We start from the raw sequence: 57671 nt of genomic DNA on the forward strand, positions 1-57671 counted from the left end.
TCTGTGGATACAGGATGGTAATCGTGTTGTACAGCCATATCAACAGCAGCCCGGAGCCCACTCCGACGAGTGCTGCGATCCATGCATCCTGTTTAGCAGTGGCGGCCATAACGGAAGGGATGACGAGGATTGCAGTGCCGATTGTAAATAATATCGTTAAGATCAACAATTGCCGTGTGGAGATTTTAACTTGCTTAGGCACCATCTTCACCTCTATCTTCACGTTTATCATCCGGCTTGTTATTCTTCTTTGTCCCCAACCTTTTCAGGGCATGTATACTGAGCAGCAGTAAGGGAAGAAACAACCCGATTGATAGTGAATAAGGAACCCACGTCTTTGTATCATAGATTTGTTGATATGGGACATTGGGATACACGATGACGGACATGATGACTAAAATCATCCCGAGAGGAAGCACCAGTTGCCGGTCGTTTTTCAAACGAAAGATTTGGGCTATTGCTGTCACAGTAGTGTGCATGTACAGCGTGATTCTGAAAAAGAGTGAAATAAACCACATGGTAGCCATAATTGCTTCGATACGCTGTAAAAAATTGCCGATGTTAATTTTTTTGGCTAACGCATAGCTAGGATAAATATTTCTTGCCGTTAAATCAGGACCTAATACAAAAACTGCCAGTGCAACCACCACGACCAACATTAATCCGCCAATTAGGCTGCCTATGAAAAAAGCTTTACGGGTTTGATCGGAACGATTTACAGAAGCCGGGAAGATCATGAGCAGAATAATATGAGGTATAAACACAGTGCTAACAAAGGACAGGGCAGCAGGCCAAATAGGTCCCAATCCCGCCTCTAATACAGGTTGAATGTTTTCTAATTTAATATTGGACACCACTAAACCTGTAAAAGAAATATAAAGAAGAGTAAATAACGGAAACATCAGTTCGGCAGAACGGACCAGCACTTCCAGGCCCAGCCGAACAGCCAACAATATAATAAGCGCAAAAAGGATATTTACCGCTAGAATTGGTGTTTCTGGTATCATTTGAGTAGTCATAAAATTCCCTAAATAAAATAAAACGGGAGCGGGAGCATTGATGAAAAGTGTGGTGAAAAACAGAAGACCGACGGCTTTGCCTAACCATTTTCCGAGCAGGGTTTCCATAATCCCAATCAGAGTCATCTCTGGATACAGAGCTGCAATCTTGCTGTACAAATACAAGACAAGGAGCCCGGCCCCGACCCCGACGAGCGCGGCAATCCACGCATCTTGTTTGGCTACCAACGCCATGCCTGAAGGAATGATGAGGATTGCACTCCCGATCGTAAATAGAGCCGTTAATATCATAATTTGGCGTGCTGAGATTTTGATCTGTGCGGGCACCTATTTCACCTCGTCTTATTTTATTAGACCGATATGGGTCAGGAAATCACTGAAAGGTCTATATACCGCTGTTATCCAATCCAGAGGAGTTGGAATAAGCCAGTTTAATGCCTTGGCGCAGCAAATTCCGACGGCAAAAAGGAGAAGGATGGAGAATAACCAAAGCTCTTTTTTTAACCCCTTTTTCCACATGTAGGGGACCTCGATCAAGCTGATTGCAGCAGCGGTTAGTAATATGCCCAGAACTTTCACCATATGAGATAGCATCTTGGGAAACACCTTCTTTTGTAGGGTAAGGTTCTATACAGGAGCCAGATCCCCCGCCGTATCTGACAAGGGATTTACTCCTTAATATCATTCAAAAATGAGCTGCCAATCGTGCCCAAGCGCCGAATCTTGAAATTGACCTTGATATTTACGGGTAATTCTGCAAAGTGCTCATAATCCCAATTTTTTTTAATGGATTTCCAGGTTCTCGGGTCAGCGCGGTGAATGGCTTCACCGAATCCGAAAATGTCAGCTTTGTATGATTTTTGAGCTTTTCTGACAGCCATTTTCATAATCTCTTCTATCTTTTCTTCCTCTTTCTTCTCAATGTCATAAATCGTCCCCACCTGGGTCAGATCCAGGTCATTACACTCGACTTCTCCCACGTTGGCCTCAACCTGCATTTTTATATTGACCTGGGGCTCCCCCCTATAAACGTTCCCTTTTATAGTTGTTTGGGTACGAATGATTTCCGAAACGACTTTGCCGCCTCTGGGGCAAGCTACAAAGCCGACAGAGCTCTGCACTTTGCCGCGGATGAAATTGTAGCCTCTACTTTCAGTTTCATTTAACCACCCGATTAATCGATCTTTTCTAAATACAGCAAGTCCGGAATACTGTAATCGGGCGGATGGGGCGATCTCTTGCACATTGCCGCTTGTTTCTCCCGTTTCTTTATTGCCAACGATTCGGAGTCCTGTCAAGACAGGCTGCATTCCTTCACTGGTGAGTGCTGATACCAATTCATCCAAAGTTACTGTCGTACTGGGTGACCAGTTTTTTTGTGATGTTTCCAGAGAGGAGAAAAGGTCGTTTGCGGGAATCGGATCTAAAGGTGTCATAATTTTTAACGTATCCTCCGCACTAGTGCCCTTGGACACTACAATATAAAAATCGGTTCGGAACTGATGATATCTGGAGAGTAAATCTAAAGATTTCGCCATTCCTTCGGTGGCCATCGATTCACCGATTACACATATACGCAGATGAGAAAAATACATTCTCCGGGGGCTAATCGTTGTTATTTTTCGGATCGCTTCAAATATGGTATCGGCTTCTTCTGTATACAAGGTGGCTGGAGCACCACCGCCTGCTCCTTTTTTGGCCGATGCTTTTCCAGGATCCACCACTTGGAGAGAGACCCGGAATTGATCTCCTTGTTTATCAATCCCCATACCAACGGCGATGGCAAGTTCATTCAACTCCCTGCGATTCCAACAGCCCGTCAGAAGTAAAACGAGTGCAAGAATCAGGCACAGAATCGCTATCTTCCGCTTCATGATTATCCACTCCTTTCCGACTGTTTCTCTTTTCTTTTATTCCCTTGATTTGCGAGGTGGAGCGCTGTTTCGACGTTTGACATTCTTCTGATCGACTAACCGTGGACGTGAAGTCATCATCCAGTGAGGAAACCGAAATATGGTGTCTTTGGTGTCCGTCGGTATTAGAGGTGCAAAAGGAGTCATATAGGGAACACCGAACGAACGAAGGCTGCACATATGCAGGACCAGGGCAATGCCTCCAACGATAATCCCGAACAGCCCAAAGGAAGCGGCAAGTCCCATCAAGGGGAACCGCAGCATACGAAAAGCGATGGACATATTATAGGCAGGGAGAACAAAGCTTGAAATCGCCGTAATCGATACGACAATAACCATTGCTGCAGATATGATGCCCGCCTCGACGGCAGCTTGCCCGATGACGAGTGTGCCTACGATAGAGACGGCTGCCCCGATGTACTTCGGCATACGAACTCCAGCTTCCCGCAATATTTCAAAAGTTAATTCCATCATGAGTGCTTCGATAAAGGCGGGGAAGGGAACGGCCTCCCGCTGTGCTGCCAGACCGATCAGCAGTGAGGTCGGCAGCATTTCCTGATGAAACGTAGTGATGGCAATATATAGGGACGGACCTAACAGGGAGATAAAAACTCCGGTGTAACGAAGAACCCGGATGAAGCTGCTGATGTCCGCACGCTGATAATAATCCTCCGCCGCATGCAGGAAGGAAACAAACAGCGCAGGTACGACAAGCACAAACGGGGTCCCATCCACCAGGATCGCGATTTTTCCTTCCAACAGCTCGGCGGCGATGACGTCTGGACGTTCGGAGTTATATACTGTTGGAAAAGGGGTGAAAGTTTCGTCCTGGATTAACTCCTCGATATAACCGCTTTCGAGAATGCCGTCTACATCAATGCGATTCAATCGCTCATGCACTTCCTCGACCAATTTAGGGTTCACGATCCCTTTGATATACATGACAGCGACTTCGGTCTGGGTTACACGACCGATTTGTTTGGTTTCCAGCCACAAATTCGGATCTTTAATCTTACGCCGAATCAATGCCGTATTCGTGCGCAGTGTCTCAGAAAATCCTTCCCGCGGCCCACGGACGACATTTTCCGAGGCAGGCTCGGTGACACCGCGATCCTTCCATCCACGTGCGCTGGCTACTATTCCCTGTGTCTCACCGTCAATCAAAATGACAGCATCCCCGGACAACAGCGCGTTATATAAGGTTTCAAAGTCGATAATCTCCCGGATGCTTCCGATGGTTAGGGCATAATCTTTCAATACTTGCATGACACTAGAGGAGTTCTGGAGCCTGTACTCTACGTCTCTGGACAAGCTACTATCCAGCATCATCGATTCCATAATGAAGTCGGAGACTATATTTTTGTCCGCCAAACCGTCCGTATAGAGAATTGCAATGAGCTGGTCACCATCTTTGCCGATACGAATTTCTCTTATGATGATGTCAGTGCTGTTACCGAGTGCTTGTCTGATTTGCTGAAGATTGCTTCCGATATTCGCACTGAGCTGCTCTCCTGAATGCTCAGACTTACTTTCGCTGTGCTGGACTGGCGGCTTTTTAACTTTGTTAGGGGGGGTTCTTTTCCGAAAACGCATGAACGTTCTCCCTCTCTTTGAGGATACTTTTTAATCCAGTATGGACGCAGGGGTCTCCAGATAAACTTACTGCTGAAATTTCGATGGGGGAGATACAGATATGAAAAAAACCTCCTTCACAAAAGTGAAAGAGGTTTTAGACATCTACAACCATTACAATTTAGGGTTTTTCCCATACTTATTGTCGCCAGGCTGACTGTCTTGGCATGTGAATACAATCAAAATAATTGACCCTACCAGAGGAATCAGAGCGATTAGAATCCACCATCCGCTTCTGCCTGTATCATGCAGTCTACGGGCCAGGACGGCCAAGGATGGCAGCAGGACAGCCAAAGAATAAATGTAAGTCAATATCGGTGATAAGCCAACAAGACTATCGATCAGACTGATTACAAAGCTAACGATTACACTAAATAGGATAAACATCCAATACTCTGTACGTCTTGCTCTACCTTGGAATCCTACATAGTTTTTTAATGCATTTAAATACCATTGCATATATTTTTCACCTCCTTATAAAATCTAAACGGTTCTTTACAGTATCCGTAAAATTGTCCTTTTAGGTATATCGGCAGGAAACATATAAAATTTTACTTGTAAAATTATAACTTTAAACTAGAAATTTACGCAATACATTTATTAATGTTAATAATTCGATGAATAATTTATAAAAATATAAAATTACATATTGAATTTTCCATATCCATTGAATAATATAGAGGTACGGTTAACCGCTAGGTTTGAAACGTCCTTCTTAACAGAAGGTGCTTTTATTTTCAAATCAAGTGAAAGCGCTTTAATGATGAAAAAGGAGGGATGAGCAACATTAAATTCGAGGCTGAAGAAGTTAATACAAACATAATCCTGACCGCTTTCTCAATATTTTTTTATGTTATCAGGGATGTTCAAAACGAGAGGAGATTGATTTATGAAGCAATCATTTGTTCGTAAAGTAACAGCAGCTTCACTGGCAGGTGCGCTGTTGTTGCCTGCTTCTTTGGTAGGCGCCGAGCAAACACTCAATTCAGATACAGATGGAATTCAAAATGTGGGGCAAACTTCCCTTCAAGCTCAAGACCTAGAAAACTTTTCAATTCAAAGTAAAAAGGCTGTCTCTTTCAAGGAGACTTCCGTACATGATCCATCCATCCTGAAAGTGAAAGACACATTTTACATTTTCGGCTCACATCTGGCGGCTGCCAAGTCCAAAGACCTCATGAATTGGGATACGATTGCTACAGGAGTGGCGAATGGTAATACATTGATTCCCAACGTCAAAGAAGAATTAAAGGAAGCACTGGATTGGGCACAGACAGACACCCTGTGGGCAGCTGATGTCATTCAACTGGCAGATGGCAAGTTCTATATGTATTATAACGCTTGCAAGGGTGACTCACCGCGTTCAGCAATGGGCCTAGCAGTTGCTGATAAAATTGAAGGGCCTTATAAGAATAAAGGCATTTTTCTAAAATCCGGCATGTGGGACCAACCGAGTGAGGATGGGACGATCTATGACGCAACCAAGCATCCAAATGCCGTAGACCCGGACACCTTTTATGATAAGAACGGCAAACTGTGGATGGTATATGGCTCCTACTCAGGAGGCATCTTCATTATGCAGATGGATGAAAAGACAGGGAAGCCGCTCCCTGGTCAAGGCTACGGTAAAAAGCTGACAGGCGGTAATCATGCTCGTATGGAAGGGCCGTACATACAATACAGTCCGCAAACGGACTACTATTACTTGTTCCTGTCCTATGGTGGATTGTCAGCGGATGGCGGATACAACCTGCGGGTGGCTCGGTCCAAAACACCGGATGGTCCTTTCTACGATGCTGAAGGCAATGATATGATCAAGGTCAAGGCGAATCCTGATAAACCACTTTTTGATGACGCTTCCATTGAACCATACGGTGTCAAACTGATAGGTAATTACCTGATTCCAAGAGAAATTGGTGATCCGGGTACTGGACTGGGTGCAGGTTATGTGTCACCCGGACACAACTCGGCTTATTATGATCCCAAGACGAAAAAGCATTTTGTCATTTTCCATTCCCGTTTCCCGGGGAGAGGCGAACAGTTTGAAGTGCGGGTACATGAAATGTTCATGAACGCTGACGGTTGGCCTGTGGTTGCTCCTTATCGTTATTCGGGAGATGAAGATTCACTGAAAAAGCTGTCAGAAAAGGATGTCCTCGGTCAATATTCGTATGTAAATCACGGGAAGGAAATTTCGGCAAATATTAAGCAAGCCGTTAACGTCAGTCTGGATAGTGGCGGCAAGCTGTCTGGTGGAGTGAACGGTACATGGAAGTTGGGGGCAGGCAATCAGCTGGAAATTACAGCAGAGGGCACGAATTACAAAGGTGTATTCCTGCGGCACCGTGATCCAGACACAGGTGCCAAGACGCTTGCTTTTACCGCGTTGTCCTCCAAGGGTGTTGCGGTATGGGGTTCGCTAAAGCCTGACCTGAAGGCCAGCAAGATTGTAGCTGCTGTGCAGAAGGATCTGAGCCTGGGCGATACGAGCAATGTTCTTTATAATCTGACGCTACCTACTCAAGCAGCACAAGATACCACTATTTCATGGGAATCCACCCACCCGGAGAATATTTCTGTGACAGGTGAAGTATACCGTCCAGAAGCCGGCTCTCAGCCTGTAACAGTTACATTGACAGCGACCATCAAAAAGGACAAAGCCACAGCTAAGAAAAACTTTACAGCCATTGTTCCCGGGCAGGCCCGAGGTCCTCAGCTCGCACGCTATTCGTGGAGTGAAGATCAAGGAACTTCGGTTGTCGACAGCACATACAATCAATTCGATGGTAAGACCTATGGTGGTGCTGCATGGGATAAAGACGGGAAGCTTGGCGGTGCGCTTGTCCTAAACGGTAAGGATGGTTACGTGCAACTACCAAATACAGTAACAGATGCGAAGGATTTTACCTTTTCCGCTTGGGTGAACTGGAAGGGCGGTGCAGCTTGGCAACGGATTTTTGACTTCGGCAACGGCCAAGCCCGGCATATGTTTCTTACCCCTTCCCAAGGAAACGGTGTGCTCCAGTTTACAATCCATGAGGGTACGGATCAAAGCTTGCTTTCCAAATCATCATTACCTCTAAACCAGTGGACGCATGTAGCGGTTACACTGAAAGGGAATACAGGAAAGCTGTATGTAAATGGTGAGGAAGTAGCCGTTAATGACAGCATTACCTTTAATCCCAATGAGTTGCTGACGAGCGAGGCTTATCTCGGCAAAAGCCGCTTTGCCGCCGATGCTTACTTCAATGGCAGCCTGGATGAAGTTCAATTGTATAACAAAGCGCTGACAGCAGAGGAAATTAAAGCACTGGCAGAATTGTAATTCAAAATGAGCAAATAAACGCAGGAGATGAGCTTTTAGTAAGAAGTTCGTCTCCTGCACAATGTTTTGTATATTTATTTCTTGATTGCTGGTATAATAGGAAGCAACTGCGGATATAATGTTTTAAGTAGGCGTTAATGACTCACTCCCGCCGAATGAACACAGCTTTGAAGCAGCAATAGAAGACATAAGCACTCTGCATAAATTAAATTCACCAGTGCTTGCGTTTTCAATACACTTATGGTAATATGAGTATATTGAAATTGTGACCTGAGATTCACATATTGTAGAGGGTTATTGTTTTAGGTTGAAATAACCTTGTGCAATATGTGAATTTTTATTTGTCAAAAATAAAGGTCATATAAATACATTTTGGAGGTAATTCCATGCAAACAGGTACAGTTAAATGGTTTAACGCAGAAAAAGGTTTCGGTTTCATCGAGGTTGAAGGTGGAAGCGACGTATTCGTACATTTCTCCGCAATCCAAGGCGAAGGTTTCAAATCTTTGGACGAAGGCCAACGCGTAGAATTCAACGTAGTTGAAGGAAACCGTGGACCACAAGCTGAGAACGTTGTAAAACTGTAATTTAAAATTACAGCCTACTTCAGATGCCCCGAACATAGCGTTTGGGGCATTTGTTTTTATCTGTTCACAAGACCGTTTTTGAACTGATTACATCTTATCGCTTTATAAATCATGAAGAAAGAGGGATGTTTATGTACAATTCACGGAAAAAGCCAATGGATGAGATTCCTGAGGAAATTACAACTGTCTGGAATTGCGCCAGCGATACATGTAACGGCTGGATGCGGGATAACTTCGCTTTTTCTGTCGAGCCGACATGCCCCATTTGCGGTTCTGCCATGGTGAAGGGCGAGAAAAAGCTGGCTGTTTTAAATAATACGAGCTTTAATCATACCAAACAATCCTAAACGGATAAATGTTTGTAGTGAAAGATGCCCCATAGCCATTAACGGCGCTGAGGCGTCTTTTTTGTTTTTTATAAATATGAATTATACATAAGAATGAACAGGTTTTCAATTATGGTGTGGAGGATGGGGCTAGTATGCTCAGTAAGATAGAATTAAATTCGGGTAGCGCTTCGTAAAATACACCGTGCCCGCTTCGTTCGAAAGGAATAAGCTTTGATCCGGCAATTCCTTTTTGAGTTTGGACAGCCAGGGGGAAAGGACAGACCCGATCCAGCTTGCCGTGTAGAATCCAAGTAGGCACGTGTATACATGGTAGGTCAGCGCGCAAATCAGAGTCACGCAGTGAATACAAAGTACAAGCCATGCTATGAACTGTAGCCGCGAAACCCTGATCACGTAACCAATCGCGTAAGCTCTGGCTAACGGGATTAGCAAACAACATCTCGCCAAAAGAAGTTACCAGTTGTGGACGATCTGTATAGGCTTGTTTGATGAGTTTATCTACCTCTGTGACAGGAGTACCGTAAGGGAAGTCGCTGGTTGGGGTGAATCGGGGCGTAGCTGCTCCGATCAAGATCAACTGATTGACGCCAAATCCCCGGTGCCTGCTCATGTAGCGTGTGACCACAGCTCCCCCCATCGAAAAACCGATCAGCCGTACCTGGTTTAACTGAAGCGCCTGCATAACAGCCAGCAGATCGTCCGCCAATCGATCATAATTGTATCCATGCCATGGTCGATCAGACTTGCCGAACCCCCTAAGATCAACCTGAATACAGCGATACCCGTAAGCAGGCAACAAGGCGGCCTGATATTCGTACATTCGGTGATCCAGCGGCCAGCCGTGAACCATCAGAACAGGGATGCCTTCTCCAATATCCTCGACATACAGCTTCACGCCGCGTTCCACCTCAATATAATATCCCATCGTGTTCACCCCTTTAGAAATCACGAAATTTCATTCTCTCTCACATATATGTAGCCAGGGCTTAGCTCATTCGAAAAAGGGATGAGACTGTCACGATATAAGCATATATTATGTTAAAAAATGTATGTCATCCTAGATAGGGATGGGATATAATTATGGAATGAAACAGCATCGGGAGAGTGGAACAATGACACCATCAAAAACATTAAAATGGATTACAGGCGGATTGGAGCTGTTTTTAGCTATTCCCGTTTTGGGCGGGCTGCTCGTCGTAAATTCCGCGTATACTATATTGTTCTTTATGCTGATTTTCCACATTGTTACGTTGGTGCTATCGGTGACGAATAGAGAGTCTTATTATGGATCTATTTTAGGGATCGTGACCTCGGTTATTGGATGGATTCCGATTGTGGGCTGGTTGATGCATTTGATCTCAGGCATATTTTTGATGATTACCGCAGCCCAGCAGCCGCGTGATCAGTATCGTAATCGCAATCCTTATGATGATTATCGCTACTAGGGGATGTGTGGCGATACAAAGATGAAAGATCCTGTTGAACAGGGTCTTTTTTTATTTATGAAATCTCCCCATGATTATGGTGTTGTAGTATTTGCCATCTGAAAGAACCTTATCGTTTTTTAATAACCCTTCGATCTCAAATCCATGTTTTTTATAGAGCTCAATGGCTTTATCATTCGTTTCCAAAACTTGTAGAGTTATTTTCTTGATGCCATTGGAGTCAGCCCAAGAAATAGATTTTTTTAAAAGATTCGTCCCGATCCCATAACCCCAAAAATCCTTTAGTACGCATACGCCAAATTCAACTTTATGAGAGAATCTGCTCAGAACATGGCCCTCACATCTTGAAAAGCCGACGATTTTATCATGAACTACCGCAACTAAAAATAGGTTTCTGTTATTCTCTGTATCTGATTCAATGAGCTGTTCAAAACCGGATGTACTTATAAACGCTTCTCCCTTCTCTCTGTCTAAATTTTCAGTCTCTCCATCAATCAGCAAACGGATTTCAGACAAATTCTTCGCATCTTGAATCATGGCAGATCTGATCGTATAGCTCATTCCTCGTATCTCAAATTCCTGTTTATTTATTTTCATTACATTCTCCTTATTATGAATTTTAGTGAAAAATGACCTCTGGATCATGTTAGTCTACCACATATTATCTTGTTTACATGACAAATAAGCCTGTCTCCTTATGTTGTATCGCAGCAGGGGACAGGCTTATTGATTTCTCTATCCGTACAGGGAAGCCGGATAGAGATTTATTATACATGGGTGGCTTTAGCTATTTCTGCTTAGCAGAGGCTTTAGCTGCATTGGTTTTAGCAGGAGCCTTAGCTGCATCTCCTTGGGCAGGAGCTTTACCTGCATCCGCTTTACCGCCATCTACTGGTGGTTTGGAGGGTTTTACGCCATTCACCATATCTGTCATCATTTTTTTTAGATTAGAGACACGTTGGTTATATTCAGTTGCTGTAATCTTGCCGTTTTGTTTTTCCGTAGCCAGTTTCGCTTTCATATCTGAAACCATCACATCAATAACGGAATTTACGCTCACACCTTGTGCTTTGGCGATTGTAGCAAGGGATTTACCTGCTTTCAATTGTGTATCCAACTGACTGGAGGACAATTTCAATAATTTCAGGAGAGCTTTGTTCTCAGCATAGTTTCCTCCTGCCATTTTAGGGCCGTTAGCATCTCCGGGGTTACCCTTAGGTGCTTGTGCTTTGTCTGCAATGGGAGCCTTCTCAGGTGTAGTTGAAGCAGCATGGGCTGCGCTTGTGGAGTACAGTGCCCCGCCTCCTAAAAATGCCAAGGCCATCGTTCCGGCCAAAATTGCTTTCTTGGTGCTCTTCATCTTCATTTTCCACCTTTCGGTTATGGTTTGTTTGGTACGTGATACATCATAAGGGATCAACTTGAATGCTATCTGAGTGCAAGCTGAGCATTTACTGAATGAAATTTGGAGAGCGAGACTAACATTTTAGTAAGATGGTACTTGTATTACGTGTATTAAGTGATATAATACACTACAGGCACAATAGATGCAGCCGATTAGGGGGAAACACCCATGGAAGAACAACGGGTTGGCTCGTTCCGGTTTTTAATTGACTTCAGCCAGCCATTATATGAGCAAATATTAAATCAAGTACGAAGCTCCATTGCTAAAGGGGAGATCGAAATGGGAAGCAAAATGCCATCTGTTCGTGATCTGGCGCAGGAACTACGCATGAATCCAAATACTGTGATGCGGGCATATCAGGAGCTGGAGCGGGACGGATTGACTGAGAAGCGGCGCGGGTTAGGCACTTATGTTACTTCGTCCAGTGAACGGATTTCCAGCTTTCGGGAACAATTGGCTATAACGTATATAGATCAGTTTCTCGGACAGATGAGCAGCCTGGGGTTATCGTGGGAAGATGTACAGCAGTATATACGAAGCAAACAGGACGGAAATGACGAGGGAGGAGGCGAAGGGGCATGACGGAATCTATTGTGGTTGCGAGTCATCTGACGAAGCAATATGAAAGTAAAAAAGCGCTGGACCACTTGGATGTCGTCATTCCGGCGGGACGCATTGTAGGGGTGCTTGGACCCAATGGCTGTGGGAAGTCCAGCTTTTTTCGAGCAATCACCGGATTAATTCGGCCAGATGGGGGCGAGCTTCAGGTGTTGGGGCAAAAGCCGGGTTGGGAAACCAATCGTGGTATATCCTACCTGCCTGACCGGGCTCGCTGGTACCCCAATCATACGGTGCAGCAGACACTGGAGTGGGGGGAATCCTTTTTGCCTGGCTTCAATATAAAAGATGCTTATAAACTTGCTGATCATATGGACGTGGAGTTGGAGTTGAAAATGGCCGGGTTGAGTCGCGGACAGGAGGCACGTGTGCTACTGATTTTATGTCTGGCGCGTGAGGTTCCGCTCATGATCCTGGATGAACCGTTTGCGGGCATTGATGTCCTCTCCAGAGAGGCGATTGTGGCTGGGATTATTGATTATTTGGAGGGTCGCCAGCAGTCTATACTCATTAGCACGCATGATATTCAGGAAGTGGAAGGCTTGTTTGACTACACGGTCATGATGGACCGCGGACGGGTTATATGGTCTGGTGATTCGGACGATCTGCGTGCAGAGCATGGCTCGCTGAATCAGGTGTTCCGCAATTTGTACAAAAAGGAGTGGAAGGCGTGAATTCATCAGGGCTGTTCAAAGATTTGATACGCCATGAATTTCGAAATAAAGGAAGCTGGAGAAAGCAGAGCCGCAATCGACTACCGAGATCGTGGAGACTTGTGTATTTCTCATTATTTCTAATTGCGGCGTTCGTTATTTCCTTGTATTTCGCGCTTCATAACCAACTCGAATTGACAAGGCTGTGGTATGTCACCCTGGGTTTGCCGTACATGATCATTTTCATGGGTGTGGGAAGTCTGAGAAGAGAATGGGAGAATGACACCTACGGATGGTGGCTGACTCTGCCCTATCAGCGTATGTGGCTGATTAGCGCCAAATGGATTGCTGCTATTTTACAAGCCGTGGTCGTGACCTTGTCCCTGTTTGTGGTAGGTTCTCTGTACGCGCTGTTCATCTCATCCACCATCCAGCCTTATACGTTTGCGGATGCAGCGTCCTTTATTATAGCTGGATTGAACTGGTTTGTGATGATTATCGCCTTCACACCGTTGGTTATTGCGCTGGGTCTGCTGACGGCCAGTACCAAATACAGCACCTTGCGGCCGATTAGCCCGATACTCTGGATTCTTTTGATGGGTGGCGGGAGTGTCTTTTATTGGTCAGGCGATCAGGGGCTTTATGAGCAGTTTGACCATGTTCAAACAGGACAATGGTTTTCTTTTACCTGGCATTTCTCGATTGCGGTGTTGATCAGTTGGGTTGCTGCATATGTATTAATCCGCTTGAGCGCTTATCTATTGGAGAAAAAACTGTCGATTTAGGCTAGCATATCTATAGGATCTATGAGGAAGGAGTTTCACCATGACGACGATATTTATATATGCATTGTTGGCTGTTTTGGTGGGGCTGATGATCTGGTTGAGAACCAAAAGACGAGGGGGGCCGGTAAAAGGAAACGGAATCCGGCTTCTGCTCCCCTTGTTTATCGCATTCCCGCTTATGATGATGTCTGTGTACCAATTAATGCATATTCCCGGTCAAACGTATGCGCCCCCCGCCTTTTGGGAACTGCTGGTTGCCGGGCTATTAGGGGCTCTGTTTGGCTATGTTATTTTGCTGCATACGGCGTATGAAAGACGGGATGACGGTCTTATTTATCCCAAGCCGAACCAATATTTTAAATATATTATTATCGCTATTATCTTGATTCGCGTTGTTTTGACCCAGTACCTCAGTAGTCTGGGTACGTCTGAAGTTAGTATGCTGGCGATTACGATGGCGCTGGTGTATATCTCAATCTGGCGAATCGGGAGCTTTATCAAGTTTCGGAGAACGTTATCCGTATAACAATAGCAATGGGGTTAACAGCGGCTTACTATTCAAAAAGCGTTTATTCGCTTGGTGATAGGAGCCGCTTTTTTTGAGTTTCGGCAATTAGCAAGTTATCACACATTGTTATTGCTCCCCATATCCTTTATTCTAAGGCTTGTGGCTTGCATTGTAGCAGTACAATTATAAATTTTTGAAAGGAGGGTTATTGAGGTTTCAAAAGATTTAAATGGGGTTTAAAGTTAGATAGGCGGGGAAAAGTTGCTTTTTGCGATTAGGTGTAACTATATAAGTTACATAAAAGAAAATTGTCTTCCATATTTTATTTTATAGGTTGAGAGGGGTTCACATTCATGAAAAAACATACGGTTACTGCTGCACTCGCTGGTTTGCTTGTTCTGTCTTCTGCTGTACCGGCTTTAGCAGCCGAGGTAAAACCTACTACGGGTATTCAGGTTTGGGTAGATGGCAAGAAGGAGGCTTACAAAATTGCTCCTATCGTGAGAAATAAGCAGGTCTTAATTCCCTTGAGACAATTGGCCTCCAGTTTGGGAATTCCAATGGATGCCAAGCATATTACGTTCAATACGGCGCGACAAAGCACGACTATCCGATATGATCAGGCGACGGTTGTACTGGTGTCAGGCAGTCCGGAAGCGCAAATCAACGGGATTAAGGTACCGCTATCCACCTCGACCCTATTGACCAAACAAGGGGTAACTTATGTACCGGTTGATGTCGTCAAAGAAGCATGGGGCAAGCAAGTGATTTGGGACCCGGCCAGCCAAACGGTGCAAATCGGGGTGAGTAATAAGGATAAGGTCGTTGAAATCGTGAAAAGCTTTGAAACCGGAGATACGAAAGCGGCCGAGACCTGGATCAGCAAAGATCAGTACATTCAGCACAATCTGAGCTTTGCCAGCGGAAGAGATGCCTTGCTGCAAGGGATTAGCCAGTCGAAGGGAGCCAATGTACAGGTTGAAATCCAACGTGTAATTCAGGATGGCAATTATGTAGCGGTTCATTATAAAGAGTCCATTGCAGGAAAAACGAGCATTGTTTTTGATATTTTCCGCTTCGATAGCAATGGTAAAATCGTTGAGCACTGGGACAATATTCAGGACTCGGCTCCAGCTAATCCAAGCGGACGTACAATGATTGACGGAACAACACAGATCACGGATCTCAACCAGACCGAGACGAACAAAATGTTAATCCGCAAGTTTGTGGATGATATCCTGGTTGGCAAGAACCGCGCCGCACTGGAAAGCTACTATAACGGTGATCATTACATCCAGCATAATCCTCTTTTTGGTGACGGTGTATCCAATTTGAAGCAAGCATTTTCCGCAGCGGGAAGCCAAGGAGCTTCTTTTGGATATGGTCAGGTTCACATGGTTATTGGAGAAGGCAACTTCGTGCTGGTTGTGAGTGAATTGACATCATCTAAGGGAACTTCAGCCGCTGTCTATGATCTGTTCCGGGTAGAGAACGGTAAGGTAGCAGAACATTGGGACGTAGTTCAGGAGGTTCCAGCTAAAACAGAGTGGAAAAATACAAACGGCAAGTTTTAAGAAAAAGTGCGTTTGGGGTATGGCCTGATTGCACGCTTTCCCAACCGTCCTGTTCCTGTTAAAATGATGCAAACATATAACAGGGGGTTGAACGATGGAAGGCTTGAAGCAGCGTGTGGGCTGCCTGCATGCACATCACTCGAACATAGCCTATGTGGAACGAGCTTTTGCTTCTTATGAGGTGGAGCTGATACATTTTGTGGACCCTGGGCTTATGCGCCGGATCTCGTCAGACCCGCATCTTTCTGCGGACGATGCCAGTCGCAAGGTAGAAGAGCAACTAAGCTGGATTGCCCAAAGCGACATAGACGTTATTTTGATAACGTGCACGAATTATATCGTTTTGGCAGAAAAGGCTCAATTGACCATGTCTACACCAGTAATTGCGCTGGATGAGCCCTTTTTTCATGAGATATGCGATGATTTGCTGCCACGGACCTTGGTATTCACGAATCCGGCTACTGTAGAGGGAACGATGAAGCGTCTTTATCATACGGCTGCTCTGTTAGGCAAACCAGATATCTCTTCTTGGATAGAGGTTAAGGTGGTGGAGGACGCTTTTCAACTGATTATGCAGGGACGTGAAGACGAGTATAAGGAATTGCTGGTCCGTTCGCTGTATGAGCTGAGGAAGGCTGATCCAAGCAGAGGTCTGGCTGTAGCACAGTTGTCTATGGTTGATGCTGCGTTACAGGTGGAGCTGGAGACGGGGGAAATGATTGGCAATCCCTTACGGTCGTTGACGAATTTAATTGAGGATTTGTTAGGTTAAAAAAGTATAACTAAAAGAACTTCCAACCCGTGTTCTGGGACTATGGAAGTTCTTTTTTTGAGGCTGGCGAGCAGGTTACTTCTGCGTTGTTCATCACAGATTCTGTTGATCTGGGGTGATGAATGCTGCGCCTGCCGATTCTCTTTGGACAAGCGTAACGTATAAACGTTCATGCTCCACGTCTTCCCCCGCAATGATTTTGAGAACTTGTTCGGCAGCTACAGCGCCCCATTTACGTTTGGAATAGTCAATCGTTGTCAGACGGGGCTGAATATATTGCGCCAGCTCGATATTATCAAAGCCGACGATATGAATATCCTTGCCAATTGTCAGTTCTGATTGAGCCATTCGATTGTAAAAGCCCACTGCCATTTCATCATTGAGACAAAATACGGCTACAGGTTCCGAACACGGACCAACTTGTTGCTGCAAAATGATTTCAGCCGCCTGGTCGCCGCCCGATTTCTCAAAATCGCCGTCAATTTCGATCATTTCAGCGATGCCGCTACGCTCAATGGTCTGCTTAACTGCCTGCATCCGTTGCCATGAATCGTAAGAACCTTCTGGTCCGGTAACCACATATAGCTTGCGGTGTCCCAATTCCAATAAATGTTCGATTGCGAGAGCGGCGCCCGCTTTGTTATCCAGCAGCACCTGGTTAATGTTAGGATGATTCAGTTCACGGTCTAACACGACAATTTTATGTCCTCGCTCGGCGTAGTTCAGTAGCTCCTGACTATCAAACGTCTGATCCAGCACAATGGCGCCGTCGATCATGCGTTCCGGCAGCATTCGGTGAGATTGCTTACCGCTGCATACGATGAGATCATAACCCTTGCGGTTCAAAATTTCCTTGATGCCATACAGTAAATCTCCATAAACGTCTCCACGAAAATCAGTCAGGAAAACGCCAATAATTTTGGTCTGCCTTTTCTTGAGATTACGTGCGGCGGCATTGGGCACATAGTTAAGCTCTTTGGCAATGGCTAAAATACGTGCGCAAGTTTCTTCTGTTACCTTATCGCTACCATTTAAGGCATATGAAACGGTAGATATGGAAACGCCCGCCTGTTTGGCGATATCTTTAATGCTGACCACATCGTCACCTCCTTGTCGTCCGTCTTATAATTGCTATTGTATATTCATTATTAACCACATATCTATTCTAAATGTCGTAGTCCTACACATAAGCAGCAAAGGGCGATCCCGCAAGATCGCCATCCCTTTGTTGCCTATACCAGATTTAGCATCAAAAACTCTTTATAAAATAATTTCCAGACGGTGTACACCGTCATGTTCTGCTAAGGCCTGCTCGAAAATCTCACGTTTGATGCGCAAGGCACCAGAGCGGTAGCGATTATCATCGGCTGGCACGCTTTCCAGTGGTGTCCCGTTCAATACTGCACGGCCTTGCTCACTACCAGTACGCTCTTGCAGCATGCGGTAGACGAAGGTAATTGGTTTTCCTGCAAAGGAAAATTCAAATTCCAATCCGTCGAGATGATCCGGCAGCACAGGGTCCAGGATCAGGTCTTCGCCCGATTGACGAATACCAAGGACATTCGATATGAGCTGATTCATGTAGATTCCCGGACCGCTGGAATAGATTCTCCAGCCGCCTTTGACGGGTATGGCTCCTTCACGCAGTTCACCAAACCGTTCCTGGGCTTCATAGCGGGTGTTAAATTTACCGTCCGAGCTACTGAAATAGGCGTTGCTTTGGCGCCATTCGGCATTCGGTACGGACGCACGGATGCCGACCGGATTGATGAGCTTCAAGCTGTGCCAAGCGTCATCCTTGCGTCCCAACTTGGCCATCGCTTCCGCAAAGCGGATATGGGCATGCACATATTGCAGCCCGACCTCACGTCCAAAGTTGGCCGCTTGCTCTGCACGCTTGAAGTGCGAGCTCACACCGCCATCATACTGTGCAGGGCGGTTCATCAGACGCACACCATCCGGGCAGAGGAACTGCTCACGGATGAGCTGCTCATGAGCCAATGCTTGTTCAGGCGTGAGCAGCTGGCTGATCATGCTGCGTGTCATTGGCAGCAACCGATAATGGATTCCTGTCTCGGTGTCAGACGGATGGAGCATCAGCTTAGGTTGACCGGGCTCTTCCATATACACGAAGCCCGGAATAATTCCGCTCTCCAGCATGTAGCGGTTAAAGTCTTTACGGATGCCATTAGCCATTTGATGTAGATCTTGTGCGATCTTGTCGGCTTCGCTTACTACACCCGCGGGGGCCTGCTCCAAAGCAGCAGCAAAGTTACTAATAACTTGGTAGGTGAGTGCAACCGTCCAGCTGCTCGCCATGTATTGCTTCAGCTGAGCATTGGCTGGCTGGAGGGTATCATCCCAATCGCCGTCGCCATAGGCCGACAAATACGTATCATGAAGGAAATTCTCCCGAATATATTCGATTTCCTTCAGGGCATGTTCCATGAGAGTCGCGGTCTGCTTGGTATAATCGAAAGTATGCCGATGGGTGTAAGGTACATTTTCTCCCAGAATACTGTAATCACGGGTAGCGGTCAAATAGTCGCCCAGTACCTTGAGCGGCCAGACGATAATATCCCCATGGCTTTCTTCTTGCTGCACGTGAGTATAGTTGTCAAACATAAACCATTGCGGCCAGTTTCCGCTGTCCTCGTACTGATGGCTGAAAACAGTCAGCAGAATGGAACGAACCTCGTCGAACTTTTGCGTAGCTGAGAAATATTCCACAGGCCCCTGACACACATCACGTGTTCCCCAGGCTGCACCGCCGTATTGCTCCAGACCGTGAGGCACAGAGTAGTGAACGAGCATATTGTGGGTGTACCACCAAGCCACTGCGTTCACACGGAATAGCTCACTCGTTTCATGTTGACCCAGCGACAGATGGAAACCGTTCATAAGCTCGGCAAAATATTCCCGATAGCGCTCGCGCTCATCTTCAAAGGAAGCGTGACGCTCTTTGTGCGCTGATTCTTGCCCGGCTGAAAGCCCATTCAGCCAACCCTGCACGGTGCAGGTCCATTCGCTGCTGTCACCCAGCTCCAGCACGACTAGGGACGCATCAGCGGAAGCTGTACCCTGTAGCAGTACGTGAGCGTCGCTCACCTGCTGTAATGGAGCACCCTCGACGTGCATTCGGTACAGCAGGTCTGGATAGGCTTCGGCACTCAGGGAAGCAGAGTCTGCCCGGAAGAGCAGGGCGTCACCTGCATGTTCCATATGAAACGGAAGCTCATATTCGTTCACATGCATAGACATTTGCTGAGTGATGAGGAACGGATAGGTTTTGCCGCTTGCCGCACGCATATGAAGCCGTACTTCTGGGCTATCGGCATTTGTATGGTTTGTAATAATGAATGTATCGTCAGCCGTTTTGTAGTACCAGCGCACATAATTAAAGCCAATCTCGAACAGGGAAGGCATCGTGAGCAGGCGGTATTTCCCTTGGATTCCGACATAGATACGCTGACCGGATGTCTTGGGAATATTGAGCGCATTACGCGCGTTGGTGATCATTTTGTTGAAGTTTGTATTGCCGATCACGAGCTGGGAGTTGAACACCCCGTACATATAGGAGGTGGTTGTAATGGTTTCTTCCTTGCCTCCTGCGTAATGCCCGCCCATTAAAATGTGCCCATGGGGACGCTCTACACGAAGCTCTTTGGATTTGAGTACGACATGCTCATAGCTGTCCGTGAAAAAGGAAAGTAGTTCATCTCCATCCCGTTCTTCTTCCTGCCGTTTCGGGAAAAGTTGATTCACTTCGGCAGCGGTTAAGTCCAGCGTGCGCAGCGGCTCACCGATGGTTTGAGCTGGAGCCACACGCCCTGCCTGAAGATCACTTGTCGCGTGTGCCGGTATGCTGGTCTCGGAAGTGTCCGCTAGAACGGCAGCTACTTCGTCACGTGCCTTTGTCACCAGCTCCTGATACTCCAGCTTTGTCACTGCGGCTGGATGATTGGGCTGGAACAGACCGTAAAAAGTAAAGCGAGCTTCCCCTGCAAGTTTCACCCGCTCAGATTGCAACGCGGTATAGGCGAATTCGTATTGGTACACTTCATTGGCGAGCGAGTCACGATGGAGTGCTTCCGGCTCATTCGTTTCTTTGTACGAAAGTCCAAAGAACTGAAATCCGTCAGTCGAGTAACCAACAGTGCGGGTTAACGAGCCTTGTTGAATGTATGGGAACGCCTGACTTTGAGGCTGGTTTTGACGTGAGCAAACGGTGTAGCCTCTTTGTTCATCATGGTAGACGGTGTGGTCAATATATTGAGACAAATAAGCTTCATTACTGCGCACAGCGGCGGTATCGGCAATGCCAATATCCTGACCGTACACGACATCTGCTTCCACGTCATCGCCCTGTAGGGTTACATCCCAGAACCATACTCCCAGGCGGCTTAGCGTGAAGGTCACCTGATAGCCTACACCAGCGGTGAAACCCTCCCAAATAATCTGCTGATCCGTTTGTCGGATGACTCCCGGTGAGCGAACTCCAAGCAGGGGAGTGATACTTACACCGGACGGACGGTACAATCTCAAGTACAGATTGTTCAAGGAACCGTCGACTGAATTGGTCAACAGCTGGTTGATCATCGTTGAGCCGTGAGCGATCTTATACACATCACCGCTGCTCAAGAAGGTAAAAGACAGGTCGCCGGCCCGTAGCAAAATATTTTGATCCAGACTTGTATTCATCAAAGGGAACGCCTCACTTTCCTGTTTATTTCACTAACCGAAAACGGCTTTCACTAGTATCTCGGCTGTTAGGTCCTGTAAAGACGGCAAATTCACCGCTGTCACTACTGAAGCTCAAATCTGCATGATGATAGCGCAGCTGAGGCTCGGTCAATGCAAATTCCACTTCCCGGCTTTCGCCTGGGGCAAGAAGGACTTTGCAGAAATCTTTCAGTTCTTTCATTGGACGAACCGTATCACCGCTGATATCACGAACATAGAACTGGACGGTTTCCTCGACCGGACGTGTTCCTGTGTTCGTTACCTGCACTTTAACGGTCAGTTCCTGACCGGGTATAAGGGTATCGCCGGAAAGCTGTACGCTGTCATAGGCTACATCGGTGTAGCTCAGTCCATAGCCGAACGGGAATAAAGGTTCGTTTGGTACGTCTAGATATTGGGACACGTAGCGTTCTTTTGTATTCGGATCTAACTGCGGGCGTCCCGTATTAAAATGATTGTAGTACACGGGCACCTGTCCGACCGATTGCGGGAATGACATGGTCAGGCGACCCGTAGGTTCGGCATCACCGTACAACAAATCGGCAATCGCCGCGCCGCCTTCACCACCAGGGAACCAGGCTTCCAATACGGCGTCTGCTTCTTCAATGACACCGTGCAGATCCAACGGACGACCATTAAATAATACGGCTACCATAGGCTTGTTCAGCGTCTTCAGGCGCTTCACTAGTTCCAACTGGGCTTGTGGCAGGCGAATATTGGAACGGCTGCCTGCTTCACCACTCATATCGGAGCGCTCACCAAGCGCCAACACGATAACCTCTGCTTGGCTGGCTGCTTGCAGAGCTTTCGCATATTGCTCCTCAGTTATATCGTCGATAGAGCAACCTGCCGCAACCGTGAGCAGCGAGGAGGATATTTTCGATTGGAACCCGTCGACAACGCGAATAGCTTCCTCCTGTGAACCACTCCACGACCAAGAGCCCAGGATATCACCGCTCTCTGCGAAAGGTCCGATCAACGCAATATGCTGATTGCGATTCAATGGAAGAACGGAATCATTTTTGAGCAATACGCAAGATTTAATAGCTAATTCTTTGGCAACCGTACGGTGAGCTTCGCAGAACACAACTTCACATTCACGCTCAGGGTCTGCGCCGCGTAGCGGGTTTTCGAACAAGCCCAGCTTTTGCTTGAGCTTCAATATACGCATCACGGCTTCATCAATGAGCGCTTCATCCAGTTGTCCGCTGCGAACCAGCTCAGGCAGATGCCCGTTATAGCAGGAGGTCATCATTTCAATATCTACGCCAGCCAGCAGTGCTTTCTTCGCTGCCTCGCGCTCATCCTCGGCGATGCCGTGAGGGATAAGCTCCTTGATGGCGGCCCAATCCGAGATGAGTACACCATCAAAGCCCCATTCATCACGAAGCAAATCACGCATCAGGCGCTTATTGCCCGTTGCGGCTACACCTTCTACGGTATTGAAGGACGTCATCACCATTTCGCAGCCTTCATCTAAAGCAGCTTTGTAGGAGGGGAGATAATACTCTCGCAGCTGCCATGCGGATACATCTACAGTGTTGTAATCCCGTCCGCCTTCGCCAGCTCCATATGCGGCAAAATGCTTCACGCATGCAGCCACCCGGTCGGTATCGTTCGTCAGATCTTTACCCTGAAACCCGCGCACAAACGCACGAGCAAATTCGCTGTTGAGGTAAGGGTCTTCCCCTGTAGATTCCATCACACGGCCCCAGCGCGGGTCACGCACCAGATCGACCATAGGAGCGAATGTGACGTGAACACCGGATACAGCCGCCTCGCGGGCTGCAATGGTAGCGCTCTCTTCTGCAAGTTGCATATCCCATGAGCAACCAATGGCCAGCGGGATAGGGAAAATCGTTTTGAAGCCGTGTACAATATCTGCCATAATTAAAAGCGGAATACCCAGACGATTTTTACTCAAATGAGCCTGCTGAACACGAATCGCTTCCTTGGCCCCTGCGATACCAAGCACGGAACCGACGTTATGGACATTTTCCTCTGTGATGCCGAGAGAAGCCATGGGGCCAGTAATTTGACTATCCGTTCCCGCTTCTTCAAAGAAGGCACCCACAAGCTGTAGCAGTTGATCGACTTTTTCTTCAAGCGTCATGTTTTCTAAATAGGAATTCAGGTGTTGTTCCATCATAATCCTCCATAAGCTGTATTGTTGGTGGACAGCTCTTTTTTTTCAGATTCATGAGATTTTTTGGATAAAATTGATTCAAAAAAGTGCTGAACAGGCTAATAGCTAGTATAGAAGCATAATATTCTGTCGTATTATTAATCGAAACGTTTCTATTGTTGAACTCAGTTGGATTATATACGCTTTCAAATGGAGAGTCAAATCCAATTCAGGGGGTTTTTATAGGCTAAATAACGTAATAAAGATGATATAAACGAAAAAAAGTCGGGATTCTGAGCGAATAAAATATAATATTCCTATTGAATACGGTTTCAATTTGTTCTATAATGACTATCGAAACGTTTCTATTGACGGGTATGGTCCTTGTGCTTTGAACATAAGTGTTATAGCGGTATTCTTTAATCGCTATGTATTTACATGCATCAGGATTTTGCAAGATTCGATTCCAGTCGCTCCAAAATGCAATATATAGATGAACGAGACCATTTCGTTCTATATATTGTTCATTGGAAGTCGCTAATTGTATTTTCGCAAAATCCTCGTATTTGAATCCGTTATCATATTGCATGATCGGTAAACCGATCATCTCGGGAGGAATTCGTATGATGAAAAGAACGTTGGGGATCATTTTGGCAAGCACCTTATTACTGGGGGGCGCGCTGGCAGGCTGCTCGTCCAAGGATGATTCGTCTGGCAAAGATGCGAACGGCAAGACGACCATCACCATGTGGGGCATGGGAGCAGAAGGGAAACTGCTGCCTGAAATTGTAAAAGATTTTGAGAAAGAAAATCCAGATATTCACGTTGATGTACAGGCGTTGCCTTGGGATAACGCTCACGATAAGCTGCTGACAGCAGTTGCTTCAAAATCCGGTCCGGACGTGGTTCAGTTAGGTACATCATGGGTTCCCGAACTTGCGTCTGCGGGTGCATTGACGGATATTACCCCTTATATCAGCAAGTATCCTGAACTGGAATCGAAGAATTTCTTCGAGGGTGCTGTAGGTACGACAAAATTTGAAGGGAAACCGGTCGGTGTGCCTTGGTACACTGAAACGAGAGTTTTGTTCTATCGTTCCGACCTACTGAAACAAGTCGGATATAATGAAGCACCTAAAACGTGGGAAGAGCTTTCCGATGCTGCCCAAAAGCTGGCGGCTCGGGGCAAAGGCAAATATGGTATCTCCTTTAGTGCAAAGGAGCAGTCTATGGGCTTTATGTTTGCTCTCCAGAACGGTTCCAAACTGGTTGACGAGCAGGGCAATCCGTTGTTCAACCAACCACCGTTTGTAGATGCTGTGAAGTATTTGAATACTTTTTTCCAAAACGGCTCTAACGCAGTGGATATTGGAATTGACTCTGTTCAAGGTTTACAAGGTGATGGTATCGTTCCAATGTTTATCAGCGGTCCTTTTATGATTAAAGAAATCAAGAGCAAGGCACCAGAACTGGAAGGTAAATGGAATATAGCGGAGCTTCCTGGCAAAGTAAACAACCTGTCCGTTTTGGGTGGAGCGAACCTTTCAATTATGCAATTCAGCAAGCACCCAGAGGAGTCGGCCAAATTCATGGCTTACATGAGTAAACCAGAAACGCAGCTGAAATGGATGGAACTGTCCAGTAACTTGCCTGCGGCTACTAAATCGTGGGAAGATGCCAAGCTTAAGAGTGATCCGATGCTTCAAACTATTCGTAAACAGCTGGACCATTCCGCAGCATTGCCGCAACTGGCAGCATGGGAAGAGGTTTCTCAACAATTCATCAAGAGCTTTGAGCGTGTTTACCGTGGTCAAGCGGACGTACAGAAGGAAATGGATGACTTTAATCAGCAGGCTGCAAGTATTATGAAAAAATAATGATCCATATCCGCCATTGTCAAAGGGAGTGAAGGCATGAAAGGAAGCTCGCAGAAGCTTGCGCCATACTTGTTTATCGGTCCCTCCATCATCCTGTTGACGCTGTTTTCGCTGTTGCCGATTCTACTGGCGCTCGTAATCAGCTTCACGGATATGGATCTGTCAGGACTCGTTAATTATGATAGTATTCGCTTTATAGGTCTGGAAAATTATACAAACGTACTAATGGACCCTTCCTTTATAAAGTCCCTTGGTAATACCTTGTTCTTCGTCATCATCGGTGTTCCGTTGGTGCTGATATTTTCGCTTAGCATCGCGATTCTGATTAACATGGGTAAATCACGTGCTTTTAAAGTATTCCGCGTCGTGTTCTATCTACCGTCCGTAACGAATGTGGTTGCGGTCGCAGTCGTTTGGAGCTATCTATATAATCCGACGCTTGGATTATTCAACTATGTACTTGGTTTAATGAATTTAGGTCCCGTCCCATGGCTGACCGATCCAACAGTAGCGAAGGTTTCGTTGATTGTGTTGGCAGTTTGGCGGGGCATCGGCTTAAACATGATTATTTTTATTGCGGCTATTAAAGGGATTCCGGGCTCTTATTATGAAGCGGCTCAGCTTGACGGTGCCAATACATGGCAGCAAATTCGTTATATTACGCTTCCGCAGCTTCGTTACGCTATTTTCTTCGTGTCCATCACGACGATGATTGGCTGGCTGCAATTTTTCGAGGAACCGTTTGTCATGACTAAAGGGAAACCGCTCGATGGCACGCTGACAGCATCCCTGTTCATTTACAATAACGGCTTCCAATTTAGTAAATTCGGGTATGCCGCGGCGGGATCGTTCATTCTGTTCTTCGCGATCATCGCGGTGACGCTGATTCAGTTCCGTTTGCAAAATAAAGCGGAGTCCTGATAGAGAGAGGTGATGAACGTGAAAACAGCTGTTCAGCAAGCCCGCGCCAATACGCGCAGTGGTGAAAAAACATTTCAATGGTTCGTGGCGATTCTCCTGACCGTGGGAGGTCTGTTGATGGTGCTGCCTTTTGCGTGGATGATTCTATCCTCCTTTAAGACAGAGGGTGAGGTAACCAAAATTCCTCCGACCATCTGGCCGCAGCATTTTACACTGGATAATTTTAAATTACTATTCGATAGCATGGCTTTTGGAACCTATCTGACGAATACGCTGATCATTGTTTTAGCTTCCTTCTTCGGATTATTCCTGAATGCCATGGCAGGTTATGGCTTTGCCAAATTCCAATTTAAAGGCAAAGGGTTTCTATTCTACCTGGTACTGGCAACGATGATGATTCCAGGTCAAGTGACGATGATTCCCGTCTACTTGATCCTGAACCAGATGGGATTGACCAATTCCATGCTGGGGATTGTCCTTCCTGGATTGGTAGGCGCGTTCGCGATCTTCCTGTTCCGGCAGTTTATGTCCGATATCCCGGAAGAATTGCTGGAGGCGACACGTCTCGATGGAGCAGGGGAGTTCCGTACTTTTCTGCAAATCGTATTGCCTATCTCGACACCAATTCTGGCAGTACAGGCCATTTTAACCTTTATTGGTGGATGGAATAGCTTCCTGTGGCCGCTCATTATTGCGAACGATGAGAAGCTGTACACCTTGTCCGTCGGGCTGTCACTGCTCAAGGGGCAGAACGAAAGTCAATTTGCTCTTCAAATGGCAGGCTCGACCTTCATGGTCGTTCCGATCATGATTATCTTCATTGTTTTCCAAAAGTATATTATTGAGAACTACACGATTTCGGGGATTAAGTAATAGTGTAGTATGAATACAAGTCATAGTCACAAGAACGAACAGCGGAGCTTCTCTTTGGGAGAGGGGCTCCGCTGTTTTTGCTTTACATAGATATATTTATATATGAGTTAGACAATATTGATGGGACAATGTACGAAGCTTTCTTTTCAGTCTATAGATTCGAGTCGTTGTAGCCGTAACCGAAATATTATATTTGGTAGCGAGCAAGGGCACAGACAGTTGTCGACAAAAGTAGTCTTCATAGAGTGTATATTCATTGTTGGAAAGCTGCATTAGAATATTAACGATAACCGTATCCACATCTCCCAATCTACGATTTTCCCACTCCTCCTCTACCGAATTTGAAAAACTACAGATTTTCTCACATTCAAGCGTAGTTTCATGCTTTTTTTGTGTATAGTAGCACCTAAATGATTTATATATAAGATTTTTAGCCGTAAGGTACAGCCAACCCTTTACATTGGGGTGATGTTTGAGCTTGAGCAATTGCTGTCTTGCCGCTACAAAAGTATCTTGTGTACATTCTTCTGCCATAAATGTAAAGCAAGACTGATTCTTGATTAAATGCATACAGAAACGATATACCTCACTCAGATAAAGTTCACAAATTTTTCTGTAAAAGCATCTGGAACTACCTCTGCACTGATCCTCTTTGCAACAGTCGATAACCATCGTAGTCGGCATTGTTCAAGCCCCCTTTGGACGGATAAAAAATAAATGATTTTTGTATGTGCCAATCATATACATTAATTCCAATTTTCAAGAATGACATAAATCATATTTAATCTCGTAAATGTGGAATTACTAGAACAGTTAAAAGATATTTTAAAGTGATTTTGATTCTGATACGGAATTAGTTAATAGGGGGAGAGGGTGCACCTGGTGAAAGGGGGGGAAGGATGAAAGAATCCATAGTATATAAACGTTTGGCAGCAACATTTAGACCTTATCTGAAGACGGTCACTATCATTTTGATATGTCTCATCCTATCAGCGGGCTTGAATATATTATTGCCTTTAACAAGCAAGATTATTGTGGATCAAGGTCTCCTGAAAGGGAATATGCAGGCTGTAATCCTGTACACTTCTGCTGCGTTTTTAATCGTTTGCTTGGATAAGCTGCTGAATGTGTGTAAAGAAACCTTTCGGGCAGGCTTAAGCGCACAGGTTACCTTTTCATTATTTGAAAAGGCGTATCTGCATCTGACAAGAGTACGAATGAGTTATTTTAACCGAACCAATGAAGCGGAGCTGCTGAACCAAATTGGCACGGATGTAGGCAATGTATCGAGGATCACAGATAGTGGAGTATTTTTTGTCATTATGCAGGCGTTCAGCATGATTGGTGGTTTATGTGGTTTGCTGCTCATTAACTGGAAAATGACTGTAATCGTGCTGTGCTTTTTACCCATCAAATATGTTGTGGTGAAGTATTTTGTGAAGCGTAGAAAAAAACTGGTGGGGGATTTAATTGAAGGCAGTAGTGATTTTGCTCAGTGGTTTGGGGAATCTGTCGGGGGCATGAAGGAGCAGCGAATGTTTGGTCTTATTCCACATAAGCATCAGCAGTTCTCATCCAAGCAGCGTCGAATTGTAGAATCAGAACGAAAATTATCACTTCTGGACGCCTGGAATATCGCTTCGGAATCTATTTTAATTCAGCTTCTAATGATGCTTTTGTACGTTGTGGGTGCTAATCTTATCTTTCGTTTACAGCTTACTGTAGGTGGGATTTTTGCCTTTGTTTCTTACAGTGCTTATGTTACCACTCCTGTATTCGCTATTTTAAACATTGGCTATATGCTGGCTGAAGTCGTTCCCTCCGCCATTCGATATTATCAGTTCTTGGATTGGGCAGAGGAAGAAACATCTAATTCATTCACTCCAGCGTCTTTACTAACTGAGCCGCCATTCGAAGATCACATTGCATTTCATAATGTTTCTTTTTCCTATACCAAGGACGAACCCGTACTGCCCCACGTGAGCTTTAGGATTGCCCGAGGGGAAAAAGTAGCTATCATTGGAGCAAATGGGGCAGGGAAGTCTACGTTGCTGGATCTGATTATGAGATTCAGCCAGCCTGATCAAGGGATAATCACTTATGACGGCATTGACATCCAAAGCTATGAGATAGATGAGTATCGAAGTCAAATAGCTTTGGTCAGTCAGCAGGTGTATTTATTTGATACTACTATTTTTGGCAATATCCGCATAGGCACAGAAGTCACTAATGATGCAATAGAGGCCATTATCGCGGAGGTTGGTCTGGAAGAATTGGTTCAGAACTCGGCAGATGACTTCCCTATAGGCTCGAATGGCTCCAGATTGTCGGGTGGGCAAAGACAGAAAATTGCTATGGCCCGGGCATTGATCAGGGAAGCGCCATTGTTTATTCTCGACGAGGTGACCTCCAATCTAGACACAGCAGCTAGGCTAAATGTTCAGCAATTGTTGAAGACCCGGTTGCGTGAAAAGACCGTAATCATCGTTACACATCGCAGCGAGATACTAGCGCATGTTGATAGAGTTATTTTGTTGGAGAACGGCGAACCAGCCCAAATAGGATCACACTCCCATTTTATGACCTGTCATGCAGAATACAGAGGATGGGTATTAGGGGAAGAAGAGGTCCCCATAAAATGATGAAAAAAACAAACGCTTTCATAGTGTGATTTAACACCATGTACGGAATTAGTATAGGTGAACACCTTTTTAAATCATATCATGAATGGGAGGAGTAGTTTAACATGCGTAAGCTTGTGAAAAGAAGCACGAATGTAGGCGACACGATTGAGGCATTTGGCTGTGGTTGTTCCTGTTATTGTCCTTGCTCCTGTTATTGCGCAGGCAGTTTGACTCGAAGCTCCAATACTCAGCGTGAAAGTGACGGTTCTTATCGCAGAGATAACGGAACTGGAATTGGTAATTATTAAGCTTGTATCTGTATGGAGGAGCCTGGGCATTCCAGGCTTCTGTCCACATCAAAACAGAGTAGGTGTGAATCATGAACATGTGCCAACCCTTTATATACACATTTCAGACGAGACTCCACCATTATGTATATGATGTAAATACCAATTTAATTTTGAGGATTAAAGAGGAGGCTTACCATTTCCTGAATTCGCATTCCAGCTTCGACCTGGATCAGATGGAGGCTACACCGGAATTGCAGCACTATATCCGTGACTTGTTGGATAACGGATTTTTATCTTCACAGCGTCCGCAGATTATGAATCATCCCAAGACAAAGCACCTGGAGCATATGCTTCAGCATCAGCTGAAGACCCTCACCTTACAGGTAACTCAAAATTGCAATCTTAGATGCTCTTACTGCGTTTATTCAGGAGGATATGACAATCGAGGTCATACCAGTCTGATGATGGATTTTGAGACAGCGCGCAAGTGTATTGATTTTGTCATTGATAGGTCAGTAGACAGTGACCGTTTGGATTTTGGTTTTTATGGGGGAGAGCCGCTTATTAATTTTCCGTTGGTCAAGAAGTGTGTGGAATATATCAAGGAGCAGGTAGCGTATAGAGATGTAGGCTTTCATTTGACGACCAATGGTACGCTGCTTAATGACGATATTTTGGCCTTTCTGGATGAACATCGTTTTGTGCTTACGATCAGTCTGGACGGAGATCAAGAGAATCATGACAGAAACAGACGATTTGCTGTTAACGGGCGGGGCACCTTCGATACGATTATTGCCAATGTGGATAAAATTAAGAGAAATTACCCGGACCTCTTTGAATGGATTAATTTTAATGTGGTGCTGGATACCCGTAATGATTTTGGTTGTATCAATGATTTTTATACGAATTATGAAACCTTCGAAAGCCTGTACAGTGTAAGGTCGTCCTACATTAACGATGCTTATGTGAAGGATGAAATTTTGTACAGAAATGAATTTATTGAGCAGAGAGGCTATGAGGTAGTTAAAATGATGCTTTCCAAGTTTGGAAGAGTAGATGAAAATCATGTCTCCAAGCTGATTAAGGACTATTATATTCAGATGTATTTCCGAATGTTTCATTATAGAAAGCCTTCTGCGGGAATGCCGATAGAAGCGCATCATGGTGGACCCTGTGTGCCTGGTGTACAGCGATTGTTTGCGGATGTGCATGGAAATCTCTATCCATGTGAACGGGTCAGTGAGCAGTCGGAGGTGGTGCAGATTGGAAAAGTGGACACAGGCTTTGAAGTGGATAAAATCAGCCAGATTTTGAATGTAGGGACAATCACGGAGGATGCATGTAAAAACTGTTGGAATTTCCGCTTTTGTACGCTGTGTGTTGCTGTAGCAGATGATTTGCATACCTTGTCCAAAGAAAAGAAGCTGAGTCATTGTTCGGTAGTCAAAAATGATATTAGGCACACCTTACTTGATTATTGCATGATGAATGAGCTGGGCTATGATTTCTCCGAGGATACGATTCTCGATTTTGAAAAAGCATGAGGGGTGTCTCCATGACCAATAAATTAATCATTTTTCCGTTTGATTATGAAACGATAGCCCTGGTTAGGAACTTGAATCTATTAGGAAGTTATGAGGAAGTTGTACTTATTTCTTTTCAAGGGTCGGGTATGATCGGGAAAGATGCCTGTGTAACGGACAAGGGGGAAGTGACAGGCTTCATAGTGAAGCCAGAGTCTTGTTTGGAGCAAGAAATGGAGCGTTGTGATGCCATATTACTGGTGAAATCCAATTTCAAGCTGGATGTAGCTGAGGTGTATCTTCCCGTGATCCAGAAGGCTGGACAACTTGGCAAAAAAGTCATGTGTAATTTCACTTTGCCAGACTCATGTATGGAATTCATCGAACCCTGTGAGGAGCAAGATGACAAGCTGATTTTAAAAAATACATTTGATGTACGCACGAAAGATATTTTACCGCCTGACCCGGGCTCTGTTATTCATGATTTTTTTACACCGGTTCTGTTTGTATTAGGACTGAACGAGCGAACACATAAGCTTAATTTGCAGCTTAACCTTCGGCAGAAGCTTGAAGCACAAGGATATCGGGTGTCGCAAATCACATCTAATGGATGCGGGGAGCTGATTGGTGCACATTCTTTTCCACAGTTTATGTTTGAGAGCGGTATGACGGAAACCCAGAAGATTATCATGTTTAATCGGTATTTGAAAAAAATAGAGCAGAGCGAAAAGCCTGATCTAATACTCGTGGGCATTCCAGGTGGGATTGTTCCCTTTAACAATACGTTCACGAATTATTTTGGAGTAACCTCATTTTTGGTATCCCGCGCTGTTAGAGCGGATGGCCTAATCTGTTGTCTTCACTATGATGAATACAATATAAAATATTTGGAGCATGTGAAACAGTACATGGAAAACCGTTTTTCCTCTTCATTATTAGGATATGCCATATGTAACAATGTATTCGACAGTTACTCTTCTTCCACAGTCAATATGCAATATGCATCTGTTGATCATCGTTTCGTGGAAGAGAAAAAGCAGGAGTTTTCCAATTATTCCGTGCCTGTACTCCATCTGTCCAACGATGAAGATATGAATAGGCTGACGAAGGATATTTTACATTATTTTTCGGTTGATCATCACGTAGTTCAGTTGTAATGGAGGGAAGAACATGAACTTTACTCAGGATGTAACGGGAACAGGAATGAAACTGGAAAATATATTTTGGAAGCTTTTTAAAATAAAAGCGGGTGAGATAAATAAAGAGGCTACATTACTGGGTCCTGATATGGGGTTGTTCCCCAGAGATCTGGTATATCTATTATTTGAAGTGGAAAAAAGCTTTGCTATCCTAATTCCGGAAGAGCGTATAGTGGGAGGGGGGTTGCTTACATATAACAGCTTGTATGAGACGATAAAGGACTGCTTAACAGTGGAAAAGGAATGAAGGATTTGTGAAAATGATGATAAAACATACAAAAACATACAAAAAAATCCGATATACCTCTAGAATCACTTATTTCAGGATTTTGAAAAATCCTCATTTAGAAGAGAATTGGAGGTTTTAGGATGAATGTATCATTTACATCATCTCACCAATCGCCGTTCCGCACCGCAGATAACAACCGACTTGAACTACGGCATTCCCTTTCCGCTCAGGCTGAAAGGAAGGGTATAGGCAAGCCACAAAACAAGGTTATTCAACAATTGACAGAACAAAAGCAAAATTTGATGGAGAGGCGTTCGGACTATTTAAGTAATGCTCTCAAGCGTGGTCTTGGTCCGGAAGCTGTAAAAGCTGAAATGGAAGAGATAGATAAGCAGATTCAGCAAATTGACGAGAACATTCAAAAGCAGTCACTGGAAGAGCAAAAAAAGGCTTTAGGCATGGATGAGGAAAGTAAAAAAGAAGCTCAGAAAGGCAAAAAGGAAGAATATACGCCTAAGACTGCTGAGGAGCAGCAGCAAAGATTGATCACCTATACAATGCATAGTGTTGTATCTGCAAACAATGAGTTGAAGAGTGCCAAAATAGCCAAAACGGCACAAATCACATTGGGAAGCGAGGCTAAGGGGTGGGAAAACGCTAACCCTGCAAAATCAGCAGCTTTGCGTGAAAAGGCAGAAGGACTTAATGGAAAGATCATGGAAATCGCTGCGAATATTAATGAGCGTATCACCGAAGCGGTGAATAACGAACCGATGATTACAGATCGGGTTGAACCTAAGGATGAGCAGGAGGCGAATGCAGAGGCAGACAGGGTGTGGACTGAACAAGAGCTCAATGCCTATCTAGACTCGGCTAAAGACGGGGCGAAGACTGCAGGCACGAAGGTAAATATTGCAGTCTGATCCGGCTATCATGTACATGGTTCGCTAAATTAGGAGGGTGCTTTCAGACGAACGCTATCGTTCGCAGAGGCACCCTCCGCTTACTCTAATGGAACGGAACAGAGCCGTGAGATTCATTTCACAATCCGAAGAGACAGGGGGAGAAAAAATGAATGGCAAGATCCATGTAGCCATTATTGACGACGGGGTTAATGCTGGCTTTTTAAACACCCAATTATTATATAACGTCGAAATAGCTCATGGAGACGTAGAAGATGGACGCACCTTAAATCACGGTACGCTATGTGCAGCTATTGTACAAACGTATTTTCCAGATGCGATCATCAGTAGTGTAAAAATAATGAACGATAGAAAAGGAAATGCAGCTCAGCTTTGTGCTGCGCTGGATTGGTGTGTAAAGCATGGTGTACAGGTAGCCAATATCAGCCTGGGAAGTATAAATTATCGAGATCGAGGCATGCTGCGGGAAGCTGTAAATAATGCAGCTATGGCGGGATTAATTATGGTATGTGCAGCACAAAATGGAGGACTTCTTACTTATCCGGCTTCCTTTGCCAATGTGATTGGTGTGCGCTGCGATCATAGCGGTATACTCACAGCAGGACAATATACATATGATGCTGAGAAAGCATTCTCAAGTGGTATCGATTTTACCGCTTTTGCCAAGCATGAGCTGATAGGTGCAGCTGGAGAGGCTGTACAATGTCCCAACAGCAATAGCTATGCCACTCCATTCGTTACAGCACAGGTATGTAGAGTTTTGCAGAAGTCCAAGCGTGTTCCTTCCATAGAAAAGCTAAAACATATTTTACATAAGTATAGTTATCATCCGCTACAGGATACCATATTACCCGTAATGCGTTACAAAAATCCGGATTGGATACGGCGCGCCTATGTGTTTATAGAGGATTGTGCAATTAGTTCGAAAGCACCCTATTATTTTGAGACCCAATGTGAAGCTCAACTCCCTGGCGACAAAATTGCTGCGATCTTCGAACAAGCCATCCTGCGGGAGCGAGAACAACAGGACACAGCGCTCGAAGGTGGACAACGGGTATACGGCCTTACAGATACGATTGTCTTGCTAGGGGAAATGGAGCCAGTGAGTTTGCAGGAAGTGGAGCAATTGGCTTCACGTTATGGAAAAAATGTCGTCTATATTTCTAAAAATCAACGACATATCCCCGCACTGAATTTTTCATCTTGCTATTTGCGCTGGTGGCAGCAAGAGGGGGGGCTCTTTATGACGCGGGAGAAGGCAATCGCAATAGAGGATTCTCGCATTCCGCTTATTTGTATTTATTATGACAAGGGCATTGACATTATTTATTTTTTGCATGAGTTGAGAGGGGAATTTGCCCGGGATGGATATCAAAGCTGGATCGCGGTGGACCAGTCCGCGGCAGTGTTGCATGATATGGAGTATACGCTCCCTTCGAATGCAAGCAATGGATTACAGGAACTGTTATATAATGCGGGTACAATGGCATATAACGCTTATACGGATATTGCTATTTTGTGTGTAGAGGCTACGAATATTACGCATTGCACCAAAGAACGAGTTTTATTAGACGTTGATATTGAGCTTTCTATCCTGGTGAAAGCGGAAACTGAACGTATTTATATATCTATACGGACAGAGCAGGGATATTTGAAAGAAGGGGTCCTCTCGAATTTAAACGTGGGCGATATAGGTGGTATTTATACATATTTAGAACAACTGTTGGTAGACTGATATTCACTATTTAAAACAGGCTGCAAGATATGGAAGTAGGCACTATTTTGAACCCACCTGTAATCCGTTATTCTATTTAGCAAAGTGGTTATTCACTCAATAAGTTTGTTTATAAAACGAAATATTTTGAAGTACGTAACCAATTGCTTATCGTTTATCATTAACGTTAATAAATATATTAAGTATTTAATAATAATGTTGACTATGATAAATATGGTGTGTTATATTAAAACCGTAAATAAAACGGCTTCTTAGTCTTGGTGGTACAACGGATTTTATTTTCGCATTCAGAGAGGATGGTTTAGGTGGCAGCAGCTGTAAAAGCAAAGATGATTGTAGACAAATCTTTTCGTATTGCTGAAGTCGATAAACGCATTTATGGCTCTTTTGTAGAGCATCTCGGGCGTGCCGTATATGGCGGTATTTACGAGCCTACTCATTCAACTAGTGATGAAAGCGGTTTCCGAAATGATGTTAAAGAGTTGGTAAAACAGCTTGATGTTCCTATTATACGCTATCCGGGAGGCAACTTTGTATCCGGTTACAATTGGGAGGACGGTGTCGGCCCTGTCGCGTCCAGACCTAGACAGTTGGAGCTGGCTTGGAGAACGGTCGAGCCGAATGAAGTGGGTACGAATGAATTTTTCAAGTGGGCCAAGGATGTAGGTTCCGAAGTCATGATGGCGGTTAATCTGGGTACGCGCGGAATTGATGCTGCGCGTAATCTGGTGGAATATTGCAACCACACAGGTGGCTCCTATTGGAGTGATCTACGTCGTAGTCACGGTGTAGAGCAACCACATAAGATTAAAACCTGGTGTCTTGGTAACGAGATGGATGGCCCATGGCAAATTGGTCACAAGACAGCAGAAGAATATGGTCGTCTGGCTGTAGAATCTGCAAAAGCCATGAAGCTGATCGATCCTGACATTGAGCTTGTATCCTGTGGCAGCTCCAGTTCTACGATGCCGACGTTCCCAGAATGGGAAGCAACCACGCTGGATCATACCTATGAGGTAGCGGACTATATTTCCTTGCACCAATACTACGGCAATCATGACAATGATACGGCTAATTATCTGGCACGCTCTATGGATATGGATCATTTTATTCATACGGTCATTTCGACTTGTGACTATATCAAAGCAAAAAAACGCAGCAAGAAAAAAATGATGCTCAGCTTTGACGAATGGAACGTATGGTATCACTCCAATGATGCGGACAAAAAAATTGATCCGTGGTCTGTGGCACCACCGCAGCTTGAGGATATCTATAACTTTGAGGATGCATTGTTGGTAGGCAGCATGTTGATTACGTTCCTGCGCCACGCGGATCGTGTGAAAATGGCTTGCCTCGCCCAACTGGTCAATGTTATTGCGCCAATCATGACCGAGAATAACGGAAAGGCGTGGAAACAAACGATTTTCTATCCGTATCTGCATGCCTCCCGTTATGGTCGTGGGGTATCGCTGATGCCTGTCGTAGATTCGGAAAAATACGATTCCAAGGACTTCACAGACATTCCTTATCTGGACAGCGCTGTAGTTTATGATGAAGAGGGAGACGCACTGACTGTCTTTGCAGTGAACCGTCATTTGTCTGAATCGCTGGAGTTGACAGTAGATGTACGCAGTTTTGAAGGCTACCGCATTGTCGAGCATACTGTATTGGAGCATGATGATCTTAAAGCGACCAACAGTCCAGCCGGTGAAAAAGTTACGCCTCACAACGGCGGCAACGCCAAGCTTGAAGACGGAATTGTAAAAGCTCATTTGGGCAAAGCATCGTGGAACGTTATCCGTCTCGCTAAGTCTCATTAATTCCTTTCTGTAAAAGGTAGAGCTTCGACTGTATCTAAATAAGCTCGCATTCTCTCTTGTAAGAGTATTACAAGAGCGGCAATGCGAGCTTTTTGCGTAAAATGAGCCATTTGTCCCTCCATAGATATAGGTTTTTAAGAGAAGGATGGATTTTAAATAAATATTATGTTTATTACTAAATTTAACTAGACAAAGATGACCTTTATTCACTAAGTGCTCGTACTCCGTACATTTTTATGAAGTTAATTAGACCCAGTTCCAGACTTCCTAGGTGAAAAAAGACCCTGTTATATCGTTGTCAACGTATTGATATCTGAAATGCAGGGTGTGTAATCCGACTTAAATCCACGTTATACTTTAAAAGACAGTCTATTTAAAACCAGATGATGGTTGTAGCATTTCGAGAAAGGAATGATCTGTATGAGTCAGACAGACCAATATCGTTTTCAAGTGAACTTGGGCGGTATGATTGATATTTTGGCCAATCATTTATATAGCAGTCCACGAGTGTTTATACGTGAGGTTCTGCAAAATGCAACAGATGCGATCACGGCTCGCAAGGAGCTGCGGAAGGTTGTTGCTGAAAGTAAAGTACTGAAAGAAGACAAGGCTCTTGGAGATACAGCTTCTGAGAGTAACGACTATGAAGGTAAAGTCATCGTGGAGTTATCTGGTTCTGGGGAGCATCAGGTATTGATGATTCAGGATAACGGCATTGGATTGTCAGAAGAAGACATTCACCGTTTTTTGTCGATTATCGGTCAGTCTTCCAAGAAGGAAGCCGATTTGCTGGCTTCTGAGACTTCGTTTATCGGACGCTTTGGGATTGGGTTACTATCCTGCTTTATGGTGAGCGATGAAATTGTAGTGCTGACCCGCTCGGTGAAGGAAGGCATCTCCATGGAATGGAGAGGGAAGCCGGATGGGACGTATACGATTCGTCGATTGGAAACCGAGCTGCCTGTAGGGACGCAAATTTATTTGCGCTGCAAGCCGGGAAGTGAGTTTTATTATGAGCCAGCGCACGTAGAGGAGTCTTTAATCTATTATGGTGCGTTGCTGCCGTATCCGGTCATGCTGTCTGTAGACGGGGAGACCAAGCGCGTCAATCTTCCATCGACGAGCTGGATGCAGGATCCCGAACAATTGCGGAGTCGCCGTAGTGAGGTGCTGGATTTAGGCTATCGCCTGATGGGCGAGCGCTTCAGTGATTTTATACCGTTGCGGACGGCATCAGGCAGAACAGGCGGGATTGCATTCATTTTGCCTCGCAGTGTTAATCTGAACAGCAAGCGGCTGCATCGGGTGTACCTGAAGCATATGCTGGTGTCGGACAAGGCGGAAAATGTTTTGCCGGAATGGGCATTCTTCATTAAAAGCCTAATTTGGACAGATGAATTGCAACCAACGGCATCACGTGAGTATTTTTATGAAAATGAGCAGCTTGACGATGTTCGTTCTGAACTGGGTACCTGTATTCGGGAAGAACTGCTACGCATGGCGCAGTATGAGCCAGACCGCTTGCAGCACTGGATTCGTTTGCATGAGCTGTCCATGAAGGCGCTCGCCGTGGAGGATGATGAATTTTTGCGGATAATGTACCGTTGGTTTTCCTTCGAAAGTACATTTGGGCGGCGTGAGCTGAAAGAACTGATCCAAGAGGCGGACGGACGTCCACTGCATTACACATCGACAGTAGATGAGTATCGTCAGATTACGCATGTGGCGGCGGCGCAATCCATGTTGGTGATCAATGGCGGCTATATTTATGATTCAGACATTTTGGAAAAGCTGCATTGGATTGACTCTAACCTGCAAACAGAGCGTCTTAGCCCTGAGGAAGTATCTCTTTCATTTACCGGGCTAACACAGGAAGAACGCGAGAATTATTACGGTGTGCTACGTGTCATGGATGCTGCTTTGCAGCCGATGCGTTGCCGCGCTGAGTTGAAGCGTTTTGAGCCTGCGAGTTTGCCAGTGTTGTATACCATTTCTCAGGATGCATTGACCTTGCGCTCCATGGAAAACACGGTTGAGGAGACAACCTCACTTTTTTCCAATGTGCTTGATAGTCTGAAAGCAGGAGTCCAGCAGAATTCGGGTTATTCCACCTTATACTTTAATCTGAACAACCCGGTGGTGGCGCGGATTCTTGAAGCTACCGATACGCAGATGGTCACGGCTGCTACAGAAATGATGTATGTGAATGCGCTTATGATGGGGCACTACCCGATGAACCGCAGTGAGTTGGGACTGATGAATCGAAGTGTGCTGCATTTTATCAATTGGGGATTAGGGAACGGACAAAATTCGTAATTGCGTAATTATAGGGGGAGCCAAATGGAAGATACGATATATGATTTGATGGAGCAGGCGCAGGATCTGCCCGGAGGGGCGGCAAAGCTGGCGCTTTTGGAAGAAGCAGTCCGCTTGGCAGATACTTCCGGATTGAAGGAACTCGCTTATGAAATCCGGGGAGAGATTGTAGACTGCGCTATTTTTAACGGATATCCATTGAAGTCGCTGATTGCTTTTTCGTGGCAGTTGGGCCAATTTGATCAAAATCCAGAGGAATACGACGCAGATGAGCTGTTGTGGAATTACAAATGGATACTCGGTAAGGTATGCAGCTTTTCCAATATATCGAAGACTCAAATAGAAGATTTGGCGGAGGATATGCGCAGACGTTATGCCGAATACGGGTATAATGAGCGTCCATATTACTATTATAAGTTCCGCATCGCGATGGACATGGGTGAACTGGATGAAGCACGGCGGTATCTGGATACCTTCCGCTTGATTGAGTCGGACAGTATGAGTGATTGTGAGGCCTGTGAGCAGAGCCAGATGGTACGGTTCTATTACTTGACTGGAGAAAACGAGCAGGCGCTTGCCGTGGCAAAACCGATTTTGTCGGGTCGCATGAAATGTGCAGAAGTACCACATGTGACGCTCTCGCAGGTGCTATTGCCGCTTTATCGTCAAGGCGAGGTTGATCAGGCAAAGGACAATCATCGCAAAGGCTATCGCCTAATTCGGGATGACCGCGACTTCCTGAAAACGATAGCGGAGCATATCGAATATCTGGCGATTGCTGATCCGGTTCAAGGAATCGAAGTAGTAGAGCGTCATCTACATATGGCGCTAGACTATGAGAGCGGGCTGGAGCAGATGTATTTTTACGCGACGATGGTGAGTCTGCTACAAAAGTTGGATACTTCGGGAGAAAAACGATTGATCCGGTTGCCGGCTTCCTTGGAATGGGGTAAAGAGGATCGCACATTGACAGAAATCATTGCGTATTTTAGGCCACTGGCAGAGTCAGCGGCGGCTGATTTTGATCGACGGAACGGGAATACGTTTTATTCCGATTGGCTCGGGAAAATTGTTCAAACGGCATAGAAGAAGTGTTAGCTGTGACGAATATTTTATACAGCCCAAACAATGAGCAGGTATAATGTTCCTGTGAAATGACAGGAGGGGTTATGTTGTGACTGTAACCGAAAAGGTGATTAATTTCGCACACCGCGGAGCTTCAGGTGTATGTCCTGAGAATACGATGGCGGCATTCCGCCACGCCTTGGAACTGGGAGCAACAGGTATAGAAACGGATGTGCAGCGTACCCAAGATGGGCATCTGGTGCTGATTCACGATGAGTCGCTGGAGCGTACGACAGGTTGCTCACTGGATGTAAGGGATATTACGCTGGAAGAATTAAATAAACTAGATGCGGGCAGTTGGTTTGATGAGAAATTCCGAGGTGAGCGGGTTCCGATGCTGGATGAGCTACTGGAACTAGCCCAGTCCTCGAATACAATTATTAATTTGGAGTTGAAAAACAGCATTTATCTCTATCCGGGTATGGAGGAAGAGGTCATTGCTGCCGTGAAGCGTTTTGGGTTGGAACAGCGTGTAATCATATCCAGCTTCAATCACGAATCGCTGGCGCTCTGTGCGCAGCTTGCTCCTGAAATCAAGACGGGGGCGCTGTATATCGAAATTATGGTTCGTCCATCCGAGTATGCAACCCAATTCGGGGTAACAGCACTCCATGCCTACAAACAAGTTGTTACGCCAGAAGCTGTATCAGAGGCTTTGGCATTAGGCGTCGTATACCACCCATGGACGGTGAATGAGCCAGAAGAAATGAAGCGTCTGCTGGAGGCCGGGGTGAACGGCATCATCACGGACTATCCTGACCGGTTGGCGCATTTATTGGCTGTTCGCTCTTCCTAAGTCGAAGACACATTGGAACTGTGACTAAGGGTTTGCAAGGATATGACTGTGGCTATTTATTGAAGCAAAATAGACTCTCCTGTACGCACTCGTTTTTACGAGGCGAGGGAGAGTCTTTTTTGCCCTAAGCCGAAGAGCGTATCATCCACGATGACCTTGATTCCTTTCTACTTGATGCCGAGCCGCATACGATAGCTGAACAGGATGTCTAGTGTTCTGCCCTGAAAATGATTCTCTACCAGCTTCACGAAGCGGGCTATATCGACGTCAAGCGCTCGATTGCCAAGTTTGAAGAGACTTTGAATACCCCCTTGGCTTAGAGCGAGCCCTGTATAACGAGCTGCGTCACACTGCTCACGGTTATGGAAGACAATCTCCCGGGTATATCGGAATTGTCCGCTGCGGTGCAGATTAGCTAAATGCTGATCCTTGCTCCATTTATGAGCTTGTTGCTCTACTGGGGCTTCCTGTTCCAAAAGGGTATCCGCTTTGGTGATAAGCTCTGTATAAGCTTGCTCTATCTGCCATTGCAGCACCGGAGGCCAGTCACAGTCAAAGGCCGCGAACACGCCGCCCTGAGCCAAGACCCTGCCCGCTTCCTGAAGCGTGCTCTCGGGGTCCATCCAGTGAAAGGATTGAGAGCAGGTGATGACGTCTACAGTTCCGTCCTCAAAGGGCAGGTTGTTGGAGAACCCGCTTTTGAAGGAAATGGTTCCTGCCATTGTCTTTCCTGCTGTCTCCAGCTTGTGCAGGGCTTTTCCTCTCATGTCCGGGTTAGGCTCGATACCGACGATTTGCTGAGCGGCGTTTTCCCATATGAAAGTTGAAAGTCCTGTACCGCAGCCAATATCGGCAACTAGCTCTACGTTTCGCTCCAGATAGCGGCTGATGATTTCCACGACGAGTGACGGTGCTTCCGGGCGGTGCTGATCGTAGTTGTCGGCAAAACCGTTGAAACGATCCACATTACTTTGCAGATTTCCCTCAGGTATCATGGGTTCTTTTCCTCCTTAGTATCGACCGGGCGGCCGTGTAGACTCAAATGCTGCTGTACTCCTATAGTGTACAATTTTACATGTTCATCCATCTACTCTCGTGATTTCACAGCACCCGTCGGATTTCGGAGGGAGGAAATCCCCCTATTTTATCATTGAAGCAAGCGCCCACTCGCGCATCATGGAGTCAAGCATTGGACGCAAATCTTCGCGTTGCATACCCATGTGGAGCACGGCTTCCAGATATCCAGCTTTATCTCCAATATCATAACGTGTGCCTTCCAGTTCTAATGCGAGCAGTTGGTTCTGTAACGCTACTTGATGAAGAGCATCCGTCAATTGGTATTCACCGCCCGCTCCAGTGGACAGGTTTTCCAATATAGAGAAAATGGAAGGCTCTAATACATACCGACCAATGACTGCCTGCCGCGAAGGGGCATCTGCCGGAGATGGTTTTTCAACAAGTCCGCCGACTTCGTGAATGAGACCGTTCTGGTGAGTGGAGTCAATAATGCCGTATTTACTCACATCTTGTTCTTCCACTGTGCGCACGCCGACCACTTGCTTGCCAGTCGCTTCGTAAACATCCATCATTTGACGAATCGCCGGGGTGGAGGAATTCATAATATCATCGCCCAGCAACACGGCAAAGGGCTCATCGCCAATGAACTGACGAGCGCAGCTTACCGCGTGTCCCAAGCCGAGGGGTTCTTTTTGACGGATATAGTGAATGACTGCTTTACCCCCGATGCTTTGAACTTCACGTAGGAGATCATATTTACCCTTGCTCTCCAGTACCTGCTCCAATTCCACAGACTTGTCAAAATGATCCTCGATGGCTTTTTTATTACGCCCCGTTACGATAATGATGCTCTCAATTCCGGACTTGATGGCTTCTTCTACGATATATTGAATAGCCGGCTTGTCTACGATGGGAAGCATCTCTTTCGGTAAAGCTTTCGTAGCTGGTAGAAAACGGGTTCCTAATCCGGCGGCTGGAATAACAGCTTTTGTAATTTTTCTCATAGAAACTCACTTTCCTTTCGGGATGGGGAACCGAATACCCAGTATCGGCTCCCGATATAATTGATGATCATTCCGGCTGCGGTCGCGATCAGCTTGCCTAAAGCAAGCGGCAACTCGGTTCCAGTGTGAAGCACTTGCAGTAATAAGGAGGTTATCCCCAATACGATGAGGTTAATGATGATGAATTTAGGTAATTGACCCTTATTAGTGTTGTTTGATAGTTGTTTGTTGAATGTCCATTTGCTGTTCAAAATATAACTGTTGGCTGTGCCGCAGCTGTACGAAATGACCTGCGCTACAATGACCGGCACTCCGCCCCAAGCCAGCAGCATAAAAATGATATAATCTACACCCGTATTCACCAGACCTACGATGCCAAATCGGATCATAGGAAGCAGTTGGGCCATGCGACTTTTCATGGGTTAGGCTCCATGACCGGATTTGGGTCCGGTATATATCGCACTGTTGCCGCGCACTGTGCGTCCTGTCGAAATCAGGCTCTCACGGGCTCCTTGCATGTACAGGGAGTCACGGGATTCAGGGACTTTCATAGCATGCGTCGGACCGTTTTCGTATTGTCCACCCAGATGCTCACGGACAATGTAAAGCGGACGTGCTTTGGTTTCGTCATAAATGCGTCCAACATATTCACCCATAATACCGAGAATGATCAGGATCACCCCGTCGAAGATCAGGCTGATGCTAATCATAGACGACCAGCCCTTCATCACATAGGAGTCGGTGAAAAAGTTGAGAAACAGTACGTACATCAGATACAGGAAGCCGGACATGGATAGAAGTGCACCGATATACCCTGCCAGCTTGAGCGGTTTAATCGAAAAGGATGTGATCCCGTCCAGACTGAGCTTGATCATTCGTTTCAACGGATACTTGGTTTCGCCTGCGAGCCGCTCGTCGCGCTCATATTCTACAGCAGTTTGTTTGAAACCGATCCAGCTGACCAGTCCACGAACGAATCGGTTATTTTCCGGCAGCCGTTTCAATTCTTCTATGACCTTGCGATCCATTAGGCGGAAGTCCCCGGTGTCGACCGGGATATTAATATCCGTTGATGCTTTAAGTACACGGTAGAAGAGGCTGGCAGACCATTTCTTGAAGCGAGTCTCGCCATTGCGTTTGAGTCGTTTGGCGTAGACCACTTCATAGCCTTCCTTCCACTTGTTAGCCATCTCAACAATCAGTTCCGGCGGGTCCTGGAGGTCGGCGTCAATGACGACGACCGCCTCCCCCACCGCATAATCCATCCCGGCAGTAATCGCTAGCTGATGACCAAAATTGCGAGAGAAATCAATCAATACAATGGTGTCATCTCTGAGACTGAATTCCTTGATCAATTGGACGCTGCGGTCCGAACTTCCATCATTTACGAAGATCAGCTCGTAGGGCTCACCCATCGAGCCCATAACTTGTTTCAGCCTCCGGTAGGTTTCCGTAATAACGGCTTCCTCGTTGTACATCGGAATAACAATGGAATAACGGATGGGTTCACTCATTCGTAGTTCCTCCTCATTTATAATGTGATTTCGTATAAAGTACCGCTTCCGCCACGTTCGTCTCCGCCAGGGCCACCTTGACCATCCTGGGCGTTCGCATTGCTGTTCGTGATGTCGCTTCCGCTCTCGGTTGCTTTAACGTCTGTACTTGTTTCGCCTGTTGTTGTTTTCCATTCATCTGTAGGAATCACTTTGCCGTGTTCTTTGATCCATGCAGTGACTTCAGAGTTACCGCCGTCCGGTCCGCCGCCTCCACCAGAAATCATGAAGTACTTCACTTGGCCGCTTTCGACCAGCGCCTTGATTTTATCGACGGTATAGACTGGATCGGAAGATACAAAACCGTTCATAATAATTACTTTTTGTCCGGCCTCGACCAGGTAAGGAGCAGCCGTTGAATAATTACTTGCTGCAAAAAGGTAGGTTTCACCTGTGTTATTTTTTTGCAAGTAGCTCAACGTTTTTTGATCTAAACTTTGGCTACCGTTGGGTCCCCCCATTCCTCTGGAACGGGTAGAAGATTTTTGTTCCGTGTCTGTACTTGTTTGTGTGCCTGAAGTATTACCGTCAGGGCTGGAATTCTCTGCATTATTGGTCTGGTTATTCGTTTGAGTTCCTTCGGCTTGTTGTCCATTGGCGCTCTGACCTCTATTGCGATCATTGCCGCCCGGCATTCCACCACCACCGCCAAATTGAGTGGGTCCGGCTTGTGGAATCATGCTGTTCCCCCCGTAGATGATCGGTGTCAATGCCCAGTATGCAGGACCGATAAACATAGCGAATACACTTGCAATGATGGCGAATCTTGTGAACTTCTCAGATTTCATTCGTGCTACTATCAGCAGCACCGTGCCGATGATCCCTAGGATCAATACCGCGATGGACCAGCCGCTGCCAATGGTATCGTTGTAATTTTGCAAAACAAACCAGCTAAATACCGAGGTTGCCAATACTGCTGCGGGTAACAGCCAGGAGAGCCAGTTGGAACGCTCACGATACTGCTTCCACAATTCTACGAATCCTGCTCCAAAGAGCGCTGCAATTGGTGGCGCGAGCATAATCAGGTAATAATGATGAAAGAATCCTGCTACGCTGAAAAACGCAGCTACGGGAATCAACCAGGCCAGCCAGAAGATGACCTCTTTGTGTTTTTGTGTGATATTACGACGTCGAATGCTTGCAAGCAGACCGATGGAAGCAATCAATGCGAATGGAAGCAGCCAGCTGGCTTGACCTGACAGGGAAGATTGGAACAACCGCAAAGGTCCTTTTTCGCCAGTGCCGAACATGCCGCCACCGGAATTTCCTCCCGGTCCACCGCCTGGACCACCCTGGCCATTTTGCCCGTCTCCAGGACCACCTTGTCCGTTGCCGCCAAATCCACCCGGTGGCATTTGACCACCTGCACCGAATCCGCCTGCTGCCATGTTGTTGGCACCAGAGTCATCCGTAGTGGTAGTGCTGTCCGATGTTGTAGTCGTCTGAGCTTGATCTGTGTTCGTATCGCTGCTATTCGTTGTAGCGTTATTGTTCCGATCCGTGCGTTCACCGCCACGATTGCCACCTGTACCCTGATCTCCTGTCAGACGGGACAGGCCGTTATAACCAAAGGCCAAATTCAGCACAGAGTTCGTACCGCTACTTCCCATATAAGGGCGTTCATCTGCCGGAGTGGAGTCCACTACGACTGCCCAGGAGAGCGATACGATCAGGAGGACAACTGCTGATCCTACCAGTGTTACTGCTTTTCGCTTCCAGTTAAACTTGGAGGCCAGCAGATAGAACAGACCCAATGCCGGAACGATCATATAGGCTTGCAACATTTTTTCGTTAAAGGCGATGCCTACGACTGCGAAAGCAGCAAGGATCAACCCGGTTTTGCTATTTCTAATGCCTCTGAACAATAGCCATGTTGCGAGCAACAGTGTGAAAACCAACATAGCGTCGATGTTATTCGTGCGGCTAACCGCTACGGCTATCGGTGTCGTTGCCATAGCGAAGGCGGCCAATCGTGCGGCCATCGTACCAAAGCTCGGTTTGACGAGTAAGTAAACGAGCAAGACTGATCCGACCTGAGCCAGTGCCTGTGGCAAGATAACGCTCCATCCGTGAAGCCCGAATATATAGGCGCTCAGTGTCTGAATCCAGAAAACCACAGGCGGTTTGTCTACCGTTACCGATCCGGCAGAATCAAGTGAGGCGAAAAAGAAGTTGTGAAAGCTCTGTAGCATGCTTGCTACGGCCGTCGTGTAATAGGTGTTTACATATTTGTCTTGCCAGATGTTGTATCCGTTCAAAAATGCGGATATCAGCATAATGATGATCAGGGGGATGTCCGCCCTGGTCTTAAACCATTTCTTAATCATGTTCATTCCACTCCCTGTGAAAATTCTTTGTATTTATTCCGTTGTTCTAGCCGCTATCTTCAGGACTGCGGAATGACCAGTCGCTTCTGATCTTGGCCCGGTGAACTACCGGCTTGCTATTATCATGCCATACGTACCTTAATGGGTTCTGAGCGCTCCCTGAACGTTAGCTGAAAGCTGAGCAGAGGTACTTTTTTTGCGACAGGATTCAGGTATATTAGATACAGGTAAAAATGAACTGACTTTTTTATGAGAAAAATGCGGCAACATGAAAGGGAAGATTAATAATGAATCCAATACACGGAGTTAAAATTATGCTGGCAGATGATGAGCCTCATATTTTGCAATTTTTAGAGCTTGGACTGATTAATGAAGGATATGAAGTCAGAACCGCCGAGAACGGGAGTAAAGCGATCGATTTGGCAAGAGAGTTTCGTCCGCATGTAGCGGTGCTGGATGTGATGATGCCGGAAATGAACGGTTTTGAGGTGTGCCAAAGTCTCAAGGAGACGGAGGATAACATCGCGGTCATTATGCTGACCGCCAAGGATGATGTAGACGATCGGGTAAAGGGATTAAAACTCGGCGCGGATGATTATGTCGTAAAGCCCTTCAGTTTTAATGAGCTGCTGGCTCGCATTGAAGCGCGCTTGCGCAATCAGTTCCCCGATCTGCTGGGGGAAGTGGTTCACGGCCCCTTTCAAGTGGATGATCGACGCAAGGAAATTCGTTATCAGAGTCAGGTGCTGGAGCTGTCGCCTACCGAATATGAACTATTGAAGTTTCTGGTGCTTAATCACGGGATTGTGCTGAGTAAAAGTCGTATTCTGGACCGGGTATGGGGGTACGATTTTGGAGGCGAGGATAATATTGTTGAGGTGTACATTCGCTCCTTACGTGAAAAACTCAAAGACAAGGAGCACCGGGTCATTCGTACGCTGCGCGGTGTGGGCTACCGGGTGGATCTGCTATGAAGGCGGGCGGGAAAAGTCGGAGAAAATATGCACTTCGTTCTCTCCGGTCCCAGCTTTTGGCTAGAACGTTACTCATTTTGGCTTTGCTGCTCGTATTGATTGGTTTTCTACAATATTTTCTGATGAAAGATTTTCTGTATCGCAGTCGGGCAGAAGCTATGGATACGCAGTTAAATTCAATTCCTGCCGATTTATTGATTAAGGATTCGCAGGAGCAGAGTGGGGTAACCGCTCCCCAAGAACAAACCAATCGGAGGAATAATCGACCGGGGCCGTTTTTGTTTTGGCCGGATATGTCGCTCGCTTCTATAGATACAGACGGCACTTTCCAGAGCTTGTCCAACGAAAACGGACTTAAGCCGCCACGTCTCACCACTGAGCAATATCATGCAATGCAGCAGAGCAAACGCATGCGCCACGGCTATCAATTAATCACGGATGCTCAGGGGAAAGAGCAACTGGTTGTATTCCGTCCGCTCGGTCCACCTGACCGTTCGTCCGGTTTACTTCAAATGGGCGTATCCACGACTTCTATGCAAGAGCAATTGATTAACCAGCTCCGCACCTTTATTTTATTGTCTCTGATTGCGCTTGCGATTGGGTTGGCGCTTATGCTTCCTGTGCTGCGCCGCACGTTGGTGCCCCTTTCCAGGATGGTCGAGGCAGTCAAACGTATTGATGCGGGCAATCTGGCCGAACGCTTTGACGCAGAGCAAGGGCAGTATGAGGTGGATCGTTTGGCGGTTTCATTTAACGGGATGCTGGAACGGCTGGAGCATTCTTTTGCTGCCGAACGAGAATTGCAGATGCAGATGAGACGATTTATTGCGGATGCTTCCCATGAACTGCGCACCCCGCTCACGTCTATTCACGGCTTCTTGGAAGTGCTGCTTCGTGGGGCGGCATCTAATCCGAAGCAGCTTCTGTCGGCACTAGAAAGTATGTATGGTGAATCCAAGCGGATGAATAAACTTGTCTCTGATTTACTATTGTTGGCTAAGCTGGATCGAACACCGGAGTTGAAGCTGGAAGACATATCACTAGATGCGTTGCTGCTGGAAATGAAACCGCAGCTCCTTATGCTGGCAGGTACACGTAAAGTGGTTTTTGATATGACGGCAGGTATACGGGTATTGGCAGAGGGGGATAAAATCAAGCAGGTAGTGCTCAACTTGTTTCACAATGCTGTTCAGCATACCGATATGGAAAGAGGTGTGATCCAGGTAAACCTGTCTGCAGGTAAGAAGTTGGTGGATATCCAAATTCGTGATAACGGACCAGGCATGAGTAAAGAACAGCTGGAGCGGATATTTGAGCGTTTTTATCGTGGAGATGAATCGCGTACACGTAGCTCAGGCGGGGCGGGCCTTGGTCTGGCCATTACACAGTCTATCGTAGAAGCACACGGCGGGAACATTACGGCCGAAAGCACACCGGGAACGGGAAGTGTATTCAAAGTAACGTTACCTTTAGCGGGAACAGTATAGTATTTAAGATTATGGCGTAACATAAAAATAGCCCCCCGAACCGCAGCTTTGGTTATAACACGGCTCGGGAGGTTTTTCTATTGTTAGTTAATCAGCGAAGCTTTCTGTAAAAGCACATGCAGCACCTTGGCAGATGCCTCACGGGTTGTAGGTGCATTCGGCTGGAAGTAGGAGGAGCCTTTAATCGCTTCTCCGTTGATGATACCTGCTGCACTTACTTTTTCAATACTGTCCTTGGCATAGCCTGCAAAGGATGAAGCATCATGGTACGGTGTACGTGCAGGGCCATCGACTGCTGCTTTGATTTGAAGCAGATCTACAGCTTTACCCAGCACGACAGCAATTTCTTGACGACTGATATTAGCGTTCGGATCAAACTTGTCGCTGTTGCGACCCGTAATCAAACCAGCTTCATAAGCGGCTGCTACATCGCCGGAGTACCAACTACCTGCCGGGATGTCACTGAATGGTGCAGCAGTACCCGGTGTCAGGCCGAGTGCCCGAGTTACCAGGGCTGCAAATTCTGCACGTGTCACGTTCTTCTTCGGTGAGAAAGTCGTGTCGGTCGTGCCGTTAATCAGCAACTTGTTCGCCAGCGATTGAATTTCCGATTGGGCATACGACGATGAAATATCTTCAAAGCTAACGGGACGTGTCGCCGCTGCATACGTCGAGAAGCCCGGACGGCTTACCTTGACGACAGTAGATCCATCAGCCTGCTTGGCGAAGACGGATGGAACGGGATAGACATTTCCGTTTGCCGTATAGAGTACACCGGCTGTATTGGAATCAATTTGACCAGGTACGGTAAAGGATCTGCTAATGAACTGTCCTGGAGCAACTTTGAGCGATTGACTCTTGCCACCAGTGACAACATTAGCTTCAAACCCTACCGGGATGCCGATCACATTGGAGCCTTTCAGCTTACTTGTAAAAGTGCCACTCGCCTCTCTCTGGCTGCTGATTATCACTTCAATGCCTGCACCAGCAGGAACATTTTTCAGAGCGGATACTGGCAAAGCCAGAGAAGAGCCTGTATTGCTTACAATCAAGCTGCTTCCTGCTGCAGCCTTGCCCAACGTTACCAGTTGTGTGGAAGTGAGCGATGCTTTCGTCGTTTGGCCTGCTTGGCTAGTAGCCGACAGTACAATAGCTGTCGGGCTGGAACCTGCTGCTGTCACGGCACCCTGTAAATCTGCATCGGTTACTGTCAGCGACTGTACATTATTGTTCAATGCAACGGCTGTAGTGACAGTTTTAACAGCCTGCCCTTGTTTCACAACGCTTTGAAGTGAAGGTGCAGATGTAGAGACAGGAGTGGATGTGTTCGTTGCAGCAGAAGGTGTAGTATTGCTTCTGCCGCCACCTCCACCACCGCCGCCTCCAACACTACCGCTGGATGCGGCGCTATTATCCACACGGATAGCTTTAGTGGCGGTGAAGAGTTTAGGACCTTTAGTAGTGCTCTCGACTTCGCCTTTTGCATTCAACTCCGGAGCGCTGACTTCCAGCTTGTATACGCCGTCCTTCAAATGCTGAATCACGGGCTGACCGTTAGCATCCAAAACAGATTTTCCATTGTCATCTAATTCGGCGTAACTTCCGTCAATGCCCTTGAAGGAGTAGACGCCTTGTTTGAGGCGTGCATTGTCACCTTGTTCCTTGGAGGTCGTAATTCCATCGATCAGACCGATTAACTTGTCATCTACGCCGTACACATAGAGCGCGATCAGGTTCGTTTTATCCGTAGTCAGGCGGAATGCCAAATCTGTTGAGCGTTGAGCACCTGTACGACTCGGATAAATAATTGGGTTGGTGACACTCAAGTCCTGCAAGCCAAAGCCAGTTGTAGGATTTTCTTTGCCGACATGAACGACGAACGGCAGATGAAGTGTTGGCAGTCCGGCGCTTTTTAGAATAACCTCCCCTTCATATACACCTGTGGCTGCACCCGAATTTGGTTGTACAGACAGGAAGAACGGTTGCGATTTACCGGGTTCTGCTGAGATAGCTCCATTCGCGCCGATACCTTGCAACTGAACGGAAAGGTTGCTTACATCTGGCGTGGAGATTGGCTTCTTGGGATCTGAGGTTACAATATCATGTAAAATATAGCTCGCCTCATACTGTACAGAGTTAGTGGACAGGTTTTTGAGTTGAAGCTGAATCTGCTTCGCATCACTACCAGGTCGTAACACCCCGAAGCTGGCGGAAGGATTGTAATTCACAACCTCCTGCCGATTAAAGTTCTTGTCGAGAATCGTGATCTTTTCAACAGTTTCCAGCAGAGCGGGAGTCTGAATCGCATTAGCGATGTTTACTAGGCCTGCACCTTGGGAATACACATCATATTGGATTTTATCCTCATTGAAGAGTGTAACCGAAGTGTTGGCGAGCGCAGCGCGGATATCAAACGGTGTCCAGTTTGGATGCTGTTGCTTCAGCAGCACAGCAAGTCCAGCCACATGCGGAGACGCCATACTTGTACCGTTGCTACGACTGTAAGCTTGCTCATAAGATGCATCTGGATAGAACTTGGCGAAGGCGGGGTAGGTTGACAAAATGCCAACCCCCGGTGCGCTCACGTCTGGTTTGATGCTAAGCAGTTCATCTCCGTTCGGTCCGCGGGAGCTAAATCCGGCCATCGTATTGCCTGCATTATCTGTACGAATATAATCTGCTCCAAAGGAAACGGAGAACTTCTCTCCCGCGTTGTCTACGATTTGTTTAGCCAGCGCACGACCTTCCTTACCTTTCATGTCAAAGGTGGGAATAAAGTCAAAGCTATCGCCTAGGTTAACGTTCACATAATTGTCTAAGTCTGAAATAGAGGCTGTTAAATCTGCCTGCGTGGTATCACTCGTTTTTGCTTGTCCATTAAAAACGATTACAGCCTTCGCACCGTTTTTTTTCGCATTTGCGATTTTATCCACGAATGCCAAGTTGCCGCGTGAAACGAGGACGATTTTTCCTGCTACGTCTTTCCCTTCAAAATCATCAGGTTGTCCCAGATTCGCATATACGAGCTCATAAGGGGCAGTTCCCAAAATGGAGGCAAAGTCTTCTCTGCCTGTCTCCCAGCCCATCAAATTAAAATCATAATGTACATAAGCATCATCAGTTACGGTCTTTTTCAATTCACCGTTAGTCTCCCAATAGGAGTCACGGGTGACCGAAGCTGTACCCGAGAAGCTTTTGCTCGGCGAAGTGGCTGCACCGACGGAAATCGCCAACTGTGATGTTGCGGGAGAACCCATGGAATAAAAATAGGGGCCTTCCTGTGCCGCATTACCATTCGCTATGACCGCGACTACGCCGGAAAGTACAGCATTATTAATAGCAATGGAGTCGGGGGAGTTCGGATCCTTTTCGGAATCCGAGCCCAGCGACAGGTTAATGACGTTCATACCATCTTTGACAGCGCGTTCAATGCCATCAATGACCTGTGCGGAGGAACCGGAGGAGCGTCCCGTCTTGGTATTGCGTCCAAGCACTTTATACACGTATAAGTCCGATTTATAGGCAATACCCTTTTGCACAATATCCGAGGATTTATTTGCGGCTTTACCGGCAATTGTGCCGGAGACGTGAGTACCATGTGTCGTTCCGCTAAAACCTGTGCCGTATGGGTCATTTTCTTTTTCAAGGAACGGTTCCTCGTAAGGGTCGTTGTCTTGTTCAAAAGAGTCATATCCGCCTTTATAGGCTTCTTTCAAATCCGGATGCTCATAATCGATACCGGTATCAATAACCCCGACCTTGATTCCCTCGCCATTCAGTCCTTTGGCCCAGGCTTCAGGAACACCAATCTGGTCCAGCGGTGCGTTATCATAAGTGGCTTCACTGGCTGTAAGTGTTGGCGGGTCCTGTACGGGGATGGAATAATACGTTTTGTTTTCATGAATGGATTTTACACCTGGCAGTTTAGCCAGTTCTGGAATCTTATTGGCTGGTAGTGTGATCTCCAAGCCGTTAAGCACTGTGTTGTACTGGTAATTCACCTGAAGAGAAATACCATGCTCAGCGGCTTGGTCTACGAACGTAGTTTGCTCGGTGGCAATCGCGGATTCCGCTTTTTGCTCAGATTGAGCTGTGAAAGCTTGGACGCCTGAACGTGCCGCATATTTGTCCACGGCTAGGGGCTCACCATCAAGCTGTACGATAACTCTGACTTGGCGGGAAGAATCTGTGCTTAGCTCTGGCGAAATGAAGGCCGGAGCCGCCTCAATAGTCAATGCTTGCTGAGCTTCCAAAAATGAGTTGATTTGCAGATCTGCGGTAGCAGCAGAACTGACAGACGGCAGAGACAAGCTTACCGTCAAGGCAAGAGCGAGTGATACGACAGGTATTTTTTGCAAAATGATCGGCTTTTTCAAAGATTTCCCTCTTTTCAATCAAAATATGATATGTCTACATACTAGGATTTGAAGCCACTGCCGTTGTTCTCACGCCTCCCTTAATATCTAAAATAATAGAATTGACCACTGGTGACTAACTTGCCAGTTTTGAGGCATATCTTACCATATTGGTGGGATATATTACTATATGTTTTTTATATTTTTAGAAAAAATAAGGGTAACATCACATATAGATTCCATGGAAATGTTATGAATTTACTAGATTATTTTTGAAAACAATCGAAGGGGAATGGGAGAATGCGAGATTTAATGATATAATCTGCATTGGAATTGTTGAGGTTTCACAATCATGTAAAATGCCTAAGGCAAAGGAGTCGATTATGTTGGCAAAAACATTGATTTTTGGGCATAAAAATCCGGATACGGATACCATTTGCTCAGCTATTGCTTATGCAGACTTAAAAACCAAACTGGGTGCGGACGTAGAGCCGGTTCGTCTGGGCGAGGTGAACGGGGAAACGCAGTATGCACTGGATTATTTCAAAGTGAGCGCGCCACGTCTAGTTGAGCAGGTTGCTGCTGAAACGGACAACGTCATTCTGGTCGATCATAATGAGCGCCAGCAAAGCGCCGCTGATATTGACAAAGTACGTGTAACTGAAGTCATCGACCATCACCGGATCGCTAACTTTGAAACAAGCCAGCCGTTATACTTCCGCGCTGAGCCAGTGGGTTGCACAGCCACCATTTTGAACAAGCTCTACAAGGAAAATGGTGTAGCGATTCCGAAAGAAATCGCAGGTCTAATGTTGTCCGCGATTATTTCCGATTCCCTGTTGTTCAAATCCCCAACCTGCACGGATCAAGACGTAGCTGCTGCTCGTGAACTGGCTGAAATTGCTGGTGTGGATGCAGATCGTTACGGATTTGACTTGCTTAAAGCGGGGGCTGATTTGAGTGGTCACACCATTGAACAGTTAGTAAGTCTGGATGCCAAAGAATTTCAGATGAATGGTCGCAAAGTGGAAATTGCTCAAGTGAACGCAGTAGACGTCAACGATGTGCTATCGCGTCAAGCTGACCTAGAAGTTGCATTATCCCAAACCATTGAGGCCAAAAATCTCGATCTGTTCCTGTTCGTTGTAACAGACATTGTGAACAGTGATTCCATTGGTATTGCCCTGGGAAGCCAAGCACAAGCGGTTGAGAAAGCCTATAATGTACAGTTGGATGACAACAAGGCTGTTCTAAAAGGCGTTGTATCGCGAAAATCGCAAATTGTGCCTGTATTGACTGACGCTTTTAACAGTTTGTAAGGATAAAAAATAAGCCTCCTGAACCCCTGCATAATGGCAGTGGAAGCAGGAGGCTTATTTCTATTTCTTCAGTTCTGCCAGGACGTCTCCGATGCGGAATTCAAATGCCAATTTCAACTGATCGCTCATCAGGTGCCAGGCGTTTTCAGCTACAGCGAGATCGCCGCTATGGGTAAATGCATGTGCGGCACCCATGTATTTTTTATACGTCACGGGCACATCTGCTTCAATCAGCCGTTTGGCGTACAACTCGGCTTCGTCAGCCAAGGAGTCCAACTCCGCGGTTATGATCAAAGCAGGAGGGAGATTATGTAGTGATTCTGCAAAAAGGGGGGAAACTAACGGATTCCGCGCCTCCTCTGGTGAGTGCAGATAACTTTCATTAAAGATTTTTGCTACTCGTGGCGGAATCGCTTTCTCGAATTGGGGCTTCAATTTGGGATCTGTAGCAATATCTAATGGTGGGTAATCCAGTACCTGATATACAATCGGAAATTCCTTGCGATCCCGGGCCATAAGACACAGTGCTGCCGCTAGATTGCCACCCGCACTGTGTCCCCCGACCGCAATGCGTTGAGGATCTACGTTGAGCACATCAGGATGCTCGTACAACCATTGGGTTACATCATAGCTTTCCTGTAGCGGGATAGGGAATTTATGCTCCGGGGCCAAGCGATAATCGACATTAACGACAACGCAATTCGCACGTTCAGTAATGACCGGACACCAGGGATCATCCATTTCGGCGCTGCCCATTACAAAGCCGCTGCCATGGAAATTCACAAATACAGGGAGTGGATCAGCAGACCGGTGAGAAGGTTCATATACAATCACCCTGGAGTCACCAACAGAGGTGGGAATGATCCTTTCTTTCCGATGTACTTTGGGAGAATGCGAAGGTTTGAAATCGGACGCAGCTACCATTCTGCCAGCCGATATGCGGGCAAGTTTGACGAACAGTTTTTGTCTCAGTCTTCGCACCATTTTTCTCTCTCCTCTCTGGAGTCGGTTAGACGCGAACCTTTGACATCTTCAAACGCAGAACGTACGCGTGACAAATAGGTTTGGAACTGACAGATTTCCGACTCACTAAAGTCTGACATCAGACGTGAAGCCAGCCCTACGAAAAAGGGGTCCATCTGTTGAATTTTACTTCTTCCTTTATCGTTCAGGGACACGAACACTCCCCGCTTGTCATTGGGATCGTCATATTTATTAATGAATCCCTCTTGTTCGAGAGAAATAACCATAGAACTGATTGCTGCCCGGCTTACCCCCATCTTTTCAGCCAAAGCAGAAGGAGATGACATTTCATCTCTTTGCGCTGAAAGTACACAAAGCGCGATATATTGCCCGTAGGACAGACCAAATTCACGCGAACGTTTTTCCATGTTTTTACGTATTTCATACGTTATGGAAAATAAATCTACCAAAACACCAATCGGTTTATTGCCACCTGGAAAGAGATTATAGGCCAGTTGACGAATTTCGGAGTCCAAAAAAAAGAACATGCGATCCACCTCGATGTAGTTAATTAGTTAACTGTAATTTAATTAACCACTGGTTGCAATGATTTATACAAACTTTGTTCCGCATTTTTTTGAAAATATATCTGTAAAACGTCACATCCAGGGGCCGATACACTGATCGGGGCCCTGATTCACAAAGGCTTGTATGGAGGGCTGACGCAGGGTACGTCCTTCTTGCCACCGCCATTCACTATATTGAACCTTGGCGGTATACATGGGTTTCACCCAAAATGCGTCTTGATGCCGATCCGGTTTATTGCTAAAAGGTCGCTCCGATATGGTATGTGGTAGCAGGCGCTCGGTAAGCTGACGCCAATCTTCCCGAGTCAGCTTACCCGTCCCCACATGCCCGATATAGCGCAGCATTCCTTGTTTATCATATTGGCCCAGCAACACAGCAT

Annotated in this window: 49 protein-coding genes (2 of these 49 running past the window's edge); 27 read left to right on the forward strand and 22 right to left on the reverse strand. The window is 46.1% G+C overall.

The features are described from left to right. The 6 genes from MKY24_RS01580 to MKY24_RS01605 form a co-directional block, all read right to left on the reverse strand. Window positions 1-205, reverse strand: partial view of an endospore germination permease gene (locus MKY24_RS01580; RefSeq protein ID WP_254349149.1) — the start only. Its footprint begins 917 nt before the window's first position; 205 of the gene's 1122 nt are visible here — the first part of the coding sequence; it begins with the start codon at window positions 203-205; its stop codon lies off the left edge, out of view. Further along, window positions 195-1346: an endospore germination permease gene (locus tag MKY24_RS01585; protein ID WP_023986601.1), complete on the reverse strand. Its 1152-nt coding sequence runs from the start codon at window positions 1344-1346 to the stop codon at window positions 195-197. Before MKY24_RS01585 ends, MKY24_RS01580 begins: the two co-directional genes overlap by 11 nt. Window positions 1347-1361: 15 nt before the next feature. Further along, window positions 1362-1613, reverse strand: a complete 252-nt coding sequence (locus MKY24_RS01590; protein WP_023986602.1) for a hypothetical protein — start codon at window positions 1611-1613, stop codon at window positions 1362-1364. Window positions 1614-1687: 74 nt separating this feature from the next. Continuing rightward, the gene (locus MKY24_RS01595; RefSeq protein ID WP_023986603.1) at window positions 1688-2893 is read right to left on the reverse strand and encodes a Ger(x)C family spore germination protein; all 1206 of its coding nucleotides are present in this window, start codon (window positions 2891-2893) and stop codon (window positions 1688-1690) included. 36 nt (window positions 2894-2929) lie between these two features. Then, a complete protein-coding gene (locus tag MKY24_RS01600; RefSeq protein WP_069080547.1) occupies window positions 2930-4525 on the reverse strand; it encodes a spore germination protein in 1596 nt (531 codons plus the stop codon). A gap of 153 nt (window positions 4526-4678) precedes the next feature. After that, window positions 4679-5023, reverse strand: a complete 345-nt coding sequence (locus tag MKY24_RS01605; protein WP_023986605.1) for a DUF805 domain-containing protein — start codon at window positions 5021-5023, stop codon at window positions 4679-4681. A 430-nt stretch (window positions 5024-5453) separates the two neighbouring features. Between MKY24_RS01605 and MKY24_RS01610 the strand changes: the two genes are divergently transcribed. The 3 genes from MKY24_RS01610 to MKY24_RS01620 all read left to right on the forward strand — a co-directional run bounded on the left by MKY24_RS01610 (window position 5454) and on the right by MKY24_RS01620 (window position 8823). After that, window positions 5454-7889, forward strand: a complete 2436-nt coding sequence (locus MKY24_RS01610; RefSeq protein ID WP_076159919.1) for a LamG-like jellyroll fold domain-containing protein — start codon at window positions 5454-5456, stop codon at window positions 7887-7889. A 386-nt stretch (window positions 7890-8275) separates the two neighbouring features. Beyond that, window positions 8276-8476, forward strand: coding sequence for a cold-shock protein (locus MKY24_RS01615; RefSeq protein WP_007428290.1), 201 nt, complete (start codon window positions 8276-8278; stop codon window positions 8474-8476). 131 nt (window positions 8477-8607) lie between these two features. Continuing rightward, window positions 8608-8823 carry a cold-shock protein gene (locus MKY24_RS01620; protein ID WP_013308357.1) on the forward strand — a complete coding sequence of 72 codons (216 nt, stop codon included), beginning with the start codon at window positions 8608-8610 and terminating at the stop codon, window positions 8821-8823. 109 nt (window positions 8824-8932) lie between these two features. Here MKY24_RS01620 and MKY24_RS01625 read toward each other — a convergent pair whose 3' ends face one another. Then, window positions 8933-9751 carry an alpha/beta hydrolase gene (locus MKY24_RS01625; protein WP_023986607.1) on the reverse strand — a complete coding sequence of 273 codons (819 nt, stop codon included), beginning with the start codon at window positions 9749-9751 and terminating at the stop codon, window positions 8933-8935. A 187-nt stretch (window positions 9752-9938) separates the two neighbouring features. On the opposite strand from MKY24_RS01625, the gene MKY24_RS01630 reads away from it, so the two are divergent. After that, window positions 9939-10271 carry a hypothetical protein gene (locus tag MKY24_RS01630; protein ID WP_013308359.1) on the forward strand — a complete coding sequence of 111 codons (333 nt, stop codon included), beginning with the start codon at window positions 9939-9941 and terminating at the stop codon, window positions 10269-10271. A 51-nt stretch (window positions 10272-10322) separates the two neighbouring features. Here MKY24_RS01630 and MKY24_RS01635 read toward each other — a convergent pair whose 3' ends face one another. Together MKY24_RS01635 and MKY24_RS01640 are read right to left on the reverse strand one after the other, a co-directional pair. Beyond that, window positions 10323-10868, reverse strand: coding sequence for a GNAT family N-acetyltransferase (locus MKY24_RS01635; protein WP_028541950.1), 546 nt, complete (start codon window positions 10866-10868; stop codon window positions 10323-10325). A 190-nt stretch (window positions 10869-11058) separates the two neighbouring features. Next, window positions 11059-11631 (reverse strand): hypothetical protein, encoded by a 573-nt coding sequence (locus tag MKY24_RS01640; RefSeq protein ID WP_023986609.1) that lies wholly within the window; start codon window positions 11629-11631, stop codon window positions 11059-11061. 213 nt (window positions 11632-11844) lie between these two features. Between MKY24_RS01640 and MKY24_RS01645 the strand changes: the two genes are divergently transcribed. The 6 genes from MKY24_RS01645 (at window position 11845) to MKY24_RS01670 (ending at window position 16586) form a co-directional block, all read left to right on the forward strand. Beyond that, window positions 11845-12258 carry a GntR family transcriptional regulator gene (locus MKY24_RS01645; protein WP_338533125.1) on the forward strand — a complete coding sequence of 138 codons (414 nt, stop codon included), beginning with the start codon at window positions 11845-11847 and terminating at the stop codon, window positions 12256-12258. Next, window positions 12255-12968, forward strand: a complete 714-nt coding sequence (locus MKY24_RS01650) for an ABC transporter ATP-binding protein (protein WP_023986611.1) — start codon at window positions 12255-12257, stop codon at window positions 12966-12968. The genes MKY24_RS01645 and MKY24_RS01650 overlap by 4 nt, the downstream gene beginning before the upstream one ends. Continuing rightward, the gene (locus MKY24_RS01655; RefSeq protein ID WP_339201283.1) at window positions 12965-13732 is read left to right on the forward strand and encodes an ABC-2 transporter permease; all 768 of its coding nucleotides are present in this window, start codon (window positions 12965-12967) and stop codon (window positions 13730-13732) included. The genes MKY24_RS01650 and MKY24_RS01655 overlap by 4 nt, the downstream gene beginning before the upstream one ends. A 40-nt stretch (window positions 13733-13772) precedes the next feature. Continuing rightward, complete coding sequence (locus tag MKY24_RS01660) at window positions 13773-14258, forward strand: CcdC protein domain-containing protein (protein ID WP_279835023.1); 486 nt, start codon at window positions 13773-13775, stop codon at window positions 14256-14258. A 335-nt stretch (window positions 14259-14593) separates the two neighbouring features. Continuing rightward, a complete protein-coding gene (locus MKY24_RS01665; RefSeq protein ID WP_075153574.1) occupies window positions 14594-15814 on the forward strand; it encodes a stalk domain-containing protein in 1221 nt (406 codons plus the stop codon). Between the two features lie 94 nt (window positions 15815-15908). Continuing rightward, the gene (locus MKY24_RS01670) at window positions 15909-16586 is read left to right on the forward strand and encodes a hypothetical protein (protein WP_339201284.1); all 678 of its coding nucleotides are present in this window, start codon (window positions 15909-15911) and stop codon (window positions 16584-16586) included. 93 nt (window positions 16587-16679) lie between these two features. On the opposite strand, the gene MKY24_RS01675 is transcribed toward MKY24_RS01670, so the two are convergent. The 3 genes from MKY24_RS01675 to bglX form a co-directional block, all read right to left on the reverse strand. After that, the gene (locus tag MKY24_RS01675) at window positions 16680-17684 is read right to left on the reverse strand and encodes a LacI family DNA-binding transcriptional regulator (protein WP_339201285.1); all 1005 of its coding nucleotides are present in this window, start codon (window positions 17682-17684) and stop codon (window positions 16680-16682) included. 162 nt (window positions 17685-17846) lie between these two features. Next, window positions 17847-21287: a cellobiose phosphorylase gene (locus MKY24_RS01680; RefSeq protein WP_339201287.1), complete on the reverse strand. Its 3441-nt coding sequence runs from the start codon at window positions 21285-21287 to the stop codon at window positions 17847-17849. 25 nt (window positions 21288-21312) lie between these two features. Then, complete coding sequence (gene bglX / locus MKY24_RS01685) at window positions 21313-23475, reverse strand: beta-glucosidase BglX (RefSeq protein ID WP_339202248.1); 2163 nt, start codon at window positions 23473-23475, stop codon at window positions 21313-21315. A 602-nt stretch (window positions 23476-24077) separates the two neighbouring features. Here bglX and MKY24_RS01690 point away from each other — a divergent pair. From MKY24_RS01690 to MKY24_RS01700, 3 genes are read left to right on the forward strand one after another with little or no spacing between them, the layout of a single operon-like run. Continuing rightward, the gene (locus MKY24_RS01690; protein ID WP_028541957.1) at window positions 24078-25331 is read left to right on the forward strand and encodes an extracellular solute-binding protein; all 1254 of its coding nucleotides are present in this window, start codon (window positions 24078-24080) and stop codon (window positions 25329-25331) included. Between the two features lie 36 nt (window positions 25332-25367). Beyond that, window positions 25368-26252: a sugar ABC transporter permease gene (locus MKY24_RS01695; protein ID WP_028541958.1), complete on the forward strand. Its 885-nt coding sequence runs from the start codon at window positions 25368-25370 to the stop codon at window positions 26250-26252. Between the two features lie 18 nt (window positions 26253-26270). After that, on the forward strand, window positions 26271-27125 hold the full coding sequence (locus MKY24_RS01700) for a carbohydrate ABC transporter permease (RefSeq protein ID WP_023986622.1): 855 nt from the start codon (window positions 26271-26273) through the stop codon (window positions 27123-27125). A gap of 96 nt (window positions 27126-27221) precedes the next feature. Here MKY24_RS01700 and MKY24_RS01705 read toward each other — a convergent pair whose 3' ends face one another. Beyond that, window positions 27222-27809 carry a sigma-70 family RNA polymerase sigma factor gene (locus MKY24_RS01705; protein ID WP_028541959.1) on the reverse strand — a complete coding sequence of 196 codons (588 nt, stop codon included), beginning with the start codon at window positions 27807-27809 and terminating at the stop codon, window positions 27222-27224. 215 nt (window positions 27810-28024) lie between these two features. On the opposite strand from MKY24_RS01705, the gene MKY24_RS01710 reads away from it, so the two are divergent. From MKY24_RS01710 to MKY24_RS01760, 11 genes are all read left to right on the forward strand, one after another. After that, window positions 28025-29767 (forward strand): ABC transporter ATP-binding protein, encoded by a 1743-nt coding sequence (locus MKY24_RS01710; RefSeq protein WP_028541960.1) that lies wholly within the window; start codon window positions 28025-28027, stop codon window positions 29765-29767. A 104-nt stretch (window positions 29768-29871) separates the two neighbouring features. Beyond that, complete coding sequence (locus tag MKY24_RS01715; RefSeq protein ID WP_071559456.1) at window positions 29872-30057, forward strand: CLI_3235 family bacteriocin precursor; 186 nt, start codon at window positions 29872-29874, stop codon at window positions 30055-30057. A 77-nt stretch (window positions 30058-30134) separates the two neighbouring features. After that, window positions 30135-31583, forward strand: coding sequence for a Cys-rich peptide radical SAM maturase CcpM (ccpM, locus tag MKY24_RS01720; protein ID WP_049828450.1), 1449 nt, complete (start codon window positions 30135-30137; stop codon window positions 31581-31583). Between the two features lie 11 nt (window positions 31584-31594). Further along, window positions 31595-32719: a TIGR04066 family peptide maturation system protein gene (locus MKY24_RS01725; RefSeq protein WP_028541962.1), complete on the forward strand. Its 1125-nt coding sequence runs from the start codon at window positions 31595-31597 to the stop codon at window positions 32717-32719. Window positions 32720-32765: 46 nt separating this feature from the next. Continuing rightward, window positions 32766-33008: a peptide maturation system acyl carrier-related protein gene (locus tag MKY24_RS01730; RefSeq protein ID WP_238808321.1), complete on the forward strand. Its 243-nt coding sequence runs from the start codon at window positions 32766-32768 to the stop codon at window positions 33006-33008. Between the two features lie 122 nt (window positions 33009-33130). Next, window positions 33131-33913 carry a muscle M-line assembly protein unc-89 Uncoordinated protein 89 gene (locus MKY24_RS01735; RefSeq protein ID WP_339201290.1) on the forward strand — a complete coding sequence of 261 codons (783 nt, stop codon included), beginning with the start codon at window positions 33131-33133 and terminating at the stop codon, window positions 33911-33913. A gap of 148 nt (window positions 33914-34061) precedes the next feature. Further along, window positions 34062-35648: a S8 family serine peptidase gene (locus MKY24_RS01740; protein WP_339201291.1), complete on the forward strand. Its 1587-nt coding sequence runs from the start codon at window positions 34062-34064 to the stop codon at window positions 35646-35648. Between the two features lie 305 nt (window positions 35649-35953). Next, entirely contained in the window at window positions 35954-37468 is a 1515-nt protein-coding gene (locus MKY24_RS01745; RefSeq protein ID WP_025723872.1) for an alpha-N-arabinofuranosidase, read from the forward strand. Between the two features lie 420 nt (window positions 37469-37888). Continuing rightward, complete coding sequence (locus MKY24_RS01750; protein ID WP_339201293.1) at window positions 37889-39784, forward strand: HSP90 family protein; 1896 nt, start codon at window positions 37889-37891, stop codon at window positions 39782-39784. A gap of 24 nt (window positions 39785-39808) precedes the next feature. Further along, entirely contained in the window at window positions 39809-40870 is a 1062-nt protein-coding gene (locus tag MKY24_RS01755; protein ID WP_339201294.1) for a hypothetical protein, read from the forward strand. Window positions 40871-40958: 88 nt separating this feature from the next. Further along, window positions 40959-41705, forward strand: coding sequence for a glycerophosphodiester phosphodiesterase (locus MKY24_RS01760; RefSeq protein ID WP_023986634.1), 747 nt, complete (start codon window positions 40959-40961; stop codon window positions 41703-41705). Between the two features lie 167 nt (window positions 41706-41872). Here MKY24_RS01760 and MKY24_RS01765 read toward each other — a convergent pair whose 3' ends face one another. The 5 genes from MKY24_RS01765 to MKY24_RS01785 form a co-directional block, all read right to left on the reverse strand. Then, a complete protein-coding gene (locus tag MKY24_RS01765) occupies window positions 41873-42700 on the reverse strand; it encodes a class I SAM-dependent methyltransferase (protein WP_339201295.1) in 828 nt (275 codons plus the stop codon). 144 nt (window positions 42701-42844) lie between these two features. After that, window positions 42845-43726: a UTP--glucose-1-phosphate uridylyltransferase GalU gene (gene galU / locus MKY24_RS01770; protein WP_023986636.1), complete on the reverse strand. Its 882-nt coding sequence runs from the start codon at window positions 43724-43726 to the stop codon at window positions 42845-42847. Next, the gene (locus MKY24_RS01775; protein WP_023986637.1) at window positions 43723-44145 is read right to left on the reverse strand and encodes a GtrA family protein; all 423 of its coding nucleotides are present in this window, start codon (window positions 44143-44145) and stop codon (window positions 43723-43725) included. The genes galU and MKY24_RS01775 overlap by 4 nt, the downstream gene beginning before the upstream one ends. A 3-nt stretch (window positions 44146-44148) precedes the next feature. Beyond that, window positions 44149-45240 carry a glycosyltransferase family 2 protein gene (locus tag MKY24_RS01780; protein WP_339201298.1) on the reverse strand — a complete coding sequence of 364 codons (1092 nt, stop codon included), beginning with the start codon at window positions 45238-45240 and terminating at the stop codon, window positions 44149-44151. A gap of 17 nt (window positions 45241-45257) precedes the next feature. Next, the gene (locus tag MKY24_RS01785) at window positions 45258-47606 is read right to left on the reverse strand and encodes a glycosyltransferase family 39 protein (RefSeq protein ID WP_339201300.1); all 2349 of its coding nucleotides are present in this window, start codon (window positions 47604-47606) and stop codon (window positions 45258-45260) included. Between the two features lie 287 nt (window positions 47607-47893). On the opposite strand from MKY24_RS01785, the gene MKY24_RS01790 reads away from it, so the two are divergent. Both MKY24_RS01790 and MKY24_RS01795 read left to right on the forward strand, forming a co-directional pair. After that, complete coding sequence (locus MKY24_RS01790; RefSeq protein ID WP_069080764.1) at window positions 47894-48580, forward strand: response regulator transcription factor; 687 nt, start codon at window positions 47894-47896, stop codon at window positions 48578-48580. Continuing rightward, window positions 48577-50067: a HAMP domain-containing sensor histidine kinase gene (locus MKY24_RS01795; RefSeq protein ID WP_339201302.1), complete on the forward strand. Its 1491-nt coding sequence runs from the start codon at window positions 48577-48579 to the stop codon at window positions 50065-50067. Before MKY24_RS01790 ends, MKY24_RS01795 begins: the two co-directional genes overlap by 4 nt. A gap of 83 nt (window positions 50068-50150) precedes the next feature. Here MKY24_RS01795 and MKY24_RS01800 read toward each other — a convergent pair whose 3' ends face one another. Continuing rightward, window positions 50151-54443, reverse strand: a complete 4293-nt coding sequence (locus tag MKY24_RS01800; RefSeq protein ID WP_339201304.1) for a S8 family serine peptidase — start codon at window positions 54441-54443, stop codon at window positions 50151-50153. A gap of 362 nt (window positions 54444-54805) precedes the next feature. Between MKY24_RS01800 and MKY24_RS01805 the strand changes: the two genes are divergently transcribed. After that, window positions 54806-55741 carry a manganese-dependent inorganic pyrophosphatase gene (locus MKY24_RS01805; protein WP_269321404.1) on the forward strand — a complete coding sequence of 312 codons (936 nt, stop codon included), beginning with the start codon at window positions 54806-54808 and terminating at the stop codon, window positions 55739-55741. A 60-nt stretch (window positions 55742-55801) separates the two neighbouring features. On the opposite strand, the gene MKY24_RS01810 is transcribed toward MKY24_RS01805, so the two are convergent. The 3 genes from MKY24_RS01810 to MKY24_RS01820 form a co-directional block, all read right to left on the reverse strand. Beyond that, on the reverse strand, window positions 55802-56725 hold the full coding sequence (locus tag MKY24_RS01810) for an alpha/beta hydrolase (protein ID WP_339201306.1): 924 nt from the start codon (window positions 56723-56725) through the stop codon (window positions 55802-55804). After that, window positions 56710-57252 carry a MarR family transcriptional regulator gene (locus MKY24_RS01815; protein WP_023986644.1) on the reverse strand — a complete coding sequence of 181 codons (543 nt, stop codon included), beginning with the start codon at window positions 57250-57252 and terminating at the stop codon, window positions 56710-56712. Before MKY24_RS01815 ends, MKY24_RS01810 begins: the two co-directional genes overlap by 16 nt. Before the next feature lie 111 nt (window positions 57253-57363). Then, window positions 57364-57671: the 3' portion of an RNA ligase family protein gene (locus MKY24_RS01820; RefSeq protein WP_068938321.1), read on the reverse strand. 655 nt of this gene lie beyond the right edge of the window; 308 of the gene's 963 nt are visible here — the last part of the coding sequence; its start codon lies off the right edge, out of view; the stop codon is at window positions 57364-57366.

Source organism: Paenibacillus sp. FSL P2-0322, from assembly GCF_037975315.1.
In the GTDB taxonomy this organism is placed as follows: domain Bacteria; phylum Bacillota; class Bacilli; order Paenibacillales; family Paenibacillaceae; genus Paenibacillus; species Paenibacillus polymyxa_B.

What these genes read in the sequence shown, in the direction of transcription:
- MKY24_RS01615 (WP_007428290.1), top strand. Translation starts at nt 8,276, where the DNA reads ATGCAAACAGGTACAGTTAAATGGTTTAACGCAGAAAAAGGTTTCGGT.
- MKY24_RS01810 (WP_339201306.1), bottom strand. Translation starts at nt 56,725, where the DNA reads ATGGTGCGAAGACTGAGACAAAAACTGTTCGTCAAACTTGCCCGCATA.
- MKY24_RS01795 (WP_339201302.1), top strand. Translation starts at nt 48,577, where the DNA reads ATGAAGGCGGGCGGGAAAAGTCGGAGAAAATATGCACTTCGTTCTCTC.
- MKY24_RS01650 (WP_023986611.1), top strand. Translation starts at nt 12,255, where the DNA reads ATGACGGAATCTATTGTGGTTGCGAGTCATCTGACGAAGCAATATGAA.
- MKY24_RS01640 (WP_023986609.1), bottom strand. Translation starts at nt 11,631, where the DNA reads ATGAAGAGCACCAAGAAAGCAATTTTGGCCGGAACGATGGCCTTGGCA.
- MKY24_RS01630 (WP_013308359.1), top strand. Translation starts at nt 9,939, where the DNA reads ATGACACCATCAAAAACATTAAAATGGATTACAGGCGGATTGGAGCTG.
- MKY24_RS01715 (WP_071559456.1), top strand. Translation starts at nt 29,872, where the DNA reads ATGCGTAAGCTTGTGAAAAGAAGCACGAATGTAGGCGACACGATTGAG.
- MKY24_RS01695 (WP_028541958.1), top strand. Translation starts at nt 25,368, where the DNA reads ATGAAAGGAAGCTCGCAGAAGCTTGCGCCATACTTGTTTATCGGTCCC.
- MKY24_RS01705 (WP_028541959.1), bottom strand. Translation starts at nt 27,809, where the DNA reads ATGCCGACTACGATGGTTATCGACTGTTGCAAAGAGGATCAGTGCAGA.
- ccpM (WP_049828450.1), top strand. Translation starts at nt 30,135, where the DNA reads ATGTGCCAACCCTTTATATACACATTTCAGACGAGACTCCACCATTAT.
- MKY24_RS01765 (WP_339201295.1), bottom strand. Translation starts at nt 42,700, where the DNA reads ATGATACCTGAGGGAAATCTGCAAAGTAATGTGGATCGTTTCAACGGT.
- bglX (WP_339202248.1), bottom strand. Translation starts at nt 23,475, where the DNA reads ATGGAACAACACCTGAATTCCTATTTAGAAAACATGACGCTTGAAGAA.
- MKY24_RS01635 (WP_028541950.1), bottom strand. Translation starts at nt 10,868, where the DNA reads ATGAAAATAAATAAACAGGAATTTGAGATACGAGGAATGAGCTATACG.
- MKY24_RS01710 (WP_028541960.1), top strand. Translation starts at nt 28,025, where the DNA reads ATGAAAGAATCCATAGTATATAAACGTTTGGCAGCAACATTTAGACCT.
- MKY24_RS01605 (WP_023986605.1), bottom strand. Translation starts at nt 5,023, where the DNA reads ATGCAATGGTATTTAAATGCATTAAAAAACTATGTAGGATTCCAAGGT.
- MKY24_RS01775 (WP_023986637.1), bottom strand. Translation starts at nt 44,145, where the DNA reads ATGAAAAGTCGCATGGCCCAACTGCTTCCTATGATCCGATTTGGCATC.
- MKY24_RS01815 (WP_023986644.1), bottom strand. Translation starts at nt 57,252, where the DNA reads ATGTTCTTTTTTTTGGACTCCGAAATTCGTCAACTGGCCTATAATCTC.
- MKY24_RS01620 (WP_013308357.1), top strand. Translation starts at nt 8,608, where the DNA reads ATGTACAATTCACGGAAAAAGCCAATGGATGAGATTCCTGAGGAAATT.
- MKY24_RS01740 (WP_339201291.1), top strand. Translation starts at nt 34,062, where the DNA reads ATGAATGGCAAGATCCATGTAGCCATTATTGACGACGGGGTTAATGCT.
- MKY24_RS01780 (WP_339201298.1), bottom strand. Translation starts at nt 45,240, where the DNA reads ATGAGTGAACCCATCCGTTATTCCATTGTTATTCCGATGTACAACGAG.
- MKY24_RS01805 (WP_269321404.1), top strand. Translation starts at nt 54,806, where the DNA reads ATGTTGGCAAAAACATTGATTTTTGGGCATAAAAATCCGGATACGGAT.
- MKY24_RS01645 (WP_338533125.1), top strand. Translation starts at nt 11,845, where the DNA reads ATGGAAGAACAACGGGTTGGCTCGTTCCGGTTTTTAATTGACTTCAGC.
- MKY24_RS01595 (WP_023986603.1), bottom strand. Translation starts at nt 2,893, where the DNA reads ATGAAGCGGAAGATAGCGATTCTGTGCCTGATTCTTGCACTCGTTTTA.
- MKY24_RS01600 (WP_069080547.1), bottom strand. Translation starts at nt 4,525, where the DNA reads ATGCGTTTTCGGAAAAGAACCCCCCCTAACAAAGTTAAAAAGCCGCCA.
- MKY24_RS01590 (WP_023986602.1), bottom strand. Translation starts at nt 1,613, where the DNA reads ATGCTATCTCATATGGTGAAAGTTCTGGGCATATTACTAACCGCTGCT.
- MKY24_RS01660 (WP_279835023.1), top strand. Translation starts at nt 13,773, where the DNA reads ATGACGACGATATTTATATATGCATTGTTGGCTGTTTTGGTGGGGCTG.
- MKY24_RS01610 (WP_076159919.1), top strand. Translation starts at nt 5,454, where the DNA reads ATGAAGCAATCATTTGTTCGTAAAGTAACAGCAGCTTCACTGGCAGGT.
- MKY24_RS01785 (WP_339201300.1), bottom strand. Translation starts at nt 47,606, where the DNA reads ATGATTAAGAAATGGTTTAAGACCAGGGCGGACATCCCCCTGATCATC.
- MKY24_RS01730 (WP_238808321.1), top strand. Translation starts at nt 32,766, where the DNA reads ATGAAACTGGAAAATATATTTTGGAAGCTTTTTAAAATAAAAGCGGGT.
- MKY24_RS01725 (WP_028541962.1), top strand. Translation starts at nt 31,595, where the DNA reads ATGACCAATAAATTAATCATTTTTCCGTTTGATTATGAAACGATAGCC.
- MKY24_RS01665 (WP_075153574.1), top strand. Translation starts at nt 14,594, where the DNA reads ATGAAAAAACATACGGTTACTGCTGCACTCGCTGGTTTGCTTGTTCTG.
- galU (WP_023986636.1), bottom strand. Translation starts at nt 43,726, where the DNA reads ATGAGAAAAATTACAAAAGCTGTTATTCCAGCCGCCGGATTAGGAACC.
- MKY24_RS01670 (WP_339201284.1), top strand. Translation starts at nt 15,909, where the DNA reads ATGGAAGGCTTGAAGCAGCGTGTGGGCTGCCTGCATGCACATCACTCG.
- MKY24_RS01690 (WP_028541957.1), top strand. Translation starts at nt 24,078, where the DNA reads ATGATGAAAAGAACGTTGGGGATCATTTTGGCAAGCACCTTATTACTG.
- MKY24_RS01790 (WP_069080764.1), top strand. Translation starts at nt 47,894, where the DNA reads ATGAATCCAATACACGGAGTTAAAATTATGCTGGCAGATGATGAGCCT.
- MKY24_RS01735 (WP_339201290.1), top strand. Translation starts at nt 33,131, where the DNA reads ATGAATGTATCATTTACATCATCTCACCAATCGCCGTTCCGCACCGCA.
- MKY24_RS01625 (WP_023986607.1), bottom strand. Translation starts at nt 9,751, where the DNA reads ATGGGATATTATATTGAGGTGGAACGCGGCGTGAAGCTGTATGTCGAG.
- MKY24_RS01755 (WP_339201294.1), top strand. Translation starts at nt 39,809, where the DNA reads ATGGAAGATACGATATATGATTTGATGGAGCAGGCGCAGGATCTGCCC.
- MKY24_RS01680 (WP_339201287.1), bottom strand. Translation starts at nt 21,287, where the DNA reads ATGAATACAAGTCTGGATCAAAATATTTTGCTACGGGCCGGCGACCTG.
- MKY24_RS01750 (WP_339201293.1), top strand. Translation starts at nt 37,889, where the DNA reads ATGAGTCAGACAGACCAATATCGTTTTCAAGTGAACTTGGGCGGTATG.